General features: G+C 70.5%; 51 protein-coding genes and 1 pseudogene (2 of these 52 running past the window's edge). 30 read left to right on the top strand and 22 right to left on the bottom strand.

Annotation, left to right across the window (positions count from 1 at the left end; translation table 11 throughout):
- The 3 genes from mnmE to SOM08_RS22430 form a co-directional block, all read left to right on the top strand.
- Positions 1-1,306: the 3' portion of a tRNA uridine-5-carboxymethylaminomethyl(34) synthesis GTPase MnmE gene (gene mnmE, locus SOM08_RS22440; protein WP_116959222.1), read on the top strand. Its footprint begins 74 nt before the window's first position; the window shows 1,306 of its 1,380 coding nt (coding positions 75-1,380); its start codon lies off the left edge, out of view; it ends in the stop codon at positions 1,304-1,306.
- Positions 1,307-1,413: 107 nt separating this feature from the next.
- Positions 1,414-1,905 (top strand): Crp/Fnr family transcriptional regulator, encoded by a 492-nt coding sequence (locus tag SOM08_RS22435; RefSeq protein ID WP_116959293.1) that lies wholly within the window; start codon positions 1,414-1,416, stop codon positions 1,903-1,905.
- A gap of 68 nt (positions 1,906-1,973) precedes the next feature.
- A complete protein-coding gene (locus SOM08_RS22430) occupies positions 1,974-2,645 on the top strand; it encodes a hypothetical protein (protein WP_116959224.1) in 672 nt (223 codons plus the stop codon).
- Between the two features lie 27 nt (positions 2,646-2,672).
- Here SOM08_RS22430 and SOM08_RS22425 read toward each other — a convergent pair whose 3' ends face one another.
- Positions 2,673-3,218 carry an adenine phosphoribosyltransferase gene (locus tag SOM08_RS22425; RefSeq protein WP_116959226.1) on the bottom strand — a complete coding sequence of 182 codons (546 nt, stop codon included), beginning with the start codon at positions 3,216-3,218 and terminating at the stop codon, positions 2,673-2,675.
- Between the two features lie 36 nt (positions 3,219-3,254).
- Between SOM08_RS22425 and SOM08_RS22420 the strand changes: the two genes are divergently transcribed.
- From SOM08_RS22420 to SOM08_RS22405, 4 genes are read left to right on the top strand one after another with little or no spacing between them, the layout of a single operon-like run.
- Entirely contained in the window at positions 3,255-4,250 is a 996-nt protein-coding gene (locus tag SOM08_RS22420) for a KpsF/GutQ family sugar-phosphate isomerase (protein ID WP_322469793.1), read from the top strand.
- The gene (locus SOM08_RS22415; protein ID WP_116959230.1) at positions 4,250-4,795 is read left to right on the top strand and encodes a KdsC family phosphatase; all 546 of its coding nucleotides are present in this window, start codon (positions 4,250-4,252) and stop codon (positions 4,793-4,795) included. Before SOM08_RS22420 ends, SOM08_RS22415 begins: the two co-directional genes overlap by 1 nt.
- Positions 4,792-5,472 (top strand): LPS export ABC transporter periplasmic protein LptC, encoded by a 681-nt coding sequence (lptC, locus tag SOM08_RS22410; RefSeq protein ID WP_245980957.1) that lies wholly within the window; start codon positions 4,792-4,794, stop codon positions 5,470-5,472. Before SOM08_RS22415 ends, lptC begins: the two co-directional genes overlap by 4 nt.
- The gene (locus SOM08_RS22405; protein WP_322469792.1) at positions 5,469-6,263 is read left to right on the top strand and encodes an SDR family oxidoreductase; all 795 of its coding nucleotides are present in this window, start codon (positions 5,469-5,471) and stop codon (positions 6,261-6,263) included. The genes lptC and SOM08_RS22405 overlap by 4 nt, the downstream gene beginning before the upstream one ends.
- A gap of 65 nt (positions 6,264-6,328) precedes the next feature.
- Here SOM08_RS22405 and SOM08_RS22400 read toward each other — a convergent pair whose 3' ends face one another.
- Entirely contained in the window at positions 6,329-6,724 is a 396-nt protein-coding gene (locus SOM08_RS22400; protein WP_116959233.1) for an RNA recognition motif domain-containing protein, read from the bottom strand.
- Between the two features lie 352 nt (positions 6,725-7,076).
- Here SOM08_RS22400 and metX point away from each other — a divergent pair, with 352 nt between their 5' ends.
- Positions 7,077-8,306: a homoserine O-succinyltransferase MetX gene (gene metX, locus SOM08_RS22395; RefSeq protein WP_245980959.1), complete on the top strand. Its 1,230-nt coding sequence runs from the start codon at positions 7,077-7,079 to the stop codon at positions 8,304-8,306.
- Positions 8,303-8,884 (top strand): methionine biosynthesis protein MetW, encoded by a 582-nt coding sequence (metW, locus tag SOM08_RS22390; protein ID WP_116959235.1) that lies wholly within the window; start codon positions 8,303-8,305, stop codon positions 8,882-8,884. The genes metX and metW overlap by 4 nt, the downstream gene beginning before the upstream one ends.
- Before the next feature lie 9 nt (positions 8,885-8,893).
- On the opposite strand, the gene SOM08_RS22385 is transcribed toward metW, so the two are convergent.
- Positions 8,894-9,553 carry a transglutaminase family protein gene (locus tag SOM08_RS22385; RefSeq protein ID WP_322469791.1) on the bottom strand — a complete coding sequence of 220 codons (660 nt, stop codon included), beginning with the start codon at positions 9,551-9,553 and terminating at the stop codon, positions 8,894-8,896.
- A gap of 207 nt (positions 9,554-9,760) precedes the next feature.
- Between SOM08_RS22385 and SOM08_RS22380 the strand changes: the two genes are divergently transcribed.
- From SOM08_RS22380 to SOM08_RS22350, 7 genes are all read left to right on the top strand, one after another.
- The gene (locus SOM08_RS22380) at positions 9,761-10,288 is read left to right on the top strand and encodes a chemotaxis protein CheW (RefSeq protein WP_116959239.1); all 528 of its coding nucleotides are present in this window, start codon (positions 9,761-9,763) and stop codon (positions 10,286-10,288) included.
- 48 nt (positions 10,289-10,336) lie between these two features.
- Positions 10,337-12,532, top strand: a complete 2,196-nt coding sequence (locus SOM08_RS22375) for a methyl-accepting chemotaxis protein (RefSeq protein WP_322469790.1) — start codon at positions 10,337-10,339, stop codon at positions 12,530-12,532.
- Positions 12,533-12,598: 66 nt separating this feature from the next.
- Positions 12,599-14,149: a methyl-accepting chemotaxis protein gene (locus SOM08_RS22370; RefSeq protein ID WP_322469789.1), complete on the top strand. Its 1,551-nt coding sequence runs from the start codon at positions 12,599-12,601 to the stop codon at positions 14,147-14,149.
- Positions 14,150-14,189: 40 nt separating this feature from the next.
- Positions 14,190-15,749 (top strand): methyl-accepting chemotaxis protein, encoded by a 1,560-nt coding sequence (locus tag SOM08_RS22365; protein WP_116961069.1) that lies wholly within the window; start codon positions 14,190-14,192, stop codon positions 15,747-15,749.
- 10 nt (positions 15,750-15,759) lie between these two features.
- On the top strand, positions 15,760-17,286 hold the full coding sequence (locus tag SOM08_RS22360; RefSeq protein WP_322469788.1) for a methyl-accepting chemotaxis protein: 1,527 nt from the start codon (positions 15,760-15,762) through the stop codon (positions 17,284-17,286).
- A 112-nt stretch (positions 17,287-17,398) separates the two neighbouring features.
- Positions 17,399-18,898, top strand: coding sequence for a M20 family metallopeptidase (locus SOM08_RS22355; protein ID WP_322469787.1), 1,500 nt, complete (start codon positions 17,399-17,401; stop codon positions 18,896-18,898).
- 140 nt (positions 18,899-19,038) lie between these two features.
- A complete protein-coding gene (locus SOM08_RS22350) occupies positions 19,039-19,896 on the top strand; it encodes an alpha/beta hydrolase (RefSeq protein WP_116961064.1) in 858 nt (285 codons plus the stop codon).
- Between the two features lie 45 nt (positions 19,897-19,941).
- Here SOM08_RS22350 and SOM08_RS22345 read toward each other — a convergent pair whose 3' ends face one another.
- Both SOM08_RS22345 and SOM08_RS22340 read right to left on the bottom strand, forming a co-directional pair.
- The gene (locus tag SOM08_RS22345) at positions 19,942-20,418 is read right to left on the bottom strand and encodes a YidB family protein (RefSeq protein ID WP_116961063.1); all 477 of its coding nucleotides are present in this window, start codon (positions 20,416-20,418) and stop codon (positions 19,942-19,944) included.
- A gap of 33 nt (positions 20,419-20,451) precedes the next feature.
- Positions 20,452-21,627 (bottom strand): MFS transporter, encoded by a 1,176-nt coding sequence (locus SOM08_RS22340; protein WP_070399713.1) that lies wholly within the window; start codon positions 21,625-21,627, stop codon positions 20,452-20,454.
- 249 nt (positions 21,628-21,876) lie between these two features.
- On the opposite strand from SOM08_RS22340, the gene SOM08_RS22335 reads away from it, so the two are divergent.
- Positions 21,877-23,442, top strand: a complete 1,566-nt coding sequence (locus SOM08_RS22335) for a methyl-accepting chemotaxis protein (protein ID WP_322469786.1) — start codon at positions 21,877-21,879, stop codon at positions 23,440-23,442.
- Positions 23,443-23,460: 18 nt separating this feature from the next.
- On the opposite strand, the gene SOM08_RS22330 is transcribed toward SOM08_RS22335, so the two are convergent.
- Both SOM08_RS22330 and SOM08_RS22325 read right to left on the bottom strand, forming a co-directional pair.
- Positions 23,461-24,165 (bottom strand): 16S rRNA (uracil(1498)-N(3))-methyltransferase, encoded by a 705-nt coding sequence (locus SOM08_RS22330; protein WP_322469785.1) that lies wholly within the window; start codon positions 24,163-24,165, stop codon positions 23,461-23,463.
- Between the two features lie 58 nt (positions 24,166-24,223).
- Positions 24,224-25,315 carry an aminoglycoside phosphotransferase family protein gene (locus SOM08_RS22325; protein WP_116960130.1) on the bottom strand — a complete coding sequence of 364 codons (1,092 nt, stop codon included), beginning with the start codon at positions 25,313-25,315 and terminating at the stop codon, positions 24,224-24,226.
- Between the two features lie 121 nt (positions 25,316-25,436).
- Here SOM08_RS22325 and SOM08_RS22320 point away from each other — a divergent pair, with 121 nt between their 5' ends.
- The 3 genes from SOM08_RS22320 to rsmA are packed head-to-tail and all read left to right on the top strand — an operon-like array spanning position 25,437 to position 29,945.
- On the top strand, positions 25,437-27,824 hold the full coding sequence (locus SOM08_RS22320; RefSeq protein WP_116960129.1) for an LPS-assembly protein LptD: 2,388 nt from the start codon (positions 25,437-25,439) through the stop codon (positions 27,822-27,824).
- Entirely contained in the window at positions 27,817-29,187 is a 1,371-nt protein-coding gene (locus SOM08_RS22315) for a peptidylprolyl isomerase (protein ID WP_116960128.1), read from the top strand. Before SOM08_RS22320 ends, SOM08_RS22315 begins: the two co-directional genes overlap by 8 nt.
- Positions 29,184-29,945 (top strand): 16S rRNA (adenine(1518)-N(6)/adenine(1519)-N(6))-dimethyltransferase RsmA, encoded by a 762-nt coding sequence (gene rsmA, locus SOM08_RS22310; RefSeq protein WP_322469784.1) that lies wholly within the window; start codon positions 29,184-29,186, stop codon positions 29,943-29,945. Before SOM08_RS22315 ends, rsmA begins: the two co-directional genes overlap by 4 nt.
- Before the next feature lie 264 nt (positions 29,946-30,209).
- Here rsmA and SOM08_RS22305 read toward each other — a convergent pair.
- The 5 genes and pseudogenes from SOM08_RS22305 to bfr form a co-directional block, all read right to left on the bottom strand.
- A pseudogene (locus tag SOM08_RS22305) lies at positions 30,210-30,605 on the bottom strand (barstar family protein); the annotation flags it as partial.
- 53 nt (positions 30,606-30,658) lie between these two features.
- On the bottom strand, positions 30,659-31,087 hold the full coding sequence (locus SOM08_RS22300; RefSeq protein WP_116960126.1) for a ribonuclease domain-containing protein: 429 nt from the start codon (positions 31,085-31,087) through the stop codon (positions 30,659-30,661).
- 178 nt (positions 31,088-31,265) lie between these two features.
- Positions 31,266-33,593: an NADP-dependent malic enzyme gene (locus SOM08_RS22295; protein ID WP_116960125.1), complete on the bottom strand. Its 2,328-nt coding sequence runs from the start codon at positions 33,591-33,593 to the stop codon at positions 31,266-31,268.
- A gap of 153 nt (positions 33,594-33,746) precedes the next feature.
- Positions 33,747-33,971: a (2Fe-2S)-binding protein gene (locus SOM08_RS22290; protein ID WP_116960124.1), complete on the bottom strand. Its 225-nt coding sequence runs from the start codon at positions 33,969-33,971 to the stop codon at positions 33,747-33,749.
- A gap of 102 nt (positions 33,972-34,073) precedes the next feature.
- Positions 34,074-34,550 carry a bacterioferritin gene (gene bfr / locus SOM08_RS22285; RefSeq protein ID WP_116960123.1) on the bottom strand — a complete coding sequence of 159 codons (477 nt, stop codon included), beginning with the start codon at positions 34,548-34,550 and terminating at the stop codon, positions 34,074-34,076.
- Positions 34,551-34,678: 128 nt separating this feature from the next.
- Here bfr and SOM08_RS22280 point away from each other — a divergent pair, with 128 nt between their 5' ends.
- Positions 34,679-34,987, top strand: a complete 309-nt coding sequence (locus SOM08_RS22280; RefSeq protein WP_147326252.1) for a hypothetical protein — start codon at positions 34,679-34,681, stop codon at positions 34,985-34,987.
- A 5-nt stretch (positions 34,988-34,992) separates the two neighbouring features.
- Here SOM08_RS22280 and SOM08_RS22275 read toward each other — a convergent pair whose 3' ends face one another.
- The 3 genes from SOM08_RS22275 to SOM08_RS22265 form a co-directional block, all read right to left on the bottom strand.
- Positions 34,993-36,390: an aminopeptidase P N-terminal domain-containing protein gene (locus SOM08_RS22275; protein WP_116960121.1), complete on the bottom strand. Its 1,398-nt coding sequence runs from the start codon at positions 36,388-36,390 to the stop codon at positions 34,993-34,995.
- 71 nt (positions 36,391-36,461) lie between these two features.
- The gene (locus SOM08_RS22270; RefSeq protein ID WP_322469783.1) at positions 36,462-37,250 is read right to left on the bottom strand and encodes a nucleotidyltransferase family protein; all 789 of its coding nucleotides are present in this window, start codon (positions 37,248-37,250) and stop codon (positions 36,462-36,464) included.
- Positions 37,251-37,292: 42 nt separating this feature from the next.
- A complete protein-coding gene (locus tag SOM08_RS22265) occupies positions 37,293-38,303 on the bottom strand; it encodes a hypothetical protein (RefSeq protein ID WP_322469782.1) in 1,011 nt (336 codons plus the stop codon).
- A 169-nt stretch (positions 38,304-38,472) separates the two neighbouring features.
- Between SOM08_RS22265 and tkt the strand changes: the two genes are divergently transcribed.
- Both tkt and gap read left to right on the top strand, forming a co-directional pair.
- On the top strand, positions 38,473-40,521 hold the full coding sequence (tkt, locus tag SOM08_RS22260; protein ID WP_181936536.1) for a transketolase: 2,049 nt from the start codon (positions 38,473-38,475) through the stop codon (positions 40,519-40,521).
- A gap of 42 nt (positions 40,522-40,563) precedes the next feature.
- Complete coding sequence (gene gap / locus SOM08_RS22255; protein WP_116960117.1) at positions 40,564-41,562, top strand: type I glyceraldehyde-3-phosphate dehydrogenase; 999 nt, start codon at positions 40,564-40,566, stop codon at positions 41,560-41,562.
- Between the two features lie 63 nt (positions 41,563-41,625).
- Here gap and SOM08_RS22250 read toward each other — a convergent pair whose 3' ends face one another.
- Positions 41,626-41,964, bottom strand: coding sequence for an SMR family transporter (locus tag SOM08_RS22250; protein ID WP_322469781.1), 339 nt, complete (start codon positions 41,962-41,964; stop codon positions 41,626-41,628).
- A 147-nt stretch (positions 41,965-42,111) separates the two neighbouring features.
- Between SOM08_RS22250 and SOM08_RS22245 the strand changes: the two genes are divergently transcribed.
- From SOM08_RS22245 to SOM08_RS22235, 3 genes are all read left to right on the top strand, one after another.
- On the top strand, positions 42,112-42,726 hold the full coding sequence (locus SOM08_RS22245; protein WP_245981049.1) for a TetR/AcrR family transcriptional regulator: 615 nt from the start codon (positions 42,112-42,114) through the stop codon (positions 42,724-42,726).
- On the top strand, positions 42,723-43,628 hold the full coding sequence (locus SOM08_RS22240) for an alpha/beta fold hydrolase (RefSeq protein ID WP_322469780.1): 906 nt from the start codon (positions 42,723-42,725) through the stop codon (positions 43,626-43,628). The genes SOM08_RS22245 and SOM08_RS22240 overlap by 4 nt, the downstream gene beginning before the upstream one ends.
- A gap of 94 nt (positions 43,629-43,722) precedes the next feature.
- The gene (locus tag SOM08_RS22235; protein ID WP_147326251.1) at positions 43,723-45,627 is read left to right on the top strand and encodes a S8 family peptidase; all 1,905 of its coding nucleotides are present in this window, start codon (positions 43,723-43,725) and stop codon (positions 45,625-45,627) included.
- Between the two features lie 34 nt (positions 45,628-45,661).
- On the opposite strand, the gene SOM08_RS22230 is transcribed toward SOM08_RS22235, so the two are convergent.
- The 3 genes from SOM08_RS22230 to SOM08_RS22220 are packed head-to-tail and all read right to left on the bottom strand — an operon-like array spanning position 45,662 to position 47,773.
- Positions 45,662-46,450 carry an SPOR domain-containing protein gene (locus SOM08_RS22230; protein ID WP_322469779.1) on the bottom strand — a complete coding sequence of 263 codons (789 nt, stop codon included), beginning with the start codon at positions 46,448-46,450 and terminating at the stop codon, positions 45,662-45,664.
- Positions 46,444-47,241 (bottom strand): biotin--[acetyl-CoA-carboxylase] ligase, encoded by a 798-nt coding sequence (locus SOM08_RS22225; RefSeq protein WP_116960112.1) that lies wholly within the window; start codon positions 47,239-47,241, stop codon positions 46,444-46,446. The genes SOM08_RS22230 and SOM08_RS22225 overlap by 7 nt, the downstream gene beginning before the upstream one ends.
- Positions 47,242-47,245: 4 nt before the next feature.
- Positions 47,246-47,773, bottom strand: a complete 528-nt coding sequence (locus SOM08_RS22220) for an SET domain-containing protein (protein WP_322469778.1) — start codon at positions 47,771-47,773, stop codon at positions 47,246-47,248.
- A 111-nt stretch (positions 47,774-47,884) separates the two neighbouring features.
- Here SOM08_RS22220 and SOM08_RS22215 point away from each other — a divergent pair, with 111 nt between their 5' ends.
- Together SOM08_RS22215 and SOM08_RS22210 are read left to right on the top strand one after the other, a co-directional pair.
- Positions 47,885-50,842, top strand: a complete 2,958-nt coding sequence (locus SOM08_RS22215; protein WP_322469777.1) for a DNA topoisomerase III — start codon at positions 47,885-47,887, stop codon at positions 50,840-50,842.
- Between the two features lie 31 nt (positions 50,843-50,873).
- Positions 50,874-51,518, top strand: a complete 645-nt coding sequence (locus SOM08_RS22210) for a glutathione S-transferase family protein (RefSeq protein WP_116960110.1) — start codon at positions 50,874-50,876, stop codon at positions 51,516-51,518.
- 21 nt (positions 51,519-51,539) lie between these two features.
- On the opposite strand, the gene SOM08_RS22205 is transcribed toward SOM08_RS22210, so the two are convergent.
- The 3 genes from SOM08_RS22205 to SOM08_RS22195 all read right to left on the bottom strand — a co-directional run bounded on the left by SOM08_RS22205 (position 51,540) and on the right by SOM08_RS22195 (position 54,225).
- Positions 51,540-52,913, bottom strand: coding sequence for a sensor histidine kinase N-terminal domain-containing protein (locus tag SOM08_RS22205; RefSeq protein ID WP_416187026.1), 1,374 nt, complete (start codon positions 52,911-52,913; stop codon positions 51,540-51,542).
- Positions 52,914-53,023: 110 nt separating this feature from the next.
- Positions 53,024-53,692, bottom strand: coding sequence for a response regulator transcription factor (locus SOM08_RS22200; protein ID WP_116960108.1), 669 nt, complete (start codon positions 53,690-53,692; stop codon positions 53,024-53,026).
- Positions 53,693-53,751: 59 nt separating this feature from the next.
- Positions 53,752-54,225 (bottom strand): MarR family transcriptional regulator, encoded by a 474-nt coding sequence (locus SOM08_RS22195; RefSeq protein WP_322469776.1) that lies wholly within the window; start codon positions 54,223-54,225, stop codon positions 53,752-53,754.
- 139 nt (positions 54,226-54,364) lie between these two features.
- Between SOM08_RS22195 and recA the strand changes: the two genes are divergently transcribed.
- Together recA and recX are read left to right on the top strand one after the other, a co-directional pair.
- Complete coding sequence (gene recA / locus SOM08_RS22190) at positions 54,365-55,489, top strand: recombinase RecA (RefSeq protein WP_116960107.1); 1,125 nt, start codon at positions 54,365-54,367, stop codon at positions 55,487-55,489.
- Positions 55,490-55,494: 5 nt separating this feature from the next.
- Positions 55,495-55,659: the beginning of a recombination regulator RecX gene (gene recX / locus SOM08_RS22185; RefSeq protein WP_116960106.1), read on the top strand. 294 nt of this gene lie beyond the right edge of the window; 165 of the gene's 459 nt are visible here — the first part of the coding sequence; it begins with the start codon at positions 55,495-55,497; the stop codon falls past the right edge of the window.

Genomic DNA, 55,659 nt, shown 5'->3' with positions numbered 1-55,659 from the left:
GGTGTCGGGCAAGGGCCTGGCGCCCTTCGTGCGCGCGCTGCTCGGGCGCGATCTGAAGCCGCGCGAGGCCACCTACGGGCCCTGGCGTGGGGTCGACGGCCAGCCCATCGACCACGGGCTGTCCTTGTGGTTTCCCGCGCCCCACTCGTACACCGGCGAAGACGTTCTTGAACTGCAGGGCCATGGCGGCCCCGTGGTGCTGCAGTTGCTGCTGGCGCGTTGCCTGGAGGTGGCGCACACCGCCCTGCCCGGCCTGCGGCTGGCGCGCGCGGGCGAATTCACCGAGCGCGCCTTCCTCAATGACAAGCTCGATCTCGCGCAGGCCGAGGCCGTGGCCGATCTGATCGACGCCAGCACCGAGGCCGCCGCACGCAGCGCCGCGCGCTCGCTCGACGGCGCGTTTTCGCGGCGCGTGCACACCCTGCAGGAGGCGCTCACGAACCTGCGCATGCTGGTCGAGGCCACGCTGGACTTTCCCGAGGAAGACATCGACTTCCTGCAGAAGGCCGACGCCCAGGGCCAGCTCGATCGGCTGCGCGAGGCGCTGGCCGTGCTGCGCGCCGAGGCGCGGCAGGGCGCCCTGCTGCGCGACGGCCTGCAGGTGGTGATCGCCGGCCAGCCCAACGCGGGCAAGAGCTCGCTGCTCAACGCGCTGGCGGGGGCCGAACTGGCCATCGTCACGCCGATCGCGGGCACCACGCGCGACGTGGTGCAGCAGACCATCCAGATCGAGGGCGTGCCCGTGCACGTGACCGACACCGCTGGCCTGCGCGACAGCCCCGAGGTGGACGAGGTCGAGCGCATCGGCATCGAGCGCGCCTGGCAGCGCATCCGGGGCGCCGATGCCGTGCTGTTCCTGCACGACCTCACGCGCTGGGGCGAGCCGCGCTACCGCTACGCCGACGCCAACATCGCGCGCGGCCTGCCCGCCGGCGTGCCCGTGCTGCACGTGTGGAACAAGCTCGACCAGGCCGGCGGCGCGCCCCAGGGCCCCGACGACATCGCCTTGTCGGCCAAGCGTGGCACGGGGCTGGACGCGCTGCGCCAGCGCCTGCTGCGGCTCGCCGGCTGGCAGCCGGGCGGCGACGGCCTCTTCATGGCGCGTGAGCGGCACCTGCAGGCGCTCGCGCGCGTCGAGGGGCACCTGGAGCAGGCCGATGCGCGCCTGCGCGAGGCCGCCGCGCAGCTCGACCTGCTCGCCGAGGAACTGCGCCTCGCGCAACAGGCGCTGGGCGAAATCACCGGCGAGTTCACGGCCGACGATCTGCTGGGCGTCATCTTTTCGCGTTTTTGCATCGGCAAATAGCTTTCCGTGCCGCCGTTCACGGGTTGTGCCGCGCCGCTGGGAACCGATCTGTAAGGATGGGTTACGCCGGTGTTGCGCCGGGCGCCGCGCTGCGGTTCACTTCGCGCATGAGTGCCTCCACCGCCGCCCCCGCGCGCTTCGACATCCAGCACCTGGCGCAGGCCATGCGCCACAGCAGCGCCCTGGACGCGGTGCCCTTGAACCTGAGCGACGCGCACTGGGTGACGCTGGCCAACTACATGCAGCCGGTGGCCTTGCAGCAGGGCCAGGTGCTCATCGAACAGGGCGTGAAGGACCGCACCGTCTACTTCGTCGAGAGCGGCACCCTCACCGTGCACTACGAGGACGCGAAAGAGCGTGTGCGCATCGCCGTGGTGGGCGCGGGTTCGCTGCTGGGCGAAGGCGCCTTCTTCAGTCACCTGCCGCGCAGCGCCACCGTCAACGCGGGCAGCGACTGCCGGCTCTGGTGCCTCACGCCGCTGCGCTTTCGCGAGCTGAGCGTGCGGCATCCGCAGATCGCCCTGGAACTGACCGTGGCCATGTCGGCCGTGCTGGCGCGGCGCATGTACAACAAACCCAAGCGCGTGGCCGTGACCTGAGGCCACTCGATGGCTGCCTAGCGCTCCCCGGTGTTTCGGCCCCGTACCTTCTTCGAACCCGTCGCCACGTGATCTCCACCCTCAACATGTCGTTTCTGAACTGGTTGTCGGCCCGCAAACCGTTGTCGGGCAAAGGCGCATTCGCGCGCGCGCGCCACGCCTTTCGCGAAACCACCATGCCGCTGATCTCGCCGCGGCGGGGTCGGCGCCTGCTGCGGCGCGAGCAGCTGTTCGGGGTGGTGCGCGAATCGCTCATCCGGGGCGGCGTGCTGTCCACCAGCTACTCGTTCAAGGTGCTCAACCTCGACGCCAACGGCGACACCTTCATCGCACTGGTGGACCTGGCGCTGCCCGCCCAGGCCATGCCCGACGAATTCCTGCTCGAAATCGAGCGCTGGATCCAGCAAAGCGCCAAGAGCCGGCACGCGATGGACGTGCGCGGCGTGTACTGGCGCCGCAAGGCCACGCCCGAGCAGGTGGGACAGGCGCTGCGCGCGGCGGTGCCGGCGCAGACGCGCCGCGAAGCGCCGGACACCTCCATCCCACGCCCGAGCGTGTCCGCCAGCCGTGCGCCCGCACAGGCCGTGAGCGAGGACGAGGTGCGCGCCTTCCGCGAGGCCATCACTTCGCTGCCCGCCGCGACCATGCGGCACCCCAAGGAGCCCCAGCTGCCCATGCCCACGCCCGAGGCGGTGAGTGATTTCGCCGCGCTCAGCGACACGCAGCACGGCAAGCTCTGAGCCGCACCGGGCGGCCCGCGCCGCCGCTCAGTGCCCGTCGAAGTCGATCAGCGTGAACAGCGCCAAGCCGCTGTCGCGCAGCTTGGTCGAACCGCCCAGTTCCGGCAGGTCGACGATGGCCGCGCCCTCGGTCACCTCGGCGCCCAGCTTCTCCAGCAGGCGGCGACCGGCCATCATGGTGCCGCCGGTGGCGATCAGGTCGTCGATCAGCAGCACGCGGTCGCCGGCTTTCACGGCGTCGGTGTGCAGCTCCACTGTGGCGCTGCCGTATTCGAGTTCGTAGGTTTCTTCCACGGTGTTGAAGGGCAGCTTGCCCTTCTTGCGGATGGGCACGAAGCCCACGCCCAGCTCGTAGGCCAGCACCGAGCCGATGATGAAGCCGCGCGCGTCCAGGCCCGCCACCACGGTCGGGCGCAGGGCCGGGTCCATGTAGCGGTGCACGAAGGTGTCGATGAGCACGCGAAAAACCTTGGGGTCCTGCAGCAGCGGGGTGATGTCGCGGAACATCACGCCCGGAGCGGGCCAGTCGGGCACGGTGCGGATGTGCGAACGCAGGTAGGCGGCGGTGTCCATGCCGGGGATTATCGGAGACGACGCGATAATCCCTCGATGCCCGCCGCCCCTGCCGTCGACCCCGAACGCGCCCAGCGCCTCGCGCGCGAAACCCTGGCCATCGAGGCCTCCGCCGTCGCGGCCCTGGCCGGGCGTGTCGACGACCGCTTCGCCGATGCCGTGCGGCGCATGTTCGCCTGCACCGGCCGCGTGGTCGTGATGGGCATGGGCAAAAGCGGCCACATCGGTCGCAAGATCGCGGCCACCCTGGCCTCCACCGGCACGCCCGCCATGTTCGTGCACCCGGCCGAGGCCAGCCATGGCGACCTGGGCATGATCACCGCCCACGACCTGGTGCTGGCGATCAGCAACAGCGGCGAGAGCGAGGAGCTCACCGCCATCCTGCCGCTGATCAAACGCATGGGCGTGCCGCTGGTGGCGCTCACCGGCCGCGCGGCGTCCACGCTGGGGCGCCACGCCGACGTGGTGCTCGACACCTCGGTCGACAAAGAGGCCTGCCCGCACAACCTCGCGCCCACGGCCAGCACCACGGCCCAGCTCGCGCTGGGCGACGCGCTGGCGGTCTCGCTGCTCGACGCGCGCGGCTTTCGCGCCGACGACTTCGCGCGCTCGCACCCGGGCGGCGCGCTGGGCCGCAAGCTGCTCACCCACGTGGGCGACGTGATGCGCCGCGGCGAAGCCGTGCCACGCGTGGTGCCCGAGGCGTCGCTGATGGACCTCATGCGCGAGATCAGCGCCAAGGGCCTGGGCATGAGCGCCATCGTCGACGGCGAGCGCGCCGTCGGCGTCTTCACCGACGGCGACCTGCGCCGCCTGATCGAGCGCGCGGGCAGCGGTGCCGACCTGCGCGCGCTCAGCGCGCGCGAGGTCATGCATGCCGGGCCGCGCACCGTGCGCGAGGACGCCCTGGCGGTGGAGGCCGCCGAACTCATGGAGGCGCACAGCATCACCAGTCTGCTGGTGGTGGACGCGGCCGGCCGCCTCGTCGGCGCGCTCAACAGCAACGACCTCATGCGCGCGAAGGTGATCTGATGGCGCCCGTCTTGCTGTTTGCCCCCGAGCTGCTGTTGCGCGCCCAGCCCGTGCGCGTGGCCTTCTTCGACGTCGACGGCGTGCTCACCGATGGCGGCCTGTACTTCGGTGAATCGGGCGAAACACTCAAGCGTTTCCACACGCTCGACGGCCATGGCCTGAAGCTGCTGCAACGCCACGGGATCACGCCCGCCGTGGTCAGCGGGCGCGATGGCAAACCCCTGCGCCAGCGCCTGTCCGCGCTCGGCGTCACCCACCTGCGCCTGGGCACCGAAGACAAGGCGCCCGCTGCCGAATCCATCCTGGCCGAGCTGGGCCTGGGCTGGGAGGCCGCGGCTGCCATGGGCGACGACTGGCCCGATCTGCCCCTGCTGCGGCGCGCCGCCCTGGCCGCGGCGCCACCGGCCGCGCACGACGAGGTGCGCGCGATCGCCCACCACGTCACGCGCCGCGCCGCCGGCGAAGGCGCCGCGCGCGAGTTCTGCGACCTGCTGCTGATGGCGCGTGGCGCCTACGCGGCCGAGCTCGAGGCCGCCGCCCGGTGAGCGCCGACGACGACTTCGACCTCATCCCGGGCCTGGACCGCAGCGCGCCGCCCGCGCCGCGCCGGCGCCCCGCTCCGTGGTGGGACCGGCTGTCCATCTACCTGCCCATCATGCTCATGGGCCTGCTGGCGCTGGCCTCGTACTGGCTGCTGCGCGCCACGCCTCCTGCGCCCGAGCCGCAGCCCGAGCGGCCGGTGAGTGGCGAACCCGACTACTTCATGCGCCGCTTTTCGGTGAAGTCCTTCGATCTGGCCGGCCAGCTGCGGGCCGAGGTGGTGGGCGATGAAGCCCGCCACCACCCCGACGACGACCGGGTGGAAATCGACAACGCGCGCATCCGCAACCTGGCCGAGTCGGGCGCCGTGATGCGCGCCACCGCGCACCGCGTGACCACCAACGCCGACAACACCGTTTTCGTGCTGGAAGGCGATGCGGTGGTGGTGCGTGAGGGGGGCAAGTCCCAGGCCGGCGATCCCCTGCCGCGGCTGGAGTTTCGCGGCGACTTCCTGCGCGTGGAACTCGAGCCGGTCGAGCGCGTGACGTCGGACCACCCGGTCGAGCTGCTGCGCAACGGCGATCGCATCACCGCGCAAACCCTGGACTACCGCGGCGACCAGCAGATCGCCGACTTCCGCGGGCGCGTGCGCGTCCAGCTCCTGCCCCGGACCACGCCATGACGCCCGCCAACGCCGCTCCCCTGGTCTTCATCACCGGCGCCTCGAGTGGCATCGGCCAGGCGCTGGCCGCGCGCTTCGCCCGGGCCGGCTACCGCCTCGCCCTGGTGGCGCGCCGCACCGCCGATTTGCAGGCCTGGGCCGACGCCCAGGGATACGGGGCCGATCGTTGCCGCGTCTACGGCGCCGACGTGGCGCAGACCGACAGCATCGTGGCCGCCGGCCAGGCCTGCCTGACCGGACAGGGTCTGCCGGACGTGGTGATCGCCAACGCCGGCATCAGCGTGGGCATGGACACCGGCGAGCGCGACGACCTGGACGTGCTGAGCCGCACCTTCGCCACCAACAACGTGGGCATGGCCGCCACCTTCCACCCTTTCGTGCGGGCCATGCGCGCGCGCGGCAGCGGGGCGCTCGTGGGCATCGCCAGCGTGGCCGCCATCCGCGGCCTGCCGGGGCACGGCGCTTACTGCGGCAGCAAGGCCGCCGTGGTGAGCTACTGCGAGAGCCTGCGCGGCGAGCTGCGCGGCAGCGGCGTGGCGGTGGTGACCTTGCTGCCCGGCTACGTGGACACCCCGCTCACGCGCGAGAACCGCTACCCCATGCCCTTTCTCATGACGCCCGAGGCCTTCGCCGAGCGCGCCTTCCGGGCCATCGCCGAGCGGGTCAGCTACCGCGTCATCCCCTGGCAGATGGGCGTGCTCGCCAAGCTGCTGCGCCTGCTGCCCAACGCCTGGTTCGACCGCGCCTTGCAGGGCCGCCCGCGCAAGCACCGCGCGGGCGAAGGGCGCTGAAAAACAAAAACCCCGCGAGGTCGTCGCGGGGTTTGCCGGTGAGCGGGGTTCGCTCGCTCGGGAGATCAGTAGCCGCCGCGGCCACCGCCGCCGTCGCGACGACCGCCACCGCCGTAGGGGCTGCGGAAGCCGCCGTCCTGGCCACCACCACCGAAGCCGCCTTCGCGACGGCCGCCGCCGAAGCCGCCGCCACCGCTGCGCGGGGGACGCGGCTCCATCGGGCGCGCTTCGTTCACCACCAGGCTGCGGCCGCCGAGCGACTGGCCGTTCATGCCCTGAATGGCCGACTGCGCCTCAGAGTCGCTGCCCATCTCGACAAAGCCGAAACCTTTGGAGCGGCCGGTCTCGCGCTCCATCATGACCTTGGCGCTGTTGACAGCACCGAAAGCCGAGAAGGCCTGTTGCAGGTCTTCGTCGCGCACCGTGTACGGCAGGTTGCCGACATAAAGTTTGTTGCCCATTCGAGGGACTCCTAAAACACAAGGTAAGAAGCGATGGAGCCCCGTCGTCCGGCACAGGAATGCAGCGCACGAAACCAACCGATCACTTGACATGCGGCCGATCTGGCGGCACGCCGAGGCATTATGCGCCGATCGTCGGAAAGTCGGTGACAAATTTCCGGAGGATGCAAGTCAAACCCCCTGCCGATGCGTGGTTACAACATGCCGGGCGCTTATACTGCCGCTCAGCGCCGATTTGATCCGGATTGCGGGCGCTCAACAAATGCCGCTAAAGGGAGCTCGGAGATGCCCGGTCTGCCTTTTGGCTCACCGGGTTTTCTGTTTCCAGGCCCTGCGCGAGCAGGGAACGAGCTTGATCGTCACCCCCGTCACCTACCGCTTCGACCAGCCGCTTGCCCTGCGCAGCGGGGCCGTGCTGCCGGCCTACGAGCTGGTGGTCGAGACCTACGGCAGCCTCAACGCCGACAAGTCCAATGCCGTGCTGGTCTGCCACGCGCTGAATGCCTCGCACCACGTCGCGGGCTGGCACGCCGATGCCAGCGGCCAGCCGCTGGCGCGCAGCGAGGGCTGGTGGAACAACATGATCGGTCCGGGTAAACCCGTAGACACCGACCGCTTCTTCGTCATCGGCGTCAACAACCTGGGCTCGTGTTTCGGCTCCACCGGGCCCACGCACACCAACCCGGCCACCGGCCAGGCCTGGGGCGCGGACTTTCCCGTGGTCACGGTGGAGGACTGGGTGGAGGCGCAGGCCCGCCTGCTCGACGCCATGGGCATCGACACCCTGGCCGCCGTGATGGGGGGCAGCCTGGGCGGCATGCAGGCCCTGGCCTGGACGCTGCAGTACCCGCAACGCGTGCGCCACGCCGTGGTGGTGGCCAGCGCGCCCAACCTCACGGCCGAGAACATTGCCTTCAACGAGGTGGCGCGCCGCGCCATCGTGACCGACCCGGATTTCCACGGCGGCCACTACCAGCGCCACGGCACCCTGCCGCGCCGCGGCCTGCGCATTGCCCGCATGATCGGCCACATCACCTACCTCAGCGACGACGTGATGAACGAGAAGTTCGGCCGCGCGCTGCGCGCCGCCGACGGCGAGGACCCGGCAGGCGTGGCCGAGCTGGCCTACCGCTACACCACCCAGGACGTGGAGTTCCAGATCGAGAGCTACCTGCGCTACCAGGGCGACAAGTTCAGCGAGTACTTCGACGCCAACACCTACCTGCTCATCACGCGCGCGCTCGACTACTTCGACCCCGCGCGCGAGCACGGTGGCCGGCTGGCGGCCGCGCTGGCGCGCGCGCAGGCCAAGTTCCTGCTCGTGAGCTTCAGCACCGACTGGCGCTTCTCGCCCGCCCGCAGCCGCGAGATCGTCAAGGCCCTGCTCGACAACCGCCGCGAGGTCAGCTACTGCGAGATCGACGCGCCGCACGGCCACGATGCCTTCCTGCTCGACGACCCGCGCTACCACGCGGCCGTGCGCAGCTTCTTCCAGCACACCGTTGGCGGGGGCGCGATGGGCGCCGCCCGGCCATCTGAAGGCACTCACACCGCGGCGCCCGGCGCGGAGGTTTCCTCATGACCGAACGCCATGTCCTCGACTCCATCGCCCGCCTGGTGCCACCGGGCTCGCGCGTGCTCGACCTGGGCTGTGGCGACGGCGCCATGCTGGCCCACCTGCAGGCCACGCGCGGCTGCACGGGCTACGGCGTGGAAATCGATGACGCCGAGGTGCAGGCCTGCCTGCAGCGCGGGGTCAACGTGCTGCAGCTCAACCTCGAAGAGGGCCTGACCATGTTCGGCGACAACGCCTTCGACGTGGTTCTGCAGATCGACACCCTGCAACACCTGCGCAACGCCGAAACCATGCTGCGCGAGACCGCGCGCGTGGGCCGCATCGGCGTGGTGGCCTTTCCCAACTTCGCGCACTGGCCCAATCGCCTGGCCGTGCTGCAGGGCCGCATGCCGGTGACCAAGCGCCTGCCGTACCAGTGGTACGACACGCCCAACATCCGCGTCGGCACCTACGCCGACTTCGAGGTGCTGGCGCGGCGCAATGGCCTCACGGTGGAAGATGGCTTCGGCCTGCACGAAGGCCGCGAGGTGCGCGCGCTGCCCAACCTGCTGGCCAGCACCGCCGTGTTCCGCTTCTCCAAGTAAGGGGCTGCCTCAGGGCGCGGCGTTCTCGCGCGCCGCGTCCTCGGCGAAGTCGCCTTCGGGCGCGGCCTGGCCGAAGCCCGGGTAGATCACCGCGAAGTCGGCGGTGATGCGCTCCAGCGGCAGATCGTCGAAGCTGCCGCGTTCGTTCACGTACTCCATGTGGCGCTGGCCGGCCCGGTCGTAGGGGTGGTACAGCGAGTCGTGCACGCCATCGAACTCCAGCGGCAGCAGGCCGAACTTCTCGCACAGGGACAAGTTGAAGGCCGGCGTGGCCTTGCGCCAGGCGCCATCGATCCAGAGTTCGGTGTAGCCGTGCCACACGAAGACGTCGCTGCCCATGGTGCGGCGCAGCTTCTCGGTGCTCATGTGGTTCTTCACGTCGGCGAAGCCCAGCCGCGCCGGGATGCCGGCGGCGCGCGCCACGGCCGCCATCAGCACCGCCTTGGGCACGCACCAGCCATAACCCAGGCGCAGCGTGGTGCTGGCGCGCATGCCGCCGGGCGAGAGGTCGATGCGGTAGGGGTCGTAGCGGACCAGGTCGCGCACGGCCAGGTACAGCGCCACCGAACGTTCGCGCACCGACCCGCCGCGCGCGTGTTCGTGCGCAAACGCACGGATCGCCGGGTGGTCGCTGTCGATGGCGGGGGTGGGATCGAGGTGGGTGGGCATGGCCGGAAGTTAGCAGAGGCCGCGCCCCCGGGTGGCCGCCAGGGCGATCCACCGAATGCTTTGGTACTCAGATTGCGGCCAAGGCACCGCGCCGATGCCCGATAGGCCCGGGTTTGTCGTCCTTTTTCCGACTTCAGACCGGCCCGCCCCGGCCGATAGTCCCTTCACCCCTATTCCCATTCCTTTCTTGCAAGAGGACAGCCAGCCATGGACATGCGCAACGAAGCCACCCACATCGCCCGCGAAGACGGCGCACGCTCCGCCGCCCAGGCCGCCACCAGCGCGGAGTTCCTGACCTTCCGCCTGGGCGCGGAGGAGTACGGCATCGACATCCTGCGCGTGCAGGAAATCCGTTCCTACGAAGAGCCCACGCGCATCGCCAACGCGCCGAGCTTCATCAAGGGCGTGGTCAACCTGCGCGGCGTGATCGTGCCGGTGGTGGACCTGCGCATCAAGCTGGGCTGCGAGAAGGTCGAATACAACGGCTTCACCGTGGTCATCGTGCTCAACGTGCGCGGCCGCGTGGTCGGCGCCGTGGTCGATTCGGTCTCCGATGTGCTGGAACTCGCCGGTGACCTGATCAAGCCGGCGCCCGAAATGAGCGCCTCGGTCGACACCAGCTTCATCACCGGCATCGCCAGCGTGGGCGAACGCATGCTGATCCTCATGGACATCGAGGCCCTCATGTCCAGCGCCGACATGGGCCTGATCGAAGGCGCCCAGTCGCTGCAGTAAGCCCGACCCCGGCCCGCAAGGCCATCCCGTGGAAGGAGACACCAGACCATGTTCCCCGCCAAGAACACCCAAGAGAACAAGAGCGGCGCCTCGGTGGCACGCCGCCTGTCCCTGCAGGCTGTGGCACTGCTGGCTGGTACGCTGGCCATCATCAGCATCAGTTTGGCCTTCGTGGTCGAAGGCAATTCGCGCACGCGCCTGGCCGATGCCGCCGGCGACAAGGCCGCGGCCCTGGCCGACTCGGTCGACGCCTTCGACGCGACGGCGCGCATGATGACCGAGCGGGCCTACCAGCCCTATCGCAAGAAGTTCGCCGAGCATTTCGAACTCGACGTCGCCAACAACATGCTCAAGAGCTGGGGCATGCTGCTCAACGGCGACCACAGCGAGGCCGACTCCTTCCACCTGGCCAACGGCGGCGTGGCCACCATCTTCATGCGCAAGGGCGACGACTTCGAGCGGATCAGCACCTCGCTGAAGAAGGAAAACGGCGAGCGCGCCGTCGGCACCACGCTGGCGCGCAACCACCCCGCGTACCCGCTGATGCTGCAGGGCAAGCCCTTCACTGGCCGCGCCGTGCTGTTCGGCACCGCCTACATGACGCACTACGAACCCGTGAAGGACGCCGCCGGCCAGGTGGTCGGCATCCTGTTCATCGGTTTTGACATTCGCGACTTCCAGGCCTCGTTGGACAAGCTGGTGTCCGACGCCACCTACTTTCAGTCCGGTGGCACGGTGATCGTCGATCCGCGCGCCACCAACGCCGAGGCCTTGTTCATCTCGCCGCCCGCGCTGGCTGGCAAGAAGGTGCTGGAGGTGAACCCAGAGGCCGGCCCCATGATGGATGAGATGCGCGCAGGCCAGGACGTCTTTGTGCGCCACGCCAGCGCCCTGTTCAATCCGCAGATCACCCGGCCCTGGGCGGTCAAGCGCGACACCAGCGCCAGCGGTTGGTGGGTCATCGCCGAGGTGTCCGACGACGAAGCCATGGCCACGCACTGGCGCATGATGTACTTGTTCTGGGGCCTGCTGGTGCTCACGACGCTGCTGCTCGGTGGCGGGCTGTTCGCGCTGATCCGCCGCAGCGTGAGCGCGCCGCTGCGCGAACTCACCAACGCCGTCACCACGGTGTCCCAGGGCGATCTCACGCAGGCGTTCCACACCACGCGGCGCGACGAACTCGGCACCCTGGTGACCGAGGTCGAGGCCATGCGCCAGCGCTTCCTGGACATGATGCGCCAGCTGCGCACCGCGGCGGACAGCATCAACACCGCGTCGCAGGAAATCGCCACGGGCAACCAGGACCTGAGCGCGCGCACGGAGCAGACGGCGAGCAACCTGCAGGAGACGGCGGCGAGCATGGAGCAGCTGACGGGCACGGTGCGCCAGAGCGCGGACTCGGCGCGCCAGGCGAACCAGCTGGCGGCGACGGCGGCGGAGGTGGCCGCGCGTGGGGGCACGGTGGTCTCGCAGGTGGTGACGACGATGGACGAGATCAACCACAGCTCGCGCAAGATCAACGACATCATTGGTGTGATCGATGGGATCGCGTTCCAGACGAACATCCTGGCGTTGAACGCGGCGGTGGAGGCGGCGAGGGCGGGCGAGCAGGGCCGGGGTTTTGCGGTGGTGGCGGGGGAGGTGAGGAACCTGGCGCAGCGCAGCGCGGAGGCGGCCAAGGAGATCAAGGCCTTGATCGGTGCGAGCGTGGAGCGGGTGGACGCGGGCTCGAGGCTGGTGGCCGATGCGGGGCAGACGATGAGCGAGATCGTGGGTTCGGTGCAGCGGGTGAGCGACATCATTGGGGAGATCACGGCGGCGGCGGGCGAGCAGAGCGAGGGGATAGGGCAGGTGAACGTGGCGGTGAACCAGCTGGACCAGATGACGCAGCAGAACGCGGCGCTGGTGGAGCAGAGCGCGGCCGCCGCCCAGAGCCTGAAGGAGCAGGCCGACCGCCTGGCCCAGGTGGTGCAGGTGTTCCGCATCGGGCACGACGCCGCGCCCCCGCCCACGCCGGCCCCCGCGCCGAGTGCGCCGCTGGTGGCCCGAGCGCCGGCAGTGGCCAAGCCCACCGCCCCCGTGCCCACGCGCGCCGCGGCCGAGAGCAAACCCGCGGCCGACAGCAAACCCGTGGCTGAGAGCAAACCCGTGGTCGGCAGCAAACCGGCCGCCGAACCCCGTCCCGCGCCGCGCGTGGTGGCGCCCGCGGCCGCATCGGCCGAGGGCGAGTGGGAGAGCTTCTGACGGTGCCCGCACGGCCCCCCCGGGCCGTGCGACCCCCTATTTCCGTGCCCAGAGAGTGAGTGAAAGATGGACGTCGTGAACCGTTTCCGGATCGGCCCCCGCCTGTACCTGGGTTTTGCCCTGGTGCTGATGCTGTTGGCGGGCCTGACCGCCGTGGCCTGGTACGGCCTGAAGACCTCGCACGCCGCCACCGCGCGCGTGATCGAGATGGACAGGCGGGCCGCCCTCACGCAGGAATGGCTCATGAGCACGCAGATCAACATCAACCGCGTGATGGCCGTGGCCACGTCGCGCAACGACCCGGCGGTGGACGGCTACTTCAAGCCGCTGATGTCCCAGGTCAGCGAGCGCATCAGCGTGGTGCAGAAGACGCTGGAGGCCGAGATCCAGAGCGAGCAGGGCAAGGCCCTGCTCAAGGACATCGCCGAGCGCCGCGCGGCCTACATGGCGGTGCGCAAGACCTACTTCGACACGCTCAAGAACGGCGATGCCGCCGGCGCGCAGCAGTTGCTGACCGGTGGCCTCATGCCCGCGGCCGACGCCTATGGCGCCAAGCAGCGCGAGCTGCTCGAGCTGCAGCACCGCGCCGTGGCCGAGGCCGTGGCGGCGTCCGAGGCCACGGTCAATCGCCAGATCGGCCTGTTGATGCTGCTGGCCCTGAGCGCGGGCGGGCTGGCCATGGTGCTGGCCTGGCGCATCACGCGCTCGGTGACGCAGCCCCTGGCCCAGGCCGTGGACGTGACGCGCGAGGTGGCCGCGGGCGACCTGCGGCGCGACGTGCGCACCGAGCGCACCGACGAATTGGGTGACCTGCTGCGCGCGCTCGGCGACATGAAGACCTCGCTCACGCGCACCGTGAGCCTGGTGCGCAGCGCCACCGACAGCATCGACACCGCGTCGCAGGAAATCGCCACGGGCAACCAGGACCTGAGCGCGCGCACGGAGCAGACGGCGAGCAACCTGCAGGAGACGGCGGCGAGCATGGAGCAGCTGACGGGCACGGTGCGCCAGAGCGCGGACTCGGCGCGCCAGGCGAACCAGCTGGCGGCGACGGCGGCGGAGGTGGCCGCGCGTGGGGGCACGGTGGTCTCGCAGGTGGTGACGACGATGGACGAGATCAACCACAGCTCGCGCAAGATCAACGACATCATTGGAGTGATCGATGGGATCGCTTTCCAGACGAACATCCTGGCGTTGAACGCGGCGGTGGAGGCGGCGAGGGCGGGCGAGCAGGGCCGGGGTTTTGCGGTGGTGGCGGGGGAGGTGAGGAACCTGGCGCAGCGCAGCGCGGAGGCGGCCAAGGAGATCAAGGCCTTGATCGGTGCGAGCGTGGAGCGGGTGGACGCGGGCTCGAGGCTGGTGGCCGATGCGGGGCAGACGATGAGCGAGATCGTGGGCTCGGTGCAGCGGGTGAGCGACATCATTGGGGAGATCACGGCGGCGGCGGGCGAGCAGAGCGAGGGGATAGGGCAGGTGAACGTGGCGGTGAACCAGCTGGACCAGATGACGCAGCAGAACGCGGCGCTGGTGGAGCAGAGCGCGGCCGCCGCCCAGAGCCTGCGCGACCAGGCCGGCCGGCTGACGGAAGTGGTGCAGGTGTTCCGCCTCGCGCACTGACGCGGCGGACCAGACAGTCAGAAGACAAGGAGAGACAGACATGCAAGCATTCATGCGGCAATTCACCGTGCGCCAGCGCATGATCGGCGCGATCGCCGTGGTGCTGGCCCTTCTGGGCGCCGTCGGCGGCGCCGGCCTCTGGGGCATGTGGCGCCTCTCGCATGTGGCCACCGAATTCACCGAGCGCGCGTACCAGGAAACGCTCGCCCTCTCGCAACTCAAGGCCTCCATGGGCGCCATGACGCGCCATGAGAAGGACATGATCATTGCCTACGAGAAGCCCGACCTGGTGGTCGCGGCCAAGGCGCGCTGGAAGACCGAGGCCGACAAGACGGCCGTGACCATGGACAGCCTGCTCTCCGGCCGCGATGCCTCGCGCGACGCGCTGGTGACCCAGGCGCAGGAGCGGCTGAAGGCCTACATGGCCGCGATCGAACCGGTGTCGCACCAACTGGAGAGTGGCGGCTATGAAACGGCCACCATCGCCAACCGCATGCTCGGGCGGGCGCACGAGCAGCACAAGGCCCTGACGGACCTGCTCGCCCAGGTGGAGCAGGTGATGGGCGAGGACGTGGCCGCGCTGAGCGCGCGGGGCAAGGCGGCGAGCCAGCAGACCCTGTGGATCTTCGGCGTCGCGCTGGCGCTGGCCGCGCTGGTGGTGGTGCCCACCACCCTGGCCAACATGCACAGCATCTGCGCGCCCGTGGACCAGGCGCGCCACCTGGCCGACGCCATCGCCGAGGGCGACCTCACGCGCCCGGTGCAGGCCACGGGCCGCGACGAACTCGCCGAACTGCTGCGCTCGCTGGGCCGCATGCAGACCTCGCTGTCGCGCATCGTCGGCGACGTGCGCCACAGCAGCGACAGCATCGGCACCGCCTCGCAGGAAATCGCCACCGGCAACCAGGACCTGAGCTCGCGCACCGAACAGACCGCCAGCAACCTGCAGCAGACGGCGGCCAGCATGGAGCAACTCAGCGGCACCGTGCGCCAGAGCGCCGACGCCGCGCGCCAGGCCAGTGCCATGGCGGCGGCCAACGCCGAGGTGGCCGCGCGCGGCGGCGAAGTGGTGGGTCAGGTGGTCACCACCATGCAGGAAATCCAGTCCAGCAGCCAGAAGATCGGCGACATCATCGGCGTCATTGACGGCATCGCCTTCCAGACCAACATCCTGGCGCTCAACGCCGCCGTGGAAGCCGCGCGCGCCGGCGAGCAGGGCCGCGGCTTCGCCGTGGTGGCGGCCGAGGTGCGCAGCCTGGCGCAGCGCAGCGCCGAGGCGGCGAAGGAGATCAAGTCCCTGATCGGCGACAGCGTGGACAAGGTGCAGACCGGCACGCAACTCGTGGCGCAGGCCGGCAGCACCATTGGCGAGATCGTGGACAACGCGCAGAAGATCTCGGCCTTCGTCACCGACATCACCACGGCCGCGCAGGAGCAGAGCGACGGCATCGGCCAGGTGAACACCGCCGTCGGCCAGCTTGACCAGATGACGCAGCAGAACGCGGCCCTGGTGGAGCAGAGCGCGGCCGCGGCCGAAAGCCTGCGCGAGCAGGCCGGCCGCCTGGCCGCCGCGGTGCAGGTGTTCCGCGTCGCGGCGTGAGGCGCCCGCCATGAACTTCAACCAACGCCTCGTGCTGGCCTTTGTGGCGCCGGCCGTGTTGTTCGTGGCTGGCCTGGGCGGCAGCATCTGGTCGCTCACGCAGACGCAGTCGCAGTTCGACCGGTACATCAACACCGAACAGGCCGTGGCCAGCGGTGTGCAGGAGATGTACGCCCAGGGCCTGCAAATGGGCCAGGCCCTGCGCAACATCGTGCTCGACCCGAGCAACCCGCAGGCCTTCAAGAACCTGGAGGCCGCGCGCGAGGCATTCGACGCCGCGCACAAGGGCACGCTGGAGGCCGCGCGCGACACGCCGGCCCAGGCCGCGCTGGCGCCGCTGGCCGGACTGCGCGCCGAGCAGGCGAAGGCGCAGGACAAGGTGCTGACGCTGGTCAAGACCAGCGCCGCCGAAGCGGTGGCGGCGCTCAATGCCGAAGAGACGCCGGCCTGGCGCAAGCTGCGCGGCGCGCTGCTGGAGCAGGTGAAGGCCTCGCGCGAGCTGTCGGCGCAGACGCACTCGGCCGTGAACGCCAGCGCCGACCGCGCGCGCGTGGTCGCGCTGTCGCTGGCCCTGCTGGCGGTGGCGGTGGCGGTGGGCCTGGGTTTCATGGTGGTGCGCACGCTGCGCCAGGAGTTGGGCGGTGACCCGGCCGCCGCGCGCCAGGCCGTGCACCGCATCGCCGACGGCGACCTCACCGGCACCATGCCCGAGAGCGCCTACCCGCACAGCCTGGTGGGTGCCCTGGCGACCATGCAGAACGCCATGCGCGCGCTGGTGGGCCAGGTGCACCAGTCCAGCCAGGGCATCGAGGTGGCGAGCAGCGAGATCGCGCGGGGCAACCAGGACCTGAGCGCGCGCACGGAGCAGACGGCGAGCAACCTGCAGGAGACGGCGGCGAGCATGGAGCAGCTGACGGGCACGGTGCGCCAGAGCGCGGACTCGGCGCGCCAGGCGAACCAGCTGGCGGCGACGGCGGCGGAGGTGGCCGCGCGTGGGGGCACGGTGGTCTCGCAGGTGGTGACGACGATGGACGAGATCAACCACAGCTCGCGCAAGATCAACGACATCATTGGTGTGATCGATGGGATCGCGTTCCAGACGAACATCCTGGCGTTGAACGCGGCGGTGGAGGCGGCGAGGGCGGGCGAGCAAGGCCGGGGTTTTGCGGTGGTGGCGGGCGAGGTGAGGAACCTGGCGCAGCGCAGCGCGGAGGCGGCCAAGGAGATCAAGGCCTTGATCGGTGCGAGCGTGGAGCGGGTGGACGCGGGCTCGAGGCTGGTGGCCGATGCGGGGCAGACGATGAGCGAGATCGTGGGCTCGGTGCAGCGGGTGAGCGACATCATTGGGGAGATCACGGCGGCGGCGGGCGAGCAGAGCGAGGGGATAGGGCAGGTGAACGTGGCGGTGAACCAGCTGGACCAGATGACGCAGCAGAACGCGGCGCTGGTGGAGCAGAGCGCGGCCGCCGCCCAGAGCCTGAAGGAGCAGGCCGAGCAGCTGGCTCAGGTGGTGGGCCGCTTCCGTACCACAGCTTGAGGAAGCGGCCGCGCGGCGCCGTCGCGCGGCGCCGCTCCTGCCTATACTCCCCCCAGGGTTCACCTGGGAGGGGCAGCGTGCCCACACCGGGGCGATCCCGATGGAGATCGCCATGAACGCCCGCCTGCCCCAGCCGCTGCCGCTCGACGCGGCGGCCCTGCAATCCCATGTCGATGCCAGCTGGCGCGATCGCATCGTGCCCGCGCTGCTCGACTACGTGGCCGTCCCGGCCAAATCCCCCGCTTTCGACGCCGACTGGGCCGCCCACGGCCTGCTCGAGCGTGTGCTGCAATCGGCCGCCGACTGGGTGGGCGCGCAGCGCGTGCCCGGGCTCAGGCTGGAGATCGTGCGCCTGAACGACGCGCACGGCCGCCCGCGCACGCCGGTGCTGTTCTTCGAGCTGCCGGCCAGCGCGGGCCAGGACGGCACGCCCGCCCCGGCCTCGGGCCAGACCGTGCTGATGTACGGCCACCTGGACAAGCAGCCCGAGTTCACCGGCTGGCGCAGCGACCTGGGCCCCTGGACGCCCAAGATCGACGACGGCAAGCTCTATGGCCGCGGTGGCGCCGACGACGGCTACGCGGTCTACGCCAGCGTCGCGGCGATCCAGGCCATTCAGGCGCAGGGCGTGGCGCACCCGCGCATCGTGGGGATCATCGAGACCTGCGAAGAAAGCGGCTCCGGCGACCTGCTGCCCTACGTCGACGCCCTGCGGCCGCGCCTGGGCGACGTGGGCCTGGTGATCTGCCTGGACAGCGGCGCCGGCAACTACGACCAGCTCTGGCTCACCACCAGCCTGCGCGGCATGGCCGCCGGCGTGCTCAAGGTCGAGGTCCTCACCGAGGGCATCCACTCGGGCGACGCCTCGGGCCTGGTGCCCTCGAGCTTTCGCATCCTGCGCCAGGTGCTCGACCGGCTGGAGGACAGCGCCACCGGCCGCCTGCTGCCCGCCAGCTTCCATTGCGAGGTGCCGGCCGAGCGGCTGGAGCAGGCGCGCGCCACCGCCGCCATCCTGGGCGACGAAATCTACAAGCGCTTCCCCTGGGCCCACCACGACTGCGGTGGCAGCACCCTGTTCGCCCTGCCCACCACCACCGACCCGGTGGAGGCCCTGATCAACCGCACCTGGCGCCCCACGCTGAGCGTCACCGGCGCCGAGGGCTTTCCCGCGCTCAAGGACGCGGGCAACGTGCTGCGTCCCTACACGGCCTTCAAGCTGAGCCTGCGCCTGCCGCCGCTGGTGGACGCCGCCGCCGCCGTGCAGGAGCTCAAGGCCCTGCTGGAGGACAACGCGCCTTACCAGGCCAAGGTCACCTTCGCCGGCGAGGGCGCGGCCAGCGGCTGGAACGCGCCGCCCACCACCGACTGGTTTGAGCGCGCCCTGCAGGACGCCTCGCAGGCGCACTTCGGTGCCGCCTGCGGCACCATCGGCCAGGGCGGCACCATCCCGCTCATGAACCTGCTCAGCCAGGGCTTTCCCACGGCGCAGATGATGGTCTGCGGCGTGCTGGGCCCCAAGAGCAACGCGCACGGGCCCAACGAGTTCCTGCACCTGGACTACGCGCGCCGGCTCACCGCCAGCGTGGCCCAGGTCATCGCCCGCATGCCCTAGCATGGAACACCACCGCCGCGCTCCGCGCGACCCCCTCAAGGGGGCAATGCCTGCGGCCCGGCCAAGCCGCGGCCGTGGCCTTGCCCGGTTGCGCACGTCGTGCGCGGCGCGTTTGGCGAACGCCGACGGACGATGAAGAGATGAGCGACACCACGCAAGCCCCGTTCACCGCCCGCGACGGCCTCAACCTCGCGCTCTACGACTGGCCCCTGCCCTCGCGCGTGCGCCCGCGCGGCGTGGTGCTCATCGTGCACGGTCTGGGCGAGCACGCCTGGCGCTACAACGACCTGGCGCACCGCCTCAACGAATGGGGCTTCTTCGTGCGCGCCTACGACCAGCGCGGCCACGGCGACTCCGGCGGCGCCCCCGGCGTATTGCCCGACGACGACGCCCTGCTCGACGACCTGCAAGAAATGGTGGACGACACACGACGCCACATCGCCGAGCCCTGGTCCTGCCCGCTGATCCTGCTCGGCCACAGCATGGGCGGCCTGGTCAGCGCCACCTTCGTGCAGCGTGGCATGGCCCGGGTGGACGCGCTGGTGCTGTCCTCGCCCGCGCTGGACGCCGGACTCTCGGGCTTCAAGCGCTGGCTGATCGGGCTGATGATGCGGCTGTCGCCCGACACCACCCTGGGCAACGGGCTGGACGCGGAGAAGATCTCGCACGACCCGGCCGTGGTGAAGGCCTACCAGCGCGACCGGCGCGTGCACGACCGCATCAGCGCGCGGCTGGCGCGGTTCATCGACGACAACGGTCCCCGGGTGCGCGCCGCGGCGCCGCGCTGGCCGGTGCCCACGCTGCTGATGTTCGCCGGCGATGACCACCTGGTGAACCCGGCCGGCAGCGTGGCCTTCGCGAACGCCGCGCCGGCCCCCATGGTGGTGGCGCGCCGCTTCGACGGCCTGTACCACGAGATCTTCAACGAGCGCGACAACGCCGCGGTGTTCGACACCCTGCGGCAGTGGCTGGACCGCCTGGCGCCCGCGCGGGGCTGAGCGCCCCGCTGGGGTCGGTTCCGGCCGGCCCCGGGCGGCGCCGCCTCAGCGCCGCATCAGGCCGCCCAGCAGGCCACCCAGATCGCCCAGGCCACCGCCCCCTCCGGCGCCGCCGCCCAGCAGACCGCCGAGCGCGTCCAGGGGGTTGTTGCTGGCGTCACCCGCCGCCGGCACGCGGCCCTGCGGCGTGAGCTGATCGATCAGCCCGGGCAGCACCTGCGCCAGCACCGACGAGGCCTGCTGGCCGTTGCCGCCGAGCAGGCCGCCCAGCGCGCCCATGAGGTCGGGGCCCAGGGCGCCGCCGAGCTGCTCGCCCGACACCGGCTGGTTGGCGCCCGTGCCCACCCAGGACTGCGCGGCCTCGCCCAGGCCGCCGGCCTGCAGCTTGGCCAGCAGGCCCTCGATGCCGCCCGATTGCTGCAGCAGCTGCGCCACCAGCGCCATCACCTGCTGCGCGTCGAAGCCACCGGCCGCGTTCGAGCCGTTGCCTGATCCGCCCAGCATTGCATCCAGAAGTCCCATGTATTGCTCCAGGGCGCGGAACCGCTCCGCGCGTCAGGCGGCATTGTGGGCGGCCCCCCGCCGGCGGGCAAGCCAGAGCAGCGAGAGGCCCAGCAGCGCCACCGGCAGCAGCGAGCCCAGGTTGAGCCAGGTCCAGCCCTGCGTGGTGACCAGCGCGCCCGACGCGAAGGAGGTCAGCGCCATGGTGGCGAACACGCCGAAGTTGATGGCGGCCTGGGCGCGGTCCTTTTCCTCCGGGCGCCAGGCCTGCAGCGCCAGCGTGGTGCTGCCGGTGAAGAGGAAGTTCCAGCCCACGCCGAGCAGGAACAGGGCGATGAGGAACTGGTGCAGGTCCACGCCCGAGAGCGCGACCGCGACGCAGGCCAGGTTGAGCGCCACGCCCACGCCCATGATGGGCAGCACGCCGAAGCGGCGGATCAGGTGGCCGGTGAAGAAGCCGGGCGCGAACATGCCGATCACGTGCCACTCCAGCACCAGGGCCACGTCCTCGAAGGGCAGGCCGCAGACCTGCATGGCCAGCGGCGTGGCCGCCATCAGCAGGTTCATCACGCCGTAGCCCAGGGCGGCGCCCAGCGCGGCGACGATGAACACCGGCTGGCGCACGATCTCGCCCAGCGGCCGGCCCTGCGGCGCGTCGGCCGCGCGCGCGGGCACGGGGGGAAAGCGCACGAAGGCCATCACCGCCATGGACAGCAGGGCCACCACGGTCAGCGCCAGGTAGGCGCCGGCGAAGGGCGCCTCGGTCAGGCCGCGCGTGCGCGCCGCCAGGTTGGGACCGAGCACGGCGCCGATCAGCCCGCCCGCCAGCACCAGCGAGACCGCCTTCTCGCGAAAGGCCGGCGCCGCCAGTTCGGCGGCCGCGAAGCGGTAGAGCTGGCCGTTGGCGCTGTAGTAGCCCGCCACCACCGTGCCCAGGATGAGCAGCCCGAACGAGCCGCGGGAGATGGCCCAGGCGCACAGCAGCGCCGACAGCAGAGCCACCAGCAGGCCGAGCTGGAACGAGGCTTGGCGCCCGAAGCGGCGCTGCGCGCGCGCCACCAGCGGCGTGCTCAGGGCCCCCCCCACCACATAGCCCATCACCGGCAGCGTGGCCATCCAGCCCAGCGGCGCCAGCGCCAGGCCCACCAGCCCGTTGATGGTGATGAACACCACGTTGTTGGTGAGGAACAGGCCTTGGGCGGCGGCCAGGAGCCAGAGGTTGCGGTTCATAAGCGAGCGTTTATACAGTCGCGGCCCCCGGCCCCGGCGGCGGCGGGGCCAATGGCCTGTCGTGCGGACGACACCTGGGCGAGCCGACCGCTATGGAAATGAAAGCAGCCACGGCACATGTGTCAGGCCAATGACGGATGCCAGGCAGGCGTCGCCGCGACGGGCGGTCCTCAAGATGCGGGAGGCGCCTCCGAAGAAGCGGGGGTCGGCACCCGCGCGTGCCGGGTTGTCCCTGATCGGTGTTCCCCCATGAACTGGCTGTCCCACATTTCCGTTCGCGCCAAGCTGGCGCTGCTGCTCGCGCTGTGCGCGCTGGGCATCTTCGCCGTGGCCGCGTCGGCCTTCGTCAGCCTGGACCGCGCCGTCGCGGCCAGCCAGCGGCTGGTGCAGACCGAGGTGAGCGCCCTGCGCGCCCTGGGCGAGGTGCGCGCCGATGTGGGCAACATGCGCCGCTTCGAGAAGGACCTGTTCCTCAACCTGGCCGACGAGGCGGCGCTGGAGCGCTACCACCAGGCCTGGACGGCCCAGGTGGCCTCGGGGCTGGCGCGCCTGGCGCAGCTGCGGCCCATGCTGCTGCCGGCGGAGCAGGCGGCGCTGGACCGCATGGCCGCGGGCTTGGGGCAGTACCGCGACGCGGTGAACGCCATCCACACCGGCATCAACCGCGGCGAGATCAACGACCCCTGGCGCGCCAACCGGGCCCTGGAGCCGGCGAAGAACGACGTGCGCGCGGCCGACGAGGCCTTCAATGAGATCAGCGCGGCGGTGAGCGGCCGGGTGGACGGCATGGTGGACGCCCTGGCCCGCCTGCAGCGCCAGGCCGTGCGCGCGACCGTGCTGGCCGCGCTGGTGGTGCTGGGGCTGGCCCTGGGACTGGGCTACGTGATCAGCGGGCGCATCACGCGGCCGCTGGACGAAGCGGCGCGCGCCATCGAGCGCGTGGCGGCGGGCGATCTCACCGCTCGGGTGCAGGCCCTGGGCCGCGACGAGACGGCGCGCGTGCTCGCGGGCATTGCGCGCATGCAGGAGGGTCTGGCGCGCATCGTGGGCGAGATCCGCCAGGGCGTGGGTGGCCTGGGCGTGGCGAGCAGCGAGATCGCGCGGGGCAACCAGGACCTGAGCGCGCGCACGGAGCAGACGGCGAGCAACCTGCAGGAGACGGCGGCGAGCATGGAGCAGCTGACGGGCACGGTGCGCCAGAGCGCGGACTCGGCGCGCCAGGCGAACCAGCTGGCGGCGACGGCGGCGGAGGTGGCCGCGCGTGGGGGCACGGTGGTCTCGCAGGTGGTGACGACGATGGACGAGATCAACCACAGCTCGCGCAAGATCAACGACATCATTGGTGTGATCGATGGGATCGCGTTCCAGACGAACATCCTGGCGTTGAACGCGGCGGTGGAGGCGGCGAGGGCGGGCGAGCAGGGCCGGGGCTTTGCGGTGGTGGCGGGGGAGGTGAGGAACCTGGCCCAGCGCAGCGCGGAGGCGGCCAAGGAGATCAAGGCCTTGATCGGTGCGAGCGTGGAGCGGGTGGATGCGGGCTCGAGGCTGGTGGCCGATGCGGGGCAGACGATGAGCGAGATCGTGGGCTCGGTGCAGCGGGTGAGCGACATCATTGGGGAGATCACGGCGGCGGCGGGCGAGCAGAGCGAGGGGATAGGGCAGGTGAACGTGGCGGTGAACCAGCTGGACCAGATGACGCAGCAGAACGCGGCGCTGGTGGAGCAGAGCGCGGCCGCCGCCCAGAGCCTGAAGGAGCAGGCCGAGCGCCTCAGCCAGGCGGTGGCGGTGTTCCGGCTGGCGCCTCGGGCGGCCTGAGCCGGGCCGCGCGCGGGCTCAGGCGAGCGCGAGCGTCAGCGCCGCCAGGGCCGCAGTCTCGGCGCGCAGCACGCGCGCGCCCAGGTGCGTGGGGGCGAAGCCCGCCGCACGGGCCTGCGCATCCTCGGCGGCGCTCAAGCCGCCTTCGGGGCCGATCAGCACCGTGAGCGGCGCCTCGCCGCGCAGCGCCTGGGGCGCGGGCGCGCCGCCCTCGGCCAGCGAGAGCACCACGCGCGCGCCAGCGGCCTCGCGCAGGAACGCCGCGAAGTCGCGTACCGGTTCGATGGTGGGCACGCGGTTGCGGCCGCACTGCTCGCAGGCGGCCTGCGCGATGGCCCGCCAGTGCGCCTGCTTTTTCAGTGCGCGCTCGCCCGACAGGCGCAGCACGCCGTGCTGCGTGTGCAGCGGCGCGAGCCGCGCCACGCCCAGCTCGGTGGCCTTCTCCACCAGCCAGTCCATGCGCTCGTTGGCGGGCATGCCGATGGCCAGCGTGACCTCGCGCGCCGCCTCGCGCTCGGTGGCCTCGTGCGCCTCCACGCGCACCGCGACCTCGCTGCGACCCATGCGCGCGATGCGCGCCGACCACTGGCCGCCCTCGCCGTTGAACAGGGTGATTTCCTCGCCCGGCTGCAGGCGCAGCACCTGCACATGGCGCGCGGCGCCCGGGGGCAGCGCGAGCTCGGCCCCGGGGGCGAGCGCCGCGTCGCAGAAAAAGCGTGGCATGTGAACCCTTCGCGGTGCGAGAAGCGGACTCACCCAGCGGCGCCGCGCGGCAATGGCCTCATGCCCTGCCGAAGGACCAGCCGCTGGCCGCCTGCAGGCCTTCCACCCCGTCGATCAGGCGCAGCAGCGGCGCCAGTTCGCGGTAGCGGTGGGCGGTGGCGCGGATGTAGGCGATGAAGCGCGGCGCATCGGCCAGGTACTTGGGCTTGCCGTCGCGCAGCGTGAGGCGCGCGAAGATGCCCGCGACCTTGAGGTGGCGCTGCAGGCCCATCCACTCCACCGCGCGGTAGAAGGCGCCGAAGTCGGCGTGCCAGTCCTCGAAATCCATGAGACCGAGCTTGCGCGCCTGTTCCCAGTAACGCACGGTGACATCGATGACGAAGTCTTCCTCCCAGCTGAGGAAGGCGTCGCGCATGAGGCTGGCGATGTCGTAGGCGATGGGGCCGTGCAGCGCGTCCTGGAAATCGAGCACGCCGAGCTGCGTGGCCGGCGTGTCGCCGCGTTCGCGCAGCACCATGAGGTTGCGCGGCATGAAGTCGCGGTGCACGTAGACCGTGGGCATGGCCAGCACGCGGGCCACGATCAGGTCGAAGGTCTTGTGCAGCACCTGTTGCTGGCTGTCGTCCAGGGTGATGCCCTTGTGTTGTCCGAGGTACCAGTCGGGGAAGAGCTGCAGTTCGCGGCGCAGCACGGCCTCGTCGTAGGGCGGCAGCACGCCGGGGCGGCTGGCCTGTTGCCAGGGCAGCAAGGCGGCCAGGGCGTCGCGGTAGAGGTCCGCGTTGGCCTGGGGCTGCGCGGCGTCGATGACGTCCAGCATGGTCTGCGTGCCCAGGTCGTCGAGCAGCAGGAAGCCGTGGGCCCGATCCCAATCGAGCACCTGCGGCACGCGCAGGCCGGCCGCGCGCATCAGCTCGGCGATGCGCACGAAGGGCTCGCTGTTTTCCTTGTCGGGCGGCGCGTCCATCACGATCGCGCTGCCGCCGGCCGCGTCGTCCAGCCGCAGGTAGCGGCGAAAGCTCGCGTCGGCCGAGGCCGGGCGCAGGCTGGCGGGGAGCAGGTGGTGTTGGCGCGCCAGCGGCGCGAGCCAGGTATGGAAGGCCGCCTCGCGCTGCGGGTCGGCCCACGCGACGGTCGTCGGCGGCGGGGTCATGGTTGGGGGAGGTGGGGGGGCTGGGCGCCAGGCCCGCGACGGGCCCCGTGGAATAATCCGGCGGATTCTACAAACGCCTCCAACGCCAGCGTGCGCGGCCCGAACGCCGCCGGGCCCGATCTTGAAACGCCGCACCCTTCCGTCTCGTTCCCCCGTCCGGTACGCGCTCGCGCCGGTGGCCGTGGCGGTGGTCGGCGCCTGCCTGGCCAGCGCTGCACAGGCGCAGGACAAGGGCCTCACGCTGCGCCCCAGCCTGCGTCTGCAGGAGCAGTTGCCGGCCGACGTGCGCAGCCAGACGCCCACGTTCGTCTCCGGCCAGCGCATCGAAGGCCACACCGGCGAGTCCACCACCGTCGAGGGCGAGGCCGAGCTGCGCCGCCACGACACCGTGATCCGCGCCGACCGCCTGAGCTTCGACGACGGCACGCGCGAGGCCCACGCCGAGGGCAATGTGCTCGTCAACCGCAGCGGCGACCGGTTCATGGGCCCCGAGCTGCGGCTCAACGTGGACACCTTCAAGGGCTACTTCGACCAGCCGCAGTTCGAGCTGCTCAACAACAACGGCCGCGGCGACGCCGCGCGCATGGACTTCCAGGACCAGGACCATTCCACCGCGCACCAGGCCCGCTACAGCACCTGCCCGCGCGTGCCGGGCGCCGACTGGATGCCGGCCTGGCTGGTGCGCGCCAACCGCATCGAGTTCGACAACGTGGAGCAGGTCGGCACGGCCTATGGCGGCGCGCTCGAATTCAAGGGCGTGCCCATCCTGGGGGCGCCCTACTTCACCTTCCCGCTGAGCGACGAGCGCAAGTCGGGCCTGCTGCCGCCGGCCATCAACCTGGACAACCTGAGTGGCTTCGAGCTCACGCTGCCCTATTACCTCAACCTGGCGCCGAACTACGACCTGACGCTTTTCCCCACGCTGATGACCAAGCGCGGGATCGACATCGGCGCCGAGTTCCGCTACCTGCAGCCCGACTACACCGGTCGCCTGCGCGGCTCGTTCATGCCCTCCGACCGCCTGCGCGGCGAGGACCGCTGGAGCTACACGCTGCAGCACACGCAGACCCTCACCAACGCCCTCAACCGCCTGGGCGGCGGCGGCAGCTCCGGCCTGTCGCTCAACCTCAACCGGGTGAGCGACGACAACTACTGGCGCGACTTCCCGCGCGCCTCGGCCACGCTGACCCAGCGCCTGCTGCCCAGCGACGCCGTGCTCAGCTGGGGCCGAGGCCCCTGGTCGGCCTCGGCCGGCGTCTACACCTGGCAGACGCTGCAGGACATCGAGACGCCGATCACGCCGCCCTACGACCGCCTGCCCTCGCTGGGCCTGAACTACGGTCTGAGCGACCTGAACTGGGGCGGCCTGTCGGGCCGGGGCGCGGTGTCGCTCTACGGCGAGTACACGCGCTTCGAGTCCGATCCCTTGCTCACCGGCCAGCCCAACGGCGAGCGCGCGATGGCCGTCGCGACCATCAGCCACCGCTTCCAGACGCCGGGCTGGTTCATCGAGCCGCGCGCGCGGCTGCACAGCACGCAGTACAACTTCGACCAGCCGCTGGCCAACGGCCAGCGCAGCGCCTCGCGCGCCGTGCCCACCGTCAGCCTGGACAGCGGCCTGGTGTTCGAGCGCGACGCCAGCTACTTCGGCCGCGCCTTCCTGCAGACCCTGGAGCCGCGCGCCTACTTCACCTGGACGCCGTACCGCGACCAGAGCTTCCTGCCCAACTACGACTCGGCCGCGACCGACTTCAACCTCGCGACCATCTACTCCGACAACGTCTTCACCGGCAACGACCGCATCTCCGATACGCGTGGCGTCACCCTGGGCGTGAGCTCGCGCCTGCTCGACCCCGGCACCGGCGCCGAGATCGTGCGCCTGGGCATCGCGCAGCGCTACCTGCTGGCCGACCAGGACGTCACGCTGCCCGGCGGCACCCCCGTGCAGGAGCGGTTCAGCGACGTGCTGCTGGCCGCGCGCGTGCAGTGGACGCCGCGCTGGCTGTTCGACACCACCTTCCAGTACAACCCGAGCAGCAACGAGTCCGTGCGCACCACCGTGAGCGCGCGCTACACGCCCGGGCCCTACCGCGTGCTCAGCGCCGCCTGGCGCCTGCAGCGCGGCGCCTCCGAGCAGTTCGACATCGGCTGGCAGTGGCCGCTGAGCGGCATCTTCGGCCGCAGCCCCGAGGCCGTGCCCGGCCAGGCCCTCGGCCCCGGCCAGTGGTATGGCGTGGGCCGCGTCAACTACAGCGTGCCCGACCGCAAGATCGTCGATCTGGTGGCGGGCTTTGAGTACGATGCCGGCTGCTGGATCGGGCGCGTGGTGCTCGAAAGGCTCCAGCGCAGCGCGGCCTCGGCGAACCAACGCATCCTGTTCCAGCTCGAATTCACGGGCTTCACGCGCCTCGGCTCCAACCCGCTGCAGACCCTCAGGGACAACGTACCGCGCTACCAATACCTGCGCGAAGAAATCAACCCGCCGAGCCGGTTCCAACGTTATGACTGACCGCCCCTTCCTGACCGCTCTTGCCCTGGGCCTGGCCCTGCTGTGGTCCGCCGCCGTGCCGGCCCAGACCCTGCGCACCCCGGGCGGCCTCACCCTGCCCTCGGCCACCGCGCCCGCCGCGGGCAACCGCACGGCCGACTACATCGTCGCCCTGGTCAATTCCGAGCCCGTCACCAACCACGAGGTGCGCCAGCGCCTGCGCCAGGTCGAGCAGACCATCGCGCAGCGCAACATCACCAACGCCCCGCCGCGCGAGGTGCTGTTGCGCCAGGTGGTCGAGCAGCTCATCAACGAGCGCGCGCAGCTGCACCTGGCCCGCGAAAGCGGACTGCGCGTGAGCGACGCCGAGATCGACCAGGCCGAGCAGAACATCGCCGCCCAGAACAGCCTGAGCCACGAAGAGTTCCGCCGCCGGCTGCGCGCCGACGGCTACGACATCAACCGCTTCCGCGAGGAGCTGCGCCAGCAGCAGTTGCTGCAGCGCCTGCGCGACCGCGAAGTCGATTCGCGCGTGCGCGTGACCGACGCCGACATCGACGAATACCTGCGCGAGCAGAAGGGCAGCAGCGGCGTCGAGAACCTCGAGCTCAACCTCAGCCACGTGCTGGTGCTGGTGCCCGAGAACGCCAGCGAGGCCTTGGTGGCCGAGCGCCAGGCGCGCGCGCAGCGCGTGGCCGAGCGCGCCCGCGCTGGCGAGGACTTCGCCGCGCTCGCGCGCGAATTCTCCGACGCCGCCGAGCGCGTCAACGGCGGCGAGTTCGGCTGGCGCGCGGCCAGCCGGCTGCCCGATCTTTTCGTGAGCAGCACGCGCAATCTGGCGCCGGGCGCCATCGCCGGCCCGCTGCGCAGCCCGGCCGGGTTTCACGTGCTCAAGGTGAACGACAAGCGCCAGGCCGGCATGCCCTCCATGAGCGTGACGCAGACGCGCGCCAGCCATATCCTGCTGCGGCCGAGCGCGCAGCTCACGCCCGAGGCCGCCATCGCGCGCCTGAGCGATTTCCGCCAGCGCATCGCGGCCGGCACGGCGAATTTCGAAACGCTGGCGCGCGAGAACAGCCAGGACGGTTCGGCCGCCAACGGCGGCAGCCTGGGCTGGGCCCTGCCCGGCCAGTTCGTGCCCGAGTTCGAAGAGGCCATGAACCGCCTGCGCCCGGGCGAAGTGTCCGAACCCATCGTCTCGCGCTTCGGCGTGCACCTCATTCGCGTCGACGAGCGCCGCAACGTGCAACTCGACGAAAAGCAGCAGCGCGAGCGCCTGCGCATGGTCGTGCGCGAGCAGAAGATGGACGAGGCGCTGGCGCTGTGGGCGCGCGACGTGCGCTCGCGCGCCTACGTCGAGATGCGCGAAGACCCGCAGCCGTGAAGCACATCGCGCGCAAGCGCTTCGGGCAGCACTTCCTCACCGACACCGGCGTCATCGACGCCATCGTGCGCGCGATCGATCCGCGCCCGGGCCAGCCCATGGTCGAGATCGGCCCGGGCCTGGCGGCGCTCACGCAGCCGCTGGTGGAGCGGCTCGGCCGCTTGACGGTGATCGAACTCGACCGCGATCTCGCGGCGCGGCTGCGCGACCACGGTCAGCTCGACGTGGTCGAGTCCGACGTGCTCCAGGTGGATTTCAGCGCCCTGCGCGCGTCCGCGTCCGGCCCCTTGCGGGTGGTCGGCAACCTGCCCTACAACATCTCCACGCCCATCCTCTTTCACCTGCTCGAGCACGTCGCGGCCGTGCAGGACCAGCACTTCATGCTGCAGAAGGAGGTCATCGACCGCATGGTCGCCGCGCCCGCCACGGCCGACTACGGGCGCCTGTCTGTGATGCTGCAGTGGCGCTACGCCATGGAAAACGTGCTGTTCGTGCCGCCCGAGGCCTTCGATCCGCCGCCGCGCGTCGACAGCGCCGTGGTGCGCATGTTGCCCTTGGCCGAGCCACCGGTTCTCGATCCGAGGCACTTGGCCGAGCTGGTGCAGGTCGCCTTCAGCCAGCGCCGCAAGCTGCTGCGCCACACCCTGGGCAAGTGGCTGGAGCAGCGCCAGGCCGGCGGCAACTTCGATCTGCAGAGAAGGGCCGAAGAAGTGCCGGTGGCCGAGTACGTGGCGCTGGCTCAAGCCACGCAGGCATGAAAAAGGCCGCGACGGGTGTCGCGGCCTTCCTGTGGTGCCAAGGGTCCGGCCCTGCCGGTCCGTCGGCTCCGTCCCCTGTGAGGGGATGCGCCGCAGGCGCGGCGGGGAGCGCCCGGGTTACGCCGCGGCGAGCCAGTACCCGGCGTTGAACGGGCTGCTCATGCGCAGCGCTTGCGGGCTCACGTCGAGGATCTTGTCCGTCGGCATGGGCTCCTCGTTCTGCACTTCGATCGGCTCCTCGCCCTTGGGGCTGCGCGCCACCGAAAAGGAATAGAAGCAGCGGAACGGGATCTTGCGGTCGCTCCAGTAGTCGGCGGCGTCGCGGAAAATGTCGAGCAGCTGCTCGCGCGCTTCCTTGTCAAACTTGCTGTGCGCCGGGATGTGCTCAAGCACCACGATGAAACCGGTCTGCGGGCCGGACTTGTGGACCATGTCGGTCATGCAGTCGTACAGCGCATCGAAGTTCTTGCCGAAGTGCGCCGGCAAGGTGTATTGGGCGGCGATCAACTCCAGCACATCCTGCTTGCTCTGCGCCTTGGCCAGGTTGGCGTAGAGGAAGTGGTGGCCGAGGTACTCGGCCGCCGCTTGCAGGTCTTTCACGCCATAGGCGCGAATCGACTGAACGATGTTGGGTCGCACATTACGAAGTGGCGTGTCCATCTCCGCGTCTCTTTCACAGTCAAAGGTTGAAATACCGATCGATCTTCGGAGGCTCACTGCACGATGCGCTTGAAGCTCGAGTAGTGGTCCTCGGTGTAATAGCAGGCATCAGGTACGGCGGGTTGCGCGCCGCCACACACAATACGCCGCGCTCCCCGGTGGTTCAAACCCGGAGTGGGTACGGTGTATTCCCGGTAGTACCCCCGCTGTTCCCTGGGCAGCAGGCCCTCGCGGTTGAAGAAGACCGTGCCGTCTTTTTCGTAGCGAAAGGGCCCACCCTGGCGGATCTGGCCCAGAACCTGCTGACCCTGCGTAGGCAGGGCCGATACCGACATGGACGCGGCAGGGGCGAGGACGGAGGACTCGGGGCCGCGGGCCTGCACCAAAAAGGTGCTTGCGCTGGCGACCACGGTGGCCGCGACAGCCGCAAATAAGCCGGCTTTTCCCCTGCCCCAGTGCTGGCGTACCCGCCGCAAATCCATGAGGTTGGCTTGCTCCTGATGCGGGTCAACCCTGGGCCAATGCCCTGGGGTTAACCCTGAATTCAAGCGCGAGAGTGTGCCCTAACCGGCGCCAAAACGCAAGCGACTGCCTAAAAAACAGGCAGTCGGCGGGGCGAAAACCGTCAAAAAAAGTTAGCGCCCGCTTTGCCTGAACGCCCTAACGTGCCACGTTGGCATCCGCCACGGTCAGGGCCGTCATGTTGACGATGCGGCGCACGGTGGCGCTGGGCGTCAGGATGTGCACCGGCTGAGCGGCGCCGAGCAGCACCGGGCCGATAGCGATGTTGCCGCCGGCCGCCGTCTTCAGCAGGTTGTAGGCGATATTGGCCGCGTCGATGTTCGGCAGCACCAGCAGGTTGGCCACGCCTTTGAGGGTGGAATTGGGCATGAGCGCGGCGCGCGCGACCGGGTCCAGCGCCACGTCGCCGTGCATCTCGCCGTCCACTTCCAACCAGGGTGCCTGCTCGCGCAGCAGGTCGAGCGTGCGGCGCATCTTGACGGCCGAGGGCTCGTTGGAGGAGCCGAAGCTGGAGTGCGACAGCAAGGCGGCCTTGGGCTGGATGCCGAAGCGCAGCATCTCTTCGGCCGCCATGACCGTGATCTCGCAGAGCTCCTCGGGCGTGGGGTCGTGGTTGACGTGCGTGTCGACGAGGAAGACCTGGCGACCCGGCAGCATCAGCCCGTTCATGCAGGCATACACGCGCACGTCCTGCGCGGTGCTGGGACTGCCGCCCGCGCGTTTGCCGATGACCTGGTCGATGTAGTGCAGGTGGCCTTGGGTGGTGCCCCAGGTGCCGCAGATCAGGCCGTCGACCTCGCCCTTGTGCAGCAGCATGGTGCCGATGAGCGTGAGGCGGCGGCGCATCTCGATCTTGGCGAGCTGCTGGGTGACGCCCTTGCGTTCGGTCATGCGGTGATAGGTCTGCCAGAAGTCGCGGTAGCGGTGGTCCTGCTCGACGTTGACCACGTCATAGTCCAGCCCCTCCTTCAGACGCAGGCCGAACTTCTCGATGCGCTGGGCAATGATGGCCGGGCGGCCGATCAGCGTGGGCCGCGCCAGGCCTTCATCCACCACGATCTGGCAAGCGCGCAGCACGCGTTCCTCTTCGCCTTCGGCGTAGGCCACGCGCTTGCGCTGCGCCAGCTTGGCGGCCGAGAAGATGGGCCGCATGACGGTGCCGGAGGCGAACACGAAGCCCTGCAGCTTCTCTCGGTAGGCGGCCATGTCCGCGATGGGGCGCAAGGCCACACCGCTGTCGGCCGCGGCCTGCGCCACCGCGGGCGCGATCTTGATCATCAGCCGCGGGTCGAAGGGCTTGGGGATCAGGTATTCGGGGCCGAAGGCCAGCTTCTCGCCCGCGTACGCGGCGGCCACGACCTCGCTCTGCTCGGCCTGCGCCAGCTCGGCGATGGCGTGCACCGAGGCGATCTCCATCTCGTCCGTGATGGTGGTGGCGCCCGAGTCGAGCGCACCGCGGAAGATGTACGGGAAGCAGAGGACGTTATTGACCTGGTTCGGGTAGTCCGTGCGGCCGGTGGCCATGATGGCGTCGTCGCGCACGGCCTTCACGTCCTCCGGCAGGATTTCGGGGTTCGGATTGGCCAGCGCCAGGATGATCGGCTGGGCCGCCATGGACTTGACCATCTCGGGCTTGAGCACGCCGCCGGCCGACAGGCCCAGGAAGATGTCCGCGCCCGCGACGACCTCGGCCAAGGTGCGTGCGCTGGTCTTCTGTGCGAACTGCACCTTGTCCTCGTCCATCAGCTCGGTGCGGCCCTCGTAGACCACACCAGCCAGGTCGGTCACCCAGATGTTCTCGCGCGGCAGGCCCAGCTTGACCAGCAGGCCCAGGCAGGCGAGGGCGGCGGCGCCGGCGCCCGAGGTCACCAGCTTGACCGCCTTGAGGTCCTTGCCCACCACCTTCAGGCCGTTGAGGATGGCCGCGCCGACGACGATGGCGGTGCCGTGCTGGTCGTCGTGGAAGACCGGGATCTTCATGCGCTCGCGCAGCTTGCGCTCGACGTAAAAGCAATCGGGTGCCTTGATGTCCTCGAGGTTGATGCCGCCGAAGGTGGGCTCCAGCGCGGCGATGACCTCGACCAGCTTGTCCGGGTCCTTTTCGTTGATCTCGATGTCGAAGACGTCGATGCCCGAGAACTTCTTGAACAGCACGCCTTTGCCTTCCATCACCGGCTTGGCGGCGAGCGGGCCGATGTCGCCCAGGCCCAGCACGGCCGTGCCGTTGGTGATGACCGCCACCAGGTTGCCGCGCGCGGTGTACTTGAAGGCGTTGACCGGGTCGGCCACGATTTCTTCGCAGGGGGCCGCCACGCCGGGCGAATAGGCCAGGGCCAGGTCGCGCTGATTCGACAGGGGCTTGGTGGCGGCAATGGCCACTTTGCCGGGCAGGGGCTGCTCGTGGTACTGCAGCGCGGCGCGGCGCAGTTCGGCGCGTTTGTCCTCAGGGTTGTTCGATGCGGTCATGCACGTCTCCGGCCTTGATTTTTGCCATGCGAAAGGCGAATTCGCATTCTAAGTCGGGCACGCGGAAACCCGGGGGCGCACACAGGGCGTCCCGGGTGAAGGGCTTGTGACTGGAAAGGGGGGAATGGGCTCGCCCAGGGCGGGCGAGCAGGCTCAGGCGCGTTCGGCCTGGCGGGCCTGTTCGGCGGTCTGTCGCTGCAGGTGGGCCACGACTTGGCCCGGGGCGCATTCGGCAAAGACCGAGCGCGCGCAGCCTTCGCACTGGCCGCACTGTGTGGCCACGCCGAGTTCGAGCTGGATGTCGTCGAACGCCATGCCGGACCGGGCGCACTGGGCGATGGTCTTGTCACTGACACGGTGGCAAACGCAGACGATCATGGGGTTGGGTACCAAGAAACTCCTGCAAATGATAATAGATCGCATTCATTGTGCAAGCCCTCTTGAAAGCCACCCGACGGGCGGCTTCTCCCCTGCGTCGCCTCAGCTCACCGAGCCCATCTGGCTCTGCAGGTAGTTCTGCAGGCCGACCTTCTCGACCAGCTCGATCTGCGTCTCCAGGAAGTCGATGTGTTCCTCGGTGTCGTCCAGGATGGTCTGGAGCAGGTCGCGCGAGACGTAGTCGCGCACGGCCTCGCAGTGCGCGATGCCTTCCTTGATGGTGGCCTGCGCGCCTTGCTCGAGCGCGAGGTCGCAGCGCAGGATCTCGGGCACGTCCTCGCCGATGCCGAGCTTGCCCAGGTCCTGCAGGTTGGGCAGGCCGTCGAGCATGAAGATGCGGTCCATCAGCTTGTCGGCGTGCTTCATCTCGCCGATCGATTCCTCGTATTCCTTGCCCGCGAGCTTGTCCAGGCCCCAGTGTTTGAGCATGCGGTAGTGCACGAAGTACTGGTTGATCGCCGTCAGCTCGTTCTTCAGTTGCGCCTGAAGGTGGGCAATCACTTTCTTGTCGCCTTTCATGTGACTCTCCTTGTCGTTGTTGCGGCCGGGGGATTGTGGGCCCATCGCCGGCGGGGGCAAGGGAGGCGCACTTTGCAAATGAGAATTGTTCTCATGTGATGACCGACCTGTCACCGCCGGAGCACCCCATGAAGCCGCCCTTTCCGACCCACGCCGACGAGGAATACAGCCTGCCGCCCGTCGAGGCGCTGCTGGCCGGCACGCTCGCGCTCATGACCGGTTGCGCCCAGCACAGCGGTCCGGTGTGCCAGCGCGAACTGATGGTCGGCAAGGTGGTGAGCAACCTCACCGAACTGGCGCAGCACCCGGCGCTGTCGCGGCCCATGCGGGTGTTGCTGGGCCGGCTGAGTTCGCGCTGGCTGCTGGAACTGGGCGGCGCCGCGGTGCCCGCCGCCGGGCTGATGCCCCTCCTGCCGGAGCACCGCACGCTGCAGTAGGCGGCTCAGCCCCGCATCAGGGCCTCGATGGCATCCGGCGCCACCGGCACGTCGCGGGTGATCAGCTCGCAGCCGGTCTCGGTGACCACGGCGTCGTCCTCGATGCGGATGCCGATGTTCCAGAAGCGTTCGGGCACGCCTTCGGCGGGGCGGATGTACAGCCCCGGCTCGATGGTGAGCACCATGCCCGGGCGCAGGATGCGGCTGGGGCGGTCCTTGATGGTCTCGCCGGACAGCGGGTCCTGGCGCTCACTGACCTGGCCGACCTCGGACGGCTCGACGTAGCTGCCGCAATCGTGCACGTCCATGCCCAGCCAGTGGCCGGTGCGGTGCATGTAGAACGGGAAATACGCGCGCTGGGCGATCACGTCGTCCACCGTGCCGACTTTGTTCCTGTCGAGCAGGCCCAGGTCGAGCAGGCCTTGGGCGAGCACCTTGACGGTGGCCTCGTGCGGGCCGACGAAACGCGCGCCGGACCGGGTGGCGGCGACGGCGGCGTCCTGGCTGGCCAGCACCAGTTCATAGACCGCGCGCTGCGGACCGGTGAAGCGGCCATTGGCGGGGAAGGTGCGCGTGATGTCGCTGGCGTAGCCGTCGAGCTCGCAGCCGGCGTCGATCAGCACCAGCTCGCCGTCGCGGATGGGCGCGGCGTCGGCGCGGTAGTGGAGGATGCAGGCGTTGGCGCCGGCCGCCACGATGCTGCCGTAGGCCGGGTACTGCGAGCCGCCCTGGCGGAACTCGTGCAGCAGCTCGGCGTCGAGGTGGTACTCGCGCACGTCCTGGCCGGCGCGCAGCATGGCGGCGCTGCGCTGCATGGCGCGGATGTGACCGCGCGCGCTGATGCGCGAGGCGCGGCGCATGATGTCCAGCTCGTGCGCGTCCTTCACCAGGCGCATCTCGTCGAGCGGGGTGCACAGGTCGCGCTGGCTTTCGGGGCACAGGGCACCGTAGCGCACGCGCGCGCGCACCTTCTGCAGCCAGCCATCGATGCGGCCTTCCAGCCCCGCGTGGGTGGCGAAGGGATACCAGACCACCGCGCGGTTCTCCAGCAGCCGTGGCAGGCGCTGGTCGAGTTCGGCGACGGAGAAGGCCTCGTCCACGCCCAGCGCGGCCGGCGCGGCCTCGGGGCCCAGGCGGATGCCATCCCAGATCTCGCGCTCCAGGTCCTTGGGTTGGCAAAACAGCGTGGTGCGGCCCTCGGCGGTGATCAACAGCCAGGCCTGCGGCTCGGCGAAGCCGCTCAGGTAGTAGAAGTAGCTGTCGTGCCGGTAGATGAAGTCGGTGTCTCGGTTGCGCGGACGTTCCAGCGCGGTGGGCACGATGGCGATGCCACCGGGGCCGAGTTGCGAGGCCAGGCGCGCGCGGCGCTCGGCGTAGAGGCGGAAGTGGGTCGAGGCGTCCATCGCGCCATTGTGGCGGCAAGCGCCGGGGCGCGGGTCCAGAGGCGATCCGGCGCCGCCCGCCCGCCGCCGGATCAGCGCCCTTGGGGGGGCGCGGCCCGCGCCGCCGGGGGGGGTGGGGGTTGCTGCCGGTTCAACTCGGCCAGGCGCTGGGGCGTCCCCACATCCGTCCAGGGCCCCGGGTACAGCTCGGCGCTCACGCGGCCGGCGTCCATGGCCCGGCGCAGCAGCGGCGCCAGCGGCTCGGCGCGGCCCTGCGGGTTGCCGGACGGAATGTCGAACCACGGGGTCTCGAACAGCGCGCGCCGGTACAGGCCGATGGTGCTGTAGGTGTGGCGCGGGGCGTCGGCGCCTGCCCCGAGGTTGAGTGCCAGGCCCTCGGGGCTCAGGCCGAAGTCGCCGCGGGGGTTGTGTTCGGGGTTGGACACCAGCCACAGGTGGGCCAGGCGGTCGCCCCGCGCGAAGCGCTCCAGCGCGTCGGGGGCGAAGGGGAAGCCGGGCGCAAAGACATCGCCCGCGACGACCCAGAACACCTCGTCCAGCAGCGGCAGCGCGCGCGCGATGCCGCCAGCGGTCTCCAGCGCGTAGCCGAAGTCCTCGCCCTCGGCGGAGTAGGCAATGTCCAGCGCCAGGCCTTCGCTGCTGCGCGGGTACGGGCCGAAATGCGCGGGGATCTGCTCGCCGAGCCAGGCGGTGTTGATCACCAGGTCGGCGCAGCCGGCTTCGGCCAGGGCGTCCACATGCCATTGCAGCAGCGGCTTGCCATGCACGACCAGCAGCGGCTTGGGCAACTGGTCGGTCAGCGGCCGCATGCGGTTGCCGCGGCCGGCGGCCAGGAGGATGGCGTGGGCAGGGTGGGCCATGGTGAAGGGGCTAGGCCTCGACTGTAGCCGCCCCGCGGCGGCTCAGCGGCCGGCCAGGGCGAACAGGCCGGCCATGCCCGCCGCATAGACCAACAGCAGCGCCCAACTGTCCGGTCCCATGCCCAGGCGCTTGCGGCGCGGGCGCCACAGCAGGCCGGCCGCCACCACGCCGGTCATCAGCAGGCCCAGGGCGGTGACGTACAGCGTTTCGGCGCTGGCGCCAGGCATCACGGCCTGGCCGGCCAGTGCCGTGGCCAGCACCAGCAGCACGGGCAGCAGGGCGTTGCCGCCCAGGATGTCGCTCACCGCCAGCGCGGGCTCGTGGCGCCGCATCGCGGCCAGACCGGAGGCGATTTCGGGCAGGGCGGTGGACGCGGCGAGCGCGGTGGCGCCGAACAGCACGCCGTCGATGCCCCAGCGCCGGGCCAGGGCGTCGCCGCTGCGCTCCAGCAGGACGCCGCCGATGAGCGTGAGCGCGGCACCGGCGGTGAACAGCAGGACCGCGCCGCGCAGGCCGTCCGACGGGCGGCGGCGTGGGCGGCGGGGCGCGGCCGAGGGGTGTTGGCTGAGCCGGCGCACCAGCAGCAGGCCTCCCAGCCAGGCGAGGATGGTCAGCGCGCCGTCCGGCGTGACGCCGAAACGGATGGCGCCGGCCGGCAGCCAGTGGCCCAGCAGCACCAGGGCCAGCAGCGCCATCACCATCAGCGCCTCGGCCAGTGCCTGGGGCGAGGCCACGCGGGTGGACAGCGGCACCGCGCCGCGGTGGCCCACGGCGTCGAACAGCGCCAGCAGCAGGGTCTGGATGGCCACGCCGCCCAGCAGGTTGGCCACGGCCACCTCGACGCGCCCGCCCAGCGCGGCGCTGGCGGTGATGGCAATCTCGGGCAGGTTGGTCACCAGCGCCAGCAGCACCAGCCCGCCCATCTCTTCGCCCCAGCCGAAGGCCTGGTCCAGCCGGTCGGTGGCCTGGGTGAGCCGCACGCCGGCCCACCACACGACCAGCGCCGCACCGGCGAAGATCGCCAGCAGCGCGGGGGAGGGCAGATCGGTCATGGGCACGGGTGGGCGGCCATCGTACGGCGGGCCGCGCGCCCCGCCGCCAGGGGCGATACCCCCCGCGCAAGCGGCCGGCACGGACCCAGTCGCTAAAATCCGGGGTTTTCCCCAGGCTGGGCGGCGCGCGACGCGCCCACGCCGCGCCCCCACCCCACCCGAGGTCTTCATGAGCGACTCCGCCGTCGTCACCGTCTCTCCCCTGGTCATGGCCAACGCCATCCGCGCTCTGGCGATGGACGCCGTGCAGGCCGCCAACTCAGGCCACCCCGGCGCGCCCATGGGCATGGCCGACATGGCCGTCGCGCTGTGGGGCCGCCACCTCAAGCACAACCCGGTGAACCCGCACTGGGCCGACCGCGACCGCTTCGTGCTGTCCAACGGGCACGGCTCCATGCTCATCTACTCGCTGCTGCACCTCACGGGCTACGCGCTGCCCATGCAGGAGCTGAAGCACTTCCGCCAGCTGCACAGCAAGACGGCAGGCCACCCCGAGGTGGGCATCACCCCCGGCGTGGAAACCACCACCGGCCCGCTGGGCCAGGGCATCACCAACGCCGTGGGCATGGCCCTGGCCGAGAAGCTGCTGGCCGCCGAGTTCAACCGCCCCGGCCACACCGTCGTCGACCACCACACCTACGTGTTCCTGGGCGACGGTTGCCTCATGGAGGGCATCAGCCACGAGGCCGTGGCCCTGGCCGGCGCCTGGAAGCTCAACAAGCTCATCGCGCTGTACGACGACAACGGCATCTCCATCGACGGCAAGGTCACGCCCTGGTTCATCGACAACACCGCCCTGCGCTTCGTGGCCTGCGGCTGGAACGTCATCGGCCCCATCGACGGCCACGACGCGGACGCGGTGGACCAGGCCATCGCCCAGGCGCGCCGCCACCCCGAGCAGCCCACGCTGATCGTCTGCAAGACGCACATCGGCAAGGGCAGCCCGAACCGCGCCAACACCGCCAAGGCGCACGGCGAGCCGCTGGGCGCCGACGAGATCCAGCTCACGCGCGAGGCCCTGGGCTGGCCGCACGCGCCCTTCGTGGTGCCCGACGAGGTCTACGCCGCCTGGGACGCGAAAGCCGCCGGCGCCGAGGCCGAGGCCGACTGGACCGCGCGTTTTCGCGCCTACCGCGCCGCCCACCCCGAACTGGCCGCCGAGTTCGAGCGCCGCATGAAGGGCGAGCTGCCGAAGGACTTCGCCGCGCTGGCCGCCGCCGCGGCCCGCCAGGCCCACGCCAAGGCCGAGACCGTGGCCAGCCGCAAGGCCAGCCAGCTTGCGCTGGAGCACTTCACCGCCGCGCTGCCCGAACTGCTGGGCGGCAGCGCCGACCTCACCGGCTCCAACCTCACCAACACCCAGTCCACGCCGCCGCTGCGACTGGACATCGCTGGCAATGTGGTGCGCGACGAGGCCGGCCGCCTGGGCCGCCACATCAACTACGGCGTGCGCGAGTTCGGCATGGCCGCCATCATGAACGGCGTGGCCCTGCACGGTGGCTACATCCCCTACGGCGGCACCTTCCTCACCTTCAGCGACTATTCGCGCAACGCCATCCGCATGGCCGCGCTGATGAAGCAGCGCGTGGTCCACGTCTTCACGCACGACTCCATCGGCCTGGGCGAGGACGGCCCCACGCACCAGTCGATCGAGCACGCCGCCAGCCTGCGCCTGATCCCGGGCCTGGACGTCTGGCGCCCCGCCGACACCGCGGAAACCGCCGTCGCCTGGACTGTGGCGCTCGAGAACCGCGACCGGCCCACGGCGCTGCTGCTGTCGCGCCAGAACCTGCCCTACCTGCCCAAGGACGGCCTGGGCGACATCGCCAAGGGCGCCTACGTGCTGGCCGAGCCCGCCGGCAAGAAGAAGGCCCAGGCGGTGATCATCGCCACCGGTTCCGAGGTGCAGCTCGCGCTCAAGGCGCAGGCGCTGCTGGCCAAGGAGCACGGCATCGCGGTGCGCGTGGTGTCCATGCCCAGCACCACCCGCTTCGACCGCCAGGCCGCCGCCTACAAGAAGGCGGTGCTGCCCGCCGGCCTGCCGCGCATCGCGGTCGAGATGGGCGTCACCGATTTCTGGTGGAAGTACGGCGTGTGCGCCGTGGTCGGCATCGACACCTACGGCGAGTCGGCGCCCGCGCCGGTGCTGTTCAAGCACTTCGGCTTCACCGAGCAGAACGTGGCGGACACGGTGCGCGCCGTGCTCGCCGGGCAGTGATCCTTTTCCGGTTTTTCCGAATCAACCCCTGGAGATGACAGCATGACGATCAAGGTCGGTATCAACGGTTTCGGGCGCATCGGGCGCATGGTGTTCCGCGCGGCGGTCGCCAACTTCAAGGACATCGAGGTGGTCGCCATCAACGACCTGCTCGAGCCCGACTACCTGGCCTACATGCTCAAGTACGACAGCGTGCACGGCCGCTTCGACGGCGACGTGAAAGTCGAGGGCTCGAACCTCATCGTGAATGGCAAGAAGATCCGCCTGACCGCGGTGAAAGACCCGGCCGAGCTCAAGTGGGGCGAGGTCGGCGCCGACGTGGTGATCGAGTCCACCGGCATCTTCCTGGACAAGGCCGGCGCCGAGAAGCACCTGGCCGCGGGCGCCAAGAAGGTCATCATGTCCGCCCCCTCCAAGGACGACACCCCCATGTTCGTCTACGGCGTGAACCACGAGACCTACGCCGGCCAGGCCATCATCAGCAACGCCAGCTGCACCACCAACTGCCTGGCCCCCGTGGCCAAGGTGCTCAACGACAAGTGGGGCATCAAGCGCGGCCTGATGACCACCGTGCACGCGGCCACCGCCACCCAGAAGACCGTGGACGGCCCCAGCAACAAGGACTGGCGCGGCGGCCGCGGCATCCTGGAGAACATCATCCCCAGCAGCACCGGCGCGGCCAAGGCGGTGGGCGTGGTGATCCCCGAGCTCAATAAAAAGCTCACCGGCATGTCCTTCCGCGTGCCGACCAGCGACGTGTCCGTGGTCGACCTGACGGTGGAGCTCAACAGCGCGGCCACCTACGCCGAGATCTGCGCCGAGATGAAGGCGCAGAGCGAAGGCAAGCTCAAGGGCGTGCTGGGCTACACCGAGGACAAGGTCGTGGCCACCGACTTCCGCGGCGATGCCCGCACCTCGATCTTCGACGCCGACGCCGGCATCGCGCTCGACGGCACCTTCATCAAGGTGGTGAGCTGGTACGACAACGAATGGGGCTACTCCAACAAGTGCCTGGAAATGGCGCGCGTGGTGGCCAAGTAAGGCCCGCGTGCCCTCCGCTGCAAAGGCGCCTTCGGGCGCCTTTTCATTGGGGCGCGACCGGCCTCAATGCGCGGCGCTCTTGGAGAACAGGTTGATCACCAGCACCCCCGCCATGATCAGCCCCATGCCCAGCAGCGCGGGCAGGTCCAGCGTCTGCCGGTGGACCAGCCAGCCCAGCAGCGAGATCAGCACGATGCCAACGCCCGACCAGATGGCATAGGCGATGCCCGTGGGCAAGGTTTTCAGGGTCAGTGCCAGAAAGTAGAAGGCCACGGAATAACCGACCACCACGGCCACGCTGGGCCAGAGCCGGCTGAAACCCGCCGAGGATTTGAGCGCGGTGGTGGCGGCGACCTCGGCCACGATGGCGATGCCGAGGTAGAGGTAAGCGGTGGAGTTCATGGCGGCGGTTTTTGCGGTGCGGGCAAGCGGCGCGCCCAAGCCGGCATTGTCCCCGCCGCCTCCCTCCCTCTCCCAGGGTCGCCCAGACGACCACTCGGGCCCGCCGCGTCATTGACGCTAGACCGATCGGTCTAGACAATGCCCGGCATGCCCGCCCCACCGCCTGTCGAGCCCGCCCGCGAGCGCCTCATCGCCGCCATGACCGACGCCCTGCGCCGGCGCGGCCTGCACGGCATCGGCCTGACCGAGCTGCTGCGGGCGGCCCAGGCGCCCAAGGGCGTGCTCTACCACCATTTCCCGGGCGGCAAGACCGAGCTGGCCGTGGCCGCCATCGACCAGGTGGTGGGGCGCATGACCACCGGCCTGGACAAGCTGCTCGCCGGCACGCCCGACCCGCTGCTGGCCATGCGCCGCTGGATCGCGGGCGCCACCGCCCGCCTGCAGGAGACCGGCTTCGAGGCCGGCTGTCCACTCGCCACGGTGGCGCTGGAATCCGGACCCGAGGACCGCGCCCTGCGCGAGGCCCTGGCGCGCGCCTTCGGGCGCGTGCGCGAGCGCATCGCCCAGGGCCTGGCCGGTGCCGGCCTGCCCGCCGAGCGCGCCCAGGGCCTGGCCGCGCTCATCGTCGCCGCCTACGAAGGCGGTCTGCTGCAGTCGCGCGTGGCGCACAGCATCGAGCCCATGCAGCGCGCCGCCGACACCCTGCTGGCCTTGCTGTCGGCCAGTCCGTTCTGCGACCCACTTCAGGAGCCACCGCCATGAACCCCGCCCACCAGGACCGCGCGACCGCCGATGCCGTGCGCATCGAGCCCCTGACCCTGCACGCCGCCGACGGCTACCCGCTGGCGGCCCATCGTTACCGTGGTCCGACGCCGCCGCGCGCGCACCTCGTGGTGGGCGGCGCCACGGCGGTGCCCCAGGGCTTCTACAAGCGCTTCGCGCAGCACGTGGCCGCGCAGGGCGTCGATGTGCTCACGCTCGACTACCGCGGCATCGGCCGCTCGGCGCCGAACAGCCTCAAGGGCTTTCGCATGGACTACCTCGACTGGGGCCGGCTTGACCTGGCCGCCGCCGTGGCCGCCATGCGCGCGCCCGGCGTGCCGCTGTGGCTGGTGGGCCATTCCTACGGCGGCCACGCCCTGGGCCTGCTGCCGCACCCGGAGCACGTGGACGCGGCCTACACCTTCGCCACCGGCGCCGGCTGGCACGGCTGGATGCCGCCGCTTGAGCGCCTGCGCGTGCAGATCATGTGGAACCTCATCGGTCCCGTGGCCACGCGCCTGGCCGGCTACCTGCCCTGGAGCAAGCTCGGCATGGGCGAGGACCTGCCGATCGACGTCTACCGCCAGTGGCGCCACTGGTGCCGCTTCCCGCGCTACTTCTTCGACGACCCGCAGATGCGCGAGGTGACCGCGCGCTTCGACGCCGTGCGCTTTCCGATCGTGGCGGTCAATGCGCTCGACGATGCCTGGGCGCCACCGGTCTCGCGAGACGCCTTCATGGCCGGGTACCGCAACGCGCCCGTGAAGGCCGTGACCCTGGACTCGCGCCGCGACGGCCTGGGTCCCATCGGGCACATGGGCTACTTCCGCCCGCGCGCCCAGCCCTTGTGGAACGAGGCCCTGGCCTGGTTCGACGGCCAAAGGATGGCGTCGGCCATGTGATGAAAAGGATTTGCAAATTCCTTCTGGGGTAACTCCGCATGGGCCCGGTCGGAAGCGCCGTGGATTTGGTGGGCCCGCGTGCTACAACCCACCCATGGTTTCAAAGCTGTTGCGCGGATATGTCCTGGCCCTGGTCGCTCTGGCCTTGGGCAACGCCTTGGCCGCGCAGCCGGCGGCCCCTGGCGATGCCCCGGCCTTCGGCCTCATCGTCGGTTACCGCGACGGCGCCAATCCGCTGAGCCGCGAGGAAACCGACCGCGGCCCCTGGGCCGACCGCGAGGCCCGGCTGGCCGGCGCCTGGCAACGGGCGACCCAGCGTTCGCGCGAACAAACCGAGCGGCTGGCGCGCGACACCGGCGTGCGCGCCGCCTCCGTCGGCGAGGCGGGTCGTGCGGCGCTGCTGCGCTTTGACCGCCCGATGCAGGGCCGCGCGCTGGCCGACGCCCTGCGCCGCGTGCGCCTGCACCCGGACGTGGCCTGGGTCGAGCCCAATGTGCTCGTGCGCCCGCAGTTGGTGCCCAACGACGCGAACTACGGCTTGCAGTGGCACCTGCGCGGCCCGGGCGACGGCGAACCGGCGGGGCTCAACCTGCCGCCCGCGTGGGATCTCGGCACCGGACTCAGTTCCACGGTCGTGGCCGTGGTGGACAGCGGTGTGCGCTTTGGCCACCCCGACCTGGCCGGCAAGCTGCTCGCGGGGTACGACTTCGTGAGCGAATTGCAGGTGGCCAACGACGGCAACGGCCGGGACGCCGATGCGAGCGACCCCGGCGACTGGATCTACCCCAGCGACCTCAACAACCCGCTGTTCTCGGGCTGCGAGCTGGGCTTCAGTTCCTGGCACGGCACCTTCATCGCCGGCCAGATCGCCGCGGCGACCGACAACGGCATCGGGGTGGCGGGCCTGAACTGGCAGGCGCGCATCCTGCCCGTGCGGGTGTCGGGCAAGTGCGGCGCCCTGGTGTCCGACCTGCTCGATGGCGTGCGCTGGGCCGCCGGCCTGCCGGTGGCCGGGGTGCCGGCCAATCCCACGCCGGCGCGCGTGATCAACCTGAGTTTCAGTGGCAGCTCGGCCTGCAGCCCGGCGTACCAAACCACCGTGGACGACGTGCGGGCGGCGGGCGCCTTGCTGGTGGTGGCCGCGGGCAACGAGTCGGGCCCGCTCACGCGCCCGGCCGACTGCGAGGGGGTGATGGCCGTGGCGTCGGTGCAGCGCGACGGCGCCAAGGCGGACTATTCCAACTTCGGGGCCAACGTGGCCTTGGCCGCGCCGGGCGGCTCGGGCACCACGCCCCTGGACCCGGACAACCTCTACTCGACCACGAACTCCGGTCTGAGCGCACCCGCGCCGGGCGGCGACACCTACGGCTACAAAAAGGGCACCAGCTTCGCCGCGCCCCAGGCCGCCGGCGTGGCCAGCCTCATGCTCGCCCTCAACCCCCACCTCACCCCGCAAGCGCTGATGGAGCGCATGCAGGCCGGCGTGCGGTCACACACCCCGGCGGGCGGGCTGGCCTGCGGCCCGGCCAACAGTGGGGTCTGCCAGTGCACCGCCACCACCTGCGGCGCCGGCCTGCTCGACGCGGACCGGTCCCTGCAACTGGCCACGGGCCCTGCCGCCGTGATCCAGGCGGTGAATGTCGTGGCTCCGGGTGCCTTTGTCACGCTCGATGGCCAGGCCAGCGTGGCGCTCGCGCCGGCGACCCTCACGGGCTACCAATGGACCCAGGACAGCGGCTCCACCGCCGTCGCCATCCCCAACAACACCCAGTCCGTGACCGGCGTGCAATTGCCCGCCGTGGAGGGCCGTTGGGTGTTCCGGCTCAAGGTCACCGACAGCAATGGCGACACCGGCAGCGACGCCGTCATCGTGCGCGCGGTGGCCCCACCCGCGCCGCCGGTCACGGGTGGCGGGGGCGGTGCCTTGGGGGCCTGGTGGGGCCTGGGGCTGGCGCTGTGGGGCCTGGGCGTGGCGCGGGCATCGCGCCGCCGCCGCTGAACACCACCGGGTTCCACACGCCGGATCGGAGGCGTCAGTTGCAGCGTTGCAGGCTGCGGCCCGCCATGGCCGGGCCCAGTGCCTCGATGCGCGCGCGAACGGTCTCGCCGATGGCCGGCAGGCGCAGCGAATAGCTCAGGCTCTCGGCGCGTTCCTGCACCACGCGGGCCGTGCGCACGTTGCGCCGCTCGGCCAGCTGCAGCCCTTCGCTCGCCGCTTCCTCGCTGGAGAACGTGCCCAGCGCGATGCCGGGCGCCAGGCCGTTGGTGTTGACGTCGCGGAATTCCACGCCCATGGCGCGCAGTTCGGCCTTCTTGCGGCTGGCCTGTTCGGCGCTGTCGTAGCGCCCCATGTAGACGATCCAGCGCCCGGGACTGCGGGTTTCGGTGAGCTGCCAGTCGCCACCGCCCAGGCCGAGCAGGCGCAGCTCGGCGCGCAGCAGCTCGGCCTGCTCGGGGCTGAATCCGCTGGCTTGCCAGCAGGCGCGCGGCTCATTGGCCGCGGCCGGTGTGGCAGCGGCCGGCGTGGCCGCGAGCGCCGCCGGGGCCGTGGGGGGCGGCGCCTCCACGGCCGCCGGCGCCGCGGCCACCGGGGGGTGGGCCGGGACGGCGGACTCGGGCGCGGGCGCCGGCGCGGTAGGCGGCTCGGCGCCGCGCGGCCCATTGAGCAGGCGCACGTTCTCGGGCGCGATCTGCTGCGTCAGGCGCTGCGGTTCGCGCGGCTCGCTGGTCGGCGGGAAACCGATGGCGGCGAGATGGCCCTGCGTCCAGGCGAAATACAGGCTGTTGGCCGCCAGCAGCACGGCGATCGTCCACCTCAACATGGGCGCACGCTCACTTCCGCACTGTCCACGCGGCGCAGCTGGCCGTTCACGCGCACCAGCAGCGCGCCGTCCTCGGCCACGCCGCAGGCGCTGCCGGTGCTGCCATCGCTCAGGCGCAGCTCGCGGTCCTTCAGCGCGTCGCGCGCCGCGTAGCGCGCGGCGAACGGTGCAAAACCTTCGCTGGCGAACCTCAGCACCTCGCGCACCAGCGGCGGCACCAGCCGCGGCAGCAGCTCGGCGGGGGTCACGCCCACCTCCACCTCGGCCAGCCCGGCCGGCGGCACGCCGCCCATGGGGCTGGCGGGTGCGCCGGCGAGCGCCGACTCGGCCGGTCGCGCGACGTTGATGCCCGCGCCGATCACCACCGAGCGCGGCCCTTCGCGGTCGTCGGCCTGGCCCGCCGTTTCGACCAGGATGCCGCCGAGCTTGCGGCCCATGAGCCAGAGGTCGTTCGGCCACTTGATGCGCACGTCCGGGTGCAGTTGCTCGGCCAGCACCAGGCCCACCGCGAGCGACAGGCCCGACCAGCTGCGCGGCGCCAGCGACAGGCCGAGCGAAAACGTGAGCGACTGGCCGGGCCGGCTGTGCCAGCCACGTCCCAGCCGGCCGCGCCCGGCGGTCTGGCGCTCGGCCACCAGCAGCACCGGGTCCAGCGGCGCGGTGCGCGCGCGGCGCATGAGCTCGGTGTTGGTGGAGTCGATCTCTTCCAGCACCTCGACCGTGAAGCCGGGCAGGTCGGGCACCACCGCCTGCCAGATGGCTTCGGCGCCGCCCGCGAGCGAGGCGCTCATGGCCTTACCCCAGCTTGGTGGCGCGCCCGCCGCGCTTGGGCGCCAGCAGCGTGCCGCGGCACTTCTTGGCGCCGCACCAGCAGGGGTACTGGGCCTTGAGCTTGGGCGTGAGCGGCTCGTCGATGACGAGGCCGTAGTCGTAGAACAGCTCCTCGCCGGCCTCGATGGCGCGCAGGCTGCGGATGAACACGCGGCCATCCTCGATGTCGGCCTCGCAGTTGGGCTTGCAGCTGTGGTTGATCCAGCGCGCCGAGTTGCCGCCGTACTTCGCATCGATCACGTGTTCTTCGTCGATGTGGAAGTAGAAGGTGTGGTTCGGGTCGCTCGGGTCGTGCGGGTGGCGGTCCAGCGCTTCTGCCCAGGTGATGACCTCGCCCGTGTACTCGATCAGCGTTTCGCCCGGCGCGATGTCCACCAGCGCGAAGACGCCTTTGCCGTGCACCCCGGAGCGGCGCGTCTGGATGCGGCGCGCGTCGCTGGACTTGGCCGGGGATGCGGAGCGTGCCGAGGGCTTGCGCGGGGTTTTCGTCACGTCGGATTTCTTTGGTAAGGTTGTTTCATGCGAGTGCGCGCGTGGGTGCGCGCACGACAAGCGCGCGCACGTGTGTGCATGCGCGAGCGCGCGTGGGAGCGGATTGTAGAGATGAAAACCGAAGGTTCTGCCAAAACACTGGTCATTGCCGAGAAGCCGTCCGTGGCGCAGGACATCGTGCGCGCGCTCACGCCGGTGGCGGGCAAGTTCGACAAGCACGACGAGCACTTCGAGAACGAGCGCTATGTCGTGACCTCCGCCGTGGGCCACCTGGTGGAGATCGCCGCGCCCGAGCAGTTCGACGTCAAGCGCGGCAAGTGGAGCTTCGCCCACCTGCCGGTGCTGCCGCCGTACTTCGAGCTCAAGCCGATCGACAAGGCGAAGTCGCGGCTCAACGCGGTGGTCAAGCTGGCGCGGCGCAAGGACGTCGGCGAACTCATCAACGCCTGCGACGCGGGCCGTGAGGGCGAGCTGATCTTCCGCCTGATCGAGCAGTACGCCGGTGGCCAGAAGGGTGGCCAGTACCAGGGCCTGGGCAAGCCGGTGCGCCGGCTGTGGCTGCAGTCCATGACGCCGGCAGCGATCCGCGAGGGCTTCGACAAGCTGCGCAGCGACGCGCAGATGCGCGGCCTGGCCGATGCGGCGCGCAGCCGCTCCGAGGCCGACTGGCTGGTGGGCATCAACGGCACGCGCGCCATGACCGCCTTCAACTCGCGCGATGGCGGCTTCTTCCTCACCACGGTGGGCCGGGTGCAGACGCCTACCCTGTCCATCGTCGTGGAGCGCGAGGAAAAGATCCGCGCGCACCGCCCGCGCGACTACTGGGAGGTCCACGCCAGCTTCCTGGCCGAGGCCGGCGAGTACCCCGGCAAGTGGTTCAACCCCGACTTCAAGAAGCCCACGGGCGAGGACGCCGACGCCGATCTGCGCGCCGACCGCGTCTGGAGCCTGCAGGAGGCGCAGGCCATCGTGGATGCGGTGCGCGGCAAGGCCGCCAGCGTGAAGGAAGAGAGCAAGCCCACCACCCAGGCCTGCGGCCAGCTCTACGACCTGACCAGCCTGCAGCGCGAGGCCAACGGCCGCTTCGGCTTCTCGGCCAAGACCACGCTGCAGCTCGCGCAAAGCCTGTACGAACGCCACAAGGCCCTGACCTACCCGCGAACCGATTCGCGCGCCCTGCCCGAGGACTACCTGGGCACGGTCAAGGACACTTTCGAGATGCTGGCCGGCAGCGGCATGGTGCACCTGGCACCGCACGCCCGGACCGCGCTGACCAAGGGCTACATCCGCCCGAGCAAGCGCATCTTCGACAACAGCAAGGTCTCGGACCACTTCGCCATCATTCCCACGCTGCAGGCACCCAGTGGCCTGTCCGAGGCCGAGCAGAAGCTCTACGACCTGGTGGTGCGCCGCTTCATCGCGGTGTTCTTCCCCAGCGCAGAGTTCACCGTGACCACGCGCATCAGCAGCGTGCTCAACCACCACTTCAAGACCGAAGGCAAGGTGCTGGTCAACCCGGGCTGGATGGCGGTCTACGGCAAGGAAGCCGCCGACGAGGTGGAAGGCGCCAAGCCCGGCGAGAAGGGCCAGAACCTGGTGCCGGTGCGCGAAGGCGAGACCGTGCGGACCGAGTCGGTGGAGCACAAGGGCCTGCAGACCCGCCCGCCCGCGCGCTACAGCGAAGCCACGCTGCTGGCCGCCATGGAAGGCGCCGGCAAACTCATCGACGACGAGGAGCTGCGCGAGGCCATGCACGAAAAAGGCCTGGGCACGCCGGCCACGCGCGCGGCCATCATCGAAGGCCTGCTGGCCGAGAAGTACATGCTGCGCGAAGGCCGCGAGCTCATCCCCACCGCCAAGGCCTTCCAGCTCATGACGCTGCTGCGCGGCCTGGAGGTGGAGGAGCTGTCCAAGCCCGAGCTCACCGGCGAGTGGGAGTACAAGCTCGCGCAGATGGAGCACGGCAAGCTGTCGCGCGACGCCTTCATGGCCGAGATCGCGTCCATGACCGAGCGCCTGGTGAAGAAGGCCAAGGAGTACGACCGCGACACCGTGCCGGGCGACTACGCCACGCTGTCCACGCCCTGCCCCAACTGCGGCGGCGTGGTGAAGGAGAACTACCGCCGCTTCGCCTGCACCGGCGCCGACGGCGCCGGCGAGGGCTGCGGCTTCTCGTTCACCAAGTCGCCCGCCGGGCGCACCTTCGAAACGGCCGAGGCCGATGCCTTCCTGCGCGACAAGCGCATCGGCCCGCTCGAGGGCTTTCGCTCCAAGGCGGGCTGGCCCTTCGTGGCCGAGCTCGTGCTCAAGCACAGCGAGGAAGACCGCAACTGGAAGCTCGAATTCGACTTCGGCGACGACCGCAAGGACGAGGAGACCGGTGAACTGGTCGACTTCTCCGGCAGCGAATCGCTGGGCGCCTGCCCCAAGTGCGGCGGCGCGGTGCACGAGCACGGCGCCAACTACGTGTGCGAGCGCGCCGTGCCCACGGCGCAGCAGCCCACGCCGAGCTGCGACTTCAAGAGCGGCAAGGTCATCCTGCAGCAGCCGGTGGCGCGCGAGCAGATGAGCAAGCTGCTGGCCACCGGCAAGACCGACCTGCTCGACAAGTTTGTCTCCATGCGCACGCGCCGCTCGTTCAAGGCCTTCCTGGCCTGGGACGCCGAGGCCGGCAAGGTGAACTTCGAATTCGAGCCGCGCGACAGCAAGTACCCGCCGCGCAAGGCGGGCGCGCGCCCGGCCGCCAAGGCGGCCGCGCCGGCAAAGAAGGCCGCCGCGAAGAAGGCGCTGGCCGCCAAGAAGGCGCCGGCCGAGAAGAAGGCCCCGCGCAAGGCCACCGCCGCCACCGGCAAGCAGCCCAGCGCGGCGCTGGCCGCCGTCATCGGCGAAGGGCCGGTGTCGCGGCCCGAGGTGGTCAAGAAGCTGTGGGACTACATCAAGGCCAATGGCCTGCAGGACCCGGCGGACAAGCGCCGCATCAAGGCCGACGCCAAGCTGCGCCCGGTCTTCGGCAAAGACGCCGTCACCATGTTCGAGATCGCCGGCCTGGTCGGCGATCACCTGAGCTGAATTCCTTCAACACTTCCAGGAGACCGATCCCATGGGCCTCAAGCTCTACTACGCGTCCGGCGCGTGTTCCTTCGTTCCGCACAGCTCGCTCGAGCTCGCTGGCGCCAGCTTCGAGCCGTCGATGGTCAAGCTGCACAAGGGCGAGCAGCGCGCGCCCGAGTACCTGGCCATCAACCCGCGCGGCCAGGTGCCGGTGCTGGTGGATGGCGACGAGGTCATCACCCAGATCCCGGCCATCGTGCTCTACCTGGACGCCCAGTTCCCCGAGGCCGGCCTGCTGCCCGCCTCGGGCGTGGCGCGCACGCGCGCGCTGCAGACCCTGGCCTGGATGAACAACACCGTGCACCCCACCTTCACGCACGTGTTCATGCCCCAGAAGTTCACCGCCGACGAGGCCGCGCAGAAGGCCGTGAAGGCGCACGCGGTGGAGGTCTACCGCGGCCTGCTCGGCGAGCTCGAGGCGCTGGCCCAGAAGGCCAGCCCCTGGCTCGGCGGCGACAAGCCCGGCGCGCTCGACGCCTACGCGCTCACCCTGCTGCGTTGGGGCGGCTTCGCGGGCATCGACCCCAACAGCCTGCCCGCCACCTGGGCGCTGGTGCAGCGCTTCGCGGCGCTGCCGGCGGTGGCGCGCGCCATGGAGCGCGAGCGCCTGGAGCTCAACGTCTACAAAGGCTGAAGCGGCGGCGGGCGGCGGGTTTCACTCGCTCGCCTGCTTCGCCACGAAGCGAACCGACACTCGCAGACCCGGGCGGCCGCGCTCCGGGTGCGCGTCTTCCATGTGCACGGTGGCGCCGTGCTGCTGGGCGATCTCCTGCACGATGGCCAGGCCCAGACCCGAGCCGTCCACGTCCGTGCCCAGCGCGCGGTAGAAGGGCTGCATCACCAGTGCCCGTTCGCTCACCGGGATGCCCGGGCCGTTGTCCTCCACCTGCACCAGCTGCACACCGCTGAAGCGGTCCACCAGCACGCGCGCGGTCACCACGCCCTTGGGCCCGCTGTAGGCCATGGCGTTGTCCACGAGGTTGCGCACCATTTCCTGCAGCAGGGTGGGGTTGCCGGTGAGCTGCAGCTCCTCGGGCACCTCGTGGTCGCCTTCCACGCCCAGGTCCACGCCCAGCTCCAGCGCGCGCGGCACGGTGTCGCGCACCACGGCGGCGACCAGCCGCGCCAGATCGACGCGCGCGCTCGGCAGGGTGCGGCCGGTGGTCTCGGCGCGTGCCAGCGCCAGCAGCTGGTTCACGGTGTGCGTGGCGCGGGCGCTGGCGCGCGCGATCTGCTGCAGCGAGCCCCGCAGGCCGGCCGGGTCGGACTCACGCTGCGCCAGCTCGGCCTGCATGCGCAGGCCGGCCAGCGGCGTCTTGAGCTGGTGCGCGGCGTCGGCCAGGAAGCGGCGCTGCGTGGTCAGCGAGGCCTTCAGCCGCGCCAGCAGGTCGTTGATCGAGGCCACCAGGGGCGCCACCTCCTGTGGGATGTCGGCCTCCTCGATCGGGCTGAGGTCGTCCGGGCGGCGCGCGCGGATGCGCTGCTCCAGGTCGGACAGCGGGCGGATGCCGCGCACCAGCGCCAGCCAGACCAGCAACACCGCCAGCGGCAGGATGACGAACTGCGGGACCATCACGCCCTTGATGATCTCGTTGGCCAGCGTGGAGCGCCGGCCCGTGGTTTCGGCCACCTGCAGCAGCACCGGGTGCCGCGGGTCGGGCCGCGCGAGCCAGGTGTAGGCCACGCGCACTGCATCGCCGCGCAGCACGTCGTCGCGCTGGCGCACGCGGCCGGCCTCGGGCACCTCGTCGGGGGGCGGTCCGGGCAACTCGACCTCGCCGCTGACGAACTGGCCGTGCCCGTCGACGAGCTGGAAGTACACCAGGTCGGAGTCGTCGGCGCGCAGCAGGTCGCGCGTCTGCGGGTCGAGCGCGAAGCGCAGCGCGCCGTTCTCTACCACCACCAGCTGCGCCAGCGCCTGCAGGTTGTATTCGAGCGCGCGGTCGAAGGGCTTGTTGGCGATGCCCTGCGCCACCACCCAGGTGAGCGCGAGCGACAGCGGCCACAGCAGCAGCAGCGGCGTGAGCATCCAGTCCAGGATCTCGCCGAACAGGCTGCGCTGCTCGCGCTGGAACAGGCCGAAGGAGATGGTGGTGGGGGTGGTCTGGCGCGCCGTGCCGTCGTCCGGCGCGGGCTGGCTCACACCTTCTCCAGGCAGTAGCCGAGGCCGCGCACGGTGGCGATGCGGATCGGGCCTTTCTCGATCTTCTTGCGCAGGCGGTGGATGTAGACCTCGATCGCGTTGGTGCTGACTTCCTCGCCCCATTCGCACAGGCGCTCGACCAGTTGGTCTTTGCTGACCAGGCGGCCCGCGCGCTGTAGCAGCACCTCCAGCAGGCCCAGCTCGCGCGCCGACAGCTCGATCAGCTTGCCGTCGATGGTGGCCACTCGGCCGGCCTGGTCGTACTCCAGCGGGCCGTGGCGGATGAAGTTGGTGCTGCCGCCCATGCCGCGGCGCGTGAGGGCGCGCACGCGCGCTTCCAGCTCCTGCAGCGAGAAGGGCTTGGCCATGTAGTCGTCGGCGCCGAAATCCAGGCCCTTGACGCGCTCCTCCACGCTGTCGGCCGCGGTGAGGATCAGCACCGGCATGGCCGAGCCGCGCGAGCGCAGCCGCTTGAGCACTTCCAGGCCGTGCAAGCGCGGCAGGCCCAGGTCGAGGATGAGCAGGTCGAACTCGTTGTTGGTCATCAAGGCCGCATCGGCCTCGGTGCCGCTGGCCACGTGATCGACCGCCGCGCCGGCCGCGCGCAGGCTGCGCAGCAGGCCGTCGGCCAGGACGTGGTCATCCTCCGCGATCAGGATGCGCATGGCTTGTCTCCTCAGGTCGTCGGGCATTGTAGGGATGGCGCCGCGCCCCGAGTGGCGCTTCAGGCCTGCGCATAGGCTTCCAGGCCGATGGCCACCACCGTGGCAACCTCCTGGCCCACCTGGGCGGCGAACTCGGCCTCGGCCTGGGCGACGGCGCGGCGGAAGGCGTCCAGCCAGAGCAGGCCGTCGGGAGTGAAGACGATGCGGCGCGCGCGCGCGTCCCGCGGGTCGCTTTCGCGCCGCACCAGACCCCAGGCCTCGCACTGCGCGACCAGGTCGCCCATGGCCTGCTTGCTCATGCCGGCCGCCTGCGCCAGCTCGGTGAGGCGCGAGCCGCGCAGCGACAGGTGGCGCGTGATGTGCACGTGCGCCGCGCCCACCTGCTGGCGCGCCGCCAGGTTGGACAGGGCCAGCGGCACCTCGGCGTCGTGCGCCATCAGATGCAGCACGCGGGCGTCGAAGCGGCGCAGGGCCTCGCCCAACAGGCGGCCCAGGTGGCCGCCGCGCCAGCGGTCGTCGGGCAAGGGAACCATGGCCTTATTGTCAGGCAAACTGACCAAAAATTGGCTTGTTGGCGAGAAATACGCGGCTAAACTGCTGGCCATGCATCCAGTACTGGATGCGATCACAGTCAGCCTAAGTCAACACCCACTCACCGCTCAGGAGCCACCGATGGATGCACCCGTGAAAAACGCCGCCCTCAACAGCGAAAAGGCCAAGGCCCTGCAGGCCGCGCTGGCCCAGATCGAAAAGCAGTTCGGCAAGGGCACGATCATGAAGCTCGGCGAGGGTGAGCAGATCGAGGACATCCAGGTTGTCTCCACCGGCTCGCTGGGCCTGGACATCGCCCTGGGCGTCGGCGGCCTGCCGCGTGGCCGCGTGATCGAAATCTACGGCCCGGAATCGTCCGGCAAGACCACGCTCACCCTGCAGGTCATCGCCGAGATGCAGCGCCTGAACGGCACCTGCGCCTTCGTCGACGCCGAGCACGCCCTGGACGTGCAGTACGCGCAAAAACTCGGCGTGAACCTGCCCGAGCTGCTGATCAGCCAGCCCGACACCGGCGAACAGGCGCTGGAGATCGTCGACTCGCTGGTGCGTTCGGGTGCGGTGGACCTGGTCGTCATCGACTCGGTGGCCGCGCTCACGCCCAAGGCCGAGATCGAGGGCGAGATGGGCGACCAGCTGCCCGGCCTGCAGGCGCGGCTCATGAGCCAGGCCCTGCGCAAGCTCACGGCGACCATCAAGAAGACCAACTGCACGGTCATCTTCATCAACCAGATCCGCATGAAGATCGGCGTGATGTTCGGCAGCCCCGAGACCACCACCGGCGGCAACGCGCTCAAGTTCTACGCCTCGGTGCGCCTGGACATCCGCCGCACCGGCACCATCAAGAAGGGCGACGAGGCCATCGGCAACGAGACCAAGGTCAAGGTGGTGAAGAACAAGGTTTCGCCGCCGTTCAAGACGGCCGAGTTCGACATCCTGTTCGGCGAAGGCATCAGCCGCGAGGGTGAGATCCTCGACCTGGGCGTGGTGCACCGCGTGGTCGAGAAGTCCGGTGCCTGGTACGCCTACAACGGCGAGAAGATCGGCCAGGGCCGCGACAACGCGCGCGAGTTCCTCAAGGAAAACGTCGAGTTGCGCGTCGAGATCGAGAACAAGGTGCGCGAGGCCCTGGGCGTGCCGCAGCTGCCGCTGGATGGCGCTTCGGGCGAGGAAGAGGCCGCGCCCGCCAAGGCGCGCAAATCCAAGGCCAAAGCCGATGCCGCCGACGCCGAGGCGGCCGACGCCTGAGCGCCATGGGCTTCGACAAGCCCTCTCTCAAAGGCCGCGCGCTGCGCCTGCTGGCGCAGCGCGAGCACTCGCGCGCGGAGTTGCAGCGCAAGCTGGCCTCGCACGAGGAAACACCCGGTGAACTGGCGCAGGCGCTCGACGAGCTGCAGGCCAGGGGCTTCATCGACGAG

It is taken from the genome of Hydrogenophaga sp. SNF1 (assembly GCF_034421675.1).
Taxonomy (GTDB): domain Bacteria; phylum Pseudomonadota; class Gammaproteobacteria; order Burkholderiales; family Burkholderiaceae_C; genus Hydrogenophaga; species Hydrogenophaga borbori.
Note: the sequence above shows the minus strand (reverse complement) of the source record. Positions and strands in the feature narration are given on the sequence as shown.

Bases quoted from the DNA above. Each gene is read 5' to 3' on its own strand.
- SOM08_RS22365 (WP_116961069.1), top strand. From the start codon at position 14,190: ATGCAAGCATTCATGCGGCAATTCACCGTGCGCCAGCGCATGATCGGC.
- SOM08_RS22380 (WP_116959239.1), top strand. From the start codon at position 9,761: ATGGACATGCGCAACGAAGCCACCCACATCGCCCGCGAAGACGGCGCA.
- SOM08_RS22360 (WP_322469788.1), top strand. From the start codon at position 15,760: ATGAACTTCAACCAACGCCTCGTGCTGGCCTTTGTGGCGCCGGCCGTG.
- SOM08_RS22195 (WP_322469776.1), bottom strand. From the start codon at position 54,225: ATGGTTCCCTTGCCCGACGACCGCTGGCGCGGCGGCCACCTGGGCCGC.
- SOM08_RS22245 (WP_245981049.1), top strand. From the start codon at position 42,112: ATGCCCGCCCCACCGCCTGTCGAGCCCGCCCGCGAGCGCCTCATCGCC.
- SOM08_RS22205 (WP_416187026.1), bottom strand. From the start codon at position 52,913: ATGCTCACGCCGCTGCTGCTGCTGTGGCCGCTGTCGCTCGCGCTCACC.
- SOM08_RS22215 (WP_322469777.1), top strand. From the start codon at position 47,885: ATGAAAACCGAAGGTTCTGCCAAAACACTGGTCATTGCCGAGAAGCCG.
- bfr (WP_116960123.1), bottom strand. From the start codon at position 34,550: ATGAAAGGCGACAAGAAAGTGATTGCCCACCTTCAGGCGCAACTGAAG.
- SOM08_RS22405 (WP_322469792.1), top strand. From the start codon at position 5,469: ATGACGCCCGCCAACGCCGCTCCCCTGGTCTTCATCACCGGCGCCTCG.
- SOM08_RS22225 (WP_116960112.1), bottom strand. From the start codon at position 47,241: ATGAGCGCCTCGCTCGCGGGCGGCGCCGAAGCCATCTGGCAGGCGGTG.
- SOM08_RS22400 (WP_116959233.1), bottom strand. From the start codon at position 6,724: ATGGGCAACAAACTTTATGTCGGCAACCTGCCGTACACGGTGCGCGAC.
- SOM08_RS22435 (WP_116959293.1), top strand. From the start codon at position 1,414: ATGAGTGCCTCCACCGCCGCCCCCGCGCGCTTCGACATCCAGCACCTG.
- tkt (WP_181936536.1), top strand. From the start codon at position 38,473: ATGAGCGACTCCGCCGTCGTCACCGTCTCTCCCCTGGTCATGGCCAAC.
- SOM08_RS22295 (WP_116960125.1), bottom strand. From the start codon at position 33,593: ATGACCGCATCGAACAACCCTGAGGACAAACGCGCCGAACTGCGCCGC.
- SOM08_RS22355 (WP_322469787.1), top strand. From the start codon at position 17,399: ATGAACGCCCGCCTGCCCCAGCCGCTGCCGCTCGACGCGGCGGCCCTG.
- SOM08_RS22425 (WP_116959226.1), bottom strand. From the start codon at position 3,218: ATGGACACCGCCGCCTACCTGCGTTCGCACATCCGCACCGTGCCCGAC.
- SOM08_RS22350 (WP_116961064.1), top strand. From the start codon at position 19,039: ATGAGCGACACCACGCAAGCCCCGTTCACCGCCCGCGACGGCCTCAAC.
- SOM08_RS22240 (WP_322469780.1), top strand. From the start codon at position 42,723: ATGAACCCCGCCCACCAGGACCGCGCGACCGCCGATGCCGTGCGCATC.
- SOM08_RS22300 (WP_116960126.1), bottom strand. From the start codon at position 31,087: ATGGATTTGCGGCGGGTACGCCAGCACTGGGGCAGGGGAAAAGCCGGC.
- SOM08_RS22250 (WP_322469781.1), bottom strand. From the start codon at position 41,964: ATGAACTCCACCGCTTACCTCTACCTCGGCATCGCCATCGTGGCCGAG.
- SOM08_RS22210 (WP_116960110.1), top strand. From the start codon at position 50,874: ATGGGCCTCAAGCTCTACTACGCGTCCGGCGCGTGTTCCTTCGTTCCG.
- SOM08_RS22325 (WP_116960130.1), bottom strand. From the start codon at position 25,315: ATGACCCCGCCGCCGACGACCGTCGCGTGGGCCGACCCGCAGCGCGAG.
- recA (WP_116960107.1), top strand. From the start codon at position 54,365: ATGGATGCACCCGTGAAAAACGCCGCCCTCAACAGCGAAAAGGCCAAG.
- SOM08_RS22375 (WP_322469790.1), top strand. From the start codon at position 10,337: ATGTTCCCCGCCAAGAACACCCAAGAGAACAAGAGCGGCGCCTCGGTG.
- SOM08_RS22265 (WP_322469782.1), bottom strand. From the start codon at position 38,303: ATGACCGATCTGCCCTCCCCCGCGCTGCTGGCGATCTTCGCCGGTGCG.
- SOM08_RS22275 (WP_116960121.1), bottom strand. From the start codon at position 36,390: ATGGACGCCTCGACCCACTTCCGCCTCTACGCCGAGCGCCGCGCGCGC.
- SOM08_RS22270 (WP_322469783.1), bottom strand. From the start codon at position 37,250: ATGGCCCACCCTGCCCACGCCATCCTCCTGGCCGCCGGCCGCGGCAAC.
- SOM08_RS22415 (WP_116959230.1), top strand. From the start codon at position 4,250: ATGGCGCCCGTCTTGCTGTTTGCCCCCGAGCTGCTGTTGCGCGCCCAG.
- SOM08_RS22315 (WP_116960128.1), top strand. From the start codon at position 27,817: ATGACTGACCGCCCCTTCCTGACCGCTCTTGCCCTGGGCCTGGCCCTG.
- SOM08_RS22345 (WP_116961063.1), bottom strand. From the start codon at position 20,418: ATGGGACTTCTGGATGCAATGCTGGGCGGATCAGGCAACGGCTCGAAC.
- SOM08_RS22420 (WP_322469793.1), top strand. From the start codon at position 3,255: ATGCCCGCCGCCCCTGCCGTCGACCCCGAACGCGCCCAGCGCCTCGCG.
- SOM08_RS22330 (WP_322469785.1), bottom strand. From the start codon at position 24,165: ATGCCACGCTTTTTCTGCGACGCGGCGCTCGCCCCCGGGGCCGAGCTC.
- SOM08_RS22385 (WP_322469791.1), bottom strand. From the start codon at position 9,553: ATGCCCACCCACCTCGATCCCACCCCCGCCATCGACAGCGACCACCCG.
- SOM08_RS22370 (WP_322469789.1), top strand. From the start codon at position 12,599: ATGGACGTCGTGAACCGTTTCCGGATCGGCCCCCGCCTGTACCTGGGT.
- gap (WP_116960117.1), top strand. From the start codon at position 40,564: ATGACGATCAAGGTCGGTATCAACGGTTTCGGGCGCATCGGGCGCATG.
- metW (WP_116959235.1), top strand. From the start codon at position 8,303: ATGACCGAACGCCATGTCCTCGACTCCATCGCCCGCCTGGTGCCACCG.
- SOM08_RS22290 (WP_116960124.1), bottom strand. From the start codon at position 33,971: ATGATCGTCTGCGTTTGCCACCGTGTCAGTGACAAGACCATCGCCCAG.
- SOM08_RS22280 (WP_147326252.1), top strand. From the start codon at position 34,679: ATGAAGCCGCCCTTTCCGACCCACGCCGACGAGGAATACAGCCTGCCG.
- SOM08_RS22335 (WP_322469786.1), top strand. From the start codon at position 21,877: ATGAACTGGCTGTCCCACATTTCCGTTCGCGCCAAGCTGGCGCTGCTG.
- SOM08_RS22230 (WP_322469779.1), bottom strand. From the start codon at position 46,450: ATGTTGAGGTGGACGATCGCCGTGCTGCTGGCGGCCAACAGCCTGTAT.
- SOM08_RS22200 (WP_116960108.1), bottom strand. From the start codon at position 53,692: ATGCGCATCCTGATCGCGGAGGATGACCACGTCCTGGCCGACGGCCTG.
- SOM08_RS22235 (WP_147326251.1), top strand. From the start codon at position 43,723: ATGGTTTCAAAGCTGTTGCGCGGATATGTCCTGGCCCTGGTCGCTCTG.
- SOM08_RS22340 (WP_070399713.1), bottom strand. From the start codon at position 21,627: ATGAACCGCAACCTCTGGCTCCTGGCCGCCGCCCAAGGCCTGTTCCTC.